This is a genomic window from Escherichia sp. WS338 (assembly GCF_046486405.1).
Classification (GTDB): Bacteria; Pseudomonadota; Gammaproteobacteria; order Enterobacterales; family Enterobacteriaceae; genus Escherichia; species Escherichia coli.
Window position 1 is genome coordinate 171,459 of the sequence record NZ_JBJQLL010000005.1, and the last position, 56,922, is coordinate 228,380.

A 56,922-nucleotide genomic window follows, 5' to 3' on the forward strand; every position below is an offset into this window, starting at 1 on the left:
CGCCTGGCGACTCATCCGGGCACCGGAATCCTGCAACGCCAGTCCGACAAAAATCAGGAAGAAAATCACCCAGAACATAACGTTCACGCCACCATTAAAATTGGGCGTCGGGGAGTTATACCAGAACAGATTCAAAAAAGGCGTATTCGCCTGCATCATATCGATCATGACATGAGTAAAGTCGAGCATGACCGCATTAATGCCTTCCTGGTTTTCCTGCCGGGTATTCATAAATTTAAGCAAAGAAATCAATGTAGAGATCAATGCAGGTATAAAAATCACCCAACCCAAAATCCTTTTCAAAACAGCAATGCGTCCAGCTTGTTGATACGTCATGAGTTCTCCTTGATTAAGACGCGTCGTTTCACTTAGTTTACCTGTAGATATCTGTTTTCGCCCATTCTTTAAAGGCGATATGATAGGCGCTTAATCATAAGCACGGCTTAATACCTTACATATAATGCTCTAAAGGAGAGGTTGTAATGTCAACCCCGCGTCAGATTCTTGCTGCAATTTTTGATATGGATGGATTACTTATCGACTCAGAACCTTTATGGGATCGAGCCGAACTGGATGTGATGGCAAGCCTGGGGGTGGATATCTCCCGTCGTAACGAGCTGCCGGACACCTTAGGTTTACGCATCGATATGGTGGTCGATCTTTGGTACGCCCGGCAACCATGGAATGGGCCAAGCCGTCAGGAAGTAGTAGAACAAGTTATTGCTCGTGCCATTTCACTGGTTGAAGAGACGCGTCCATTATTACCAGGTGTGCGTGAAGCCGTTGCGTTATGCAAAGAACAAGGTTTATTGGTGGGGCTGGCCTCCGCGTCACCGCTGCATATGCTGGAAAAAGTATTGACCATGTTTGATTTACGCGACAGTTTCGATGCCCTCGCCTCGGCTGAAAAATTGCCTTACAGCAAGCCGCATCCGCAAGTATATCTCGACTGCGCAGCAAAACTGGGGGTTGACCCTCTGACCTGCGTGGCACTGGAAGATTCGGTAAATGGCATGATCGCCTCTAAAGCAGCCCGCATGCGTTCCATCGTCGTTCCTGCGCCAGAAGCGCAAAATGATCCACGTTTTGTATTAGCAAACGTCAAACTCTCATCGCTGACAGAACTCACCGCAAAAGACCTTCTCGGTTAATGACCAGGGGGCAGTGATCACACTGCCCCTGGTTCTTTATCTGAATTTGCATTCAACTGACGGATTAATCGCCAATTTAAGAGAAAGAGTTACACCGTCACCACTTCCGTGCACTGTATAAAAACCCTATACTGTACGTATCGACAGTTTAGTGAGTTTTATCATGACGGCGGAAGGTCACCTTCTCTTTTCTATTGCTTGTGCGGTATTTGCCAAAAATGCCGAGCTGACGCCCGTGCTGGCACAGGGTGACTGGTGGCATATTGTCCCTTCCGCAATCCTGACGTGTTTGTTACCGGACATCGATCACCCAAAGTCGTTTCTTGGGCAGCGATTAAAGTGGATATCAAAACCAATCGCCCGCGCTTTTGGGCATCGTGGTTTTACCCACAGTCTGCTGGCGGTATTTGCGCTGCTGGCAACCTTTTACCTTAAGGTTCCTGAAAGCTGGTTCATTCCGGCTGATGCGCTACAAGGAATGGTGCTGGGTTATTTGAGCCACATACTTGCCGATATGCTGACACCCGCCGGTGTTCCCCTGCTCTGGCCATGCCGCTGGCGTTTCCGCTTGCCTATCCTGGTTCCCCAAAAGGGCAACCAACTGGAACGTTTTATCTGCATGGCATTATTTGTCTGGTCGGTATGGATGCCCCATTCATTACCCGAAAACAGCGCTGTCCGTTGGTCATCGCAAATGATCAATACCTTGCAGATCCAGTTTCATCGGCTTATTAAGCATCAGGTTGAATACTAAAAAGGCAAAAATCACCTTTCTGGAATAAGCAATTCCATTTGAATATAAGAGCCAGCTCACAGTTCTGTTAATCTTGCGCCAACACTATGACTGCTACGCAGTGATAGAAATAATAAGATCAGGAGAACGGGGATGAACTTTCCATTAATTGCGAACATCGTGGTGTTCGTTGTACTGCTGTTTGCGCTGGCTCAGACCCGCCATAAACAGTGGAGTCTGGCGAAAAAAGTGCTGGTGGGTCTGGTGATGGGTGTGGTTTTTGGCCTCGCCCTGCATACCATTTATGGTTCTGACAGCCAGGTACTTAAAGATTCTGTACAGTGGTTTAACATTGTTGGTAACGGCTATGTTCAACTCCTGCAAATGATCGTTATGCCGTTAGTCTTTGCCTCTATTCTGAGCGCGGTTGCCCGTCTGCATAACGCATCACAGTTAGGCAAAATCAGTTTTCTGACCATCGGAACGCTTTTGTTTACCACACTGATTGCGGCGCTGGTCGGTGTGCTGGTCACCAACCTGTTTGGTTTGACGGCTGAAGGTCTGGTTCAGGGTGGTGCAGAAACTGCACGTTTGAACGCCATCGAAAGTAACTATGTTGGTAAAGTCTCTGACCTGAGCGTTCCGCAGCTGGTCTTGTCCTTTATCCCGAAAAACCCGTTTGCCGATTTGACCGGAGCCAATCCGACGTCAATTATCAGCGTGGTAATTTTTGCCGCATTCCTCGGCGTAGCTGCGCTGAAGCTGCTGAAGGATGATGCGCCGAAAGGTGAACGCGTCTTAACCGCTATCGATACCCTGCAAAGCTGGGTGATGAAACTGGTTCGCCTGGTCATGCAGCTGACCCCTTACGGCGTTCTGGCGCTGATGACCAAAGTGGTTGCAGGTTCTAACCTGCAAGACATCATCAAACTGGGAAGTTTCGTTGTCGCGTCCTACCTCGGTCTTCTGATTATGTTTGCAGTGCATGGCCTTCTGCTGGGTATTAATGGCGTGAGCCCGCTGAAGTACTTCCGTAAGGTATGGCCAGTACTGACGTTTGCCTTTACCAGCCGTTCCAGTGCTGCGTCTATCCCACTGAATGTGGAAGCACAAACGCGTCGACTCGGTGTTCCTGAATCCATCGCCAGTTTCGCCGCCTCTTTCGGTGCAACCATTGGTCAGAACGGCTGTGCCGGTTTGTATCCGGCGATGCTGGCGGTGATGGTTGCGCCTACGGTTGGCATTAACCCGATGGACCCGATGTGGATTGCGACGCTGGTCGGTATTGTTACCGTTAGTTCCGCAGGCGTTGCCGGTGTCGGTGGTGGTGCAACTTTCGCCGCACTGATTGTGCTGCCTGCGATGGGCCTGCCGGTAACGCTGGTGGCATTGTTAATCTCCGTTGAACCGCTTATCGACATGGGTCGTACGGCGCTAAACGTTAGTGGCTCGATGACCGCTGGCACGCTGACCAGCCAGTGGCTGAAGCAAACCGATAAAGCTATTCTGGATAGCGAAGACGACGCCGAACTGGCACACCGTTAATCCTGATTTGTTACGTTAAACGCCTGTCATCCCGACAGGTGTTTTTTTATTCTTCGACCTCATTTTCCTGACGAATCTGATTTGCCCAACGCTGGGCGGATTCAGGCACAGTAAACGCCGGTGAGCGCAGAAATGACTCTCCCATCAGTACAAACGCAACATATTTGCCACGCAGCATCCAGACATCACGAAACGAATCCATCTTTATCGCATGTTCTGGCGGCGCGGGTTCCGTGCGTGGGACATAGCTAATAATCTGGCGGTTTTGCTGACGGAGCGGTTTCTTCATTACTGGCTTCACTAAACGCATATTAAAAATCAGAAAAACTGTAGTTTAGCCGATTTAGCCCCTGTACGTCCCGCTTTGCGTGTATTTCATAACACCGTTTCCAGAATAGTTTCCGAAGCGGGATCTGGCTGGTGGTCTATAGTTAGAGGGTTTTTTGACCAAAACAGCGGCCCTTTCAGTAATAATTTAAGGAGACGAGTTCAATGTCGCAACATAACGAAAAGAACCCACATCAGCACCAGTCACCACTACACGATTCCAGCGAAGCGAAACCGGGGATGGACTCACTGGCACCTGAAGACGGATCTCATCGTCCAGCGGCTGAACCAACACCGCCTGGTGCACAACCTACCGCCCCAGGGAGCCTGAAAGCCCCTGATACGCGTAACGAAAAACTTAATTCTCTGGAAGACGTACGCAAAGGCAGTGAAAATTATGCGCTGACCACTAATCAGGGCGTGCGCATCGCCGACGATCAAAACTCACTGCGTGCCGGTAGCCGTGGTCCAACTCTGCTGGAAGATTTTATTCTGCGCGAGAAAATCACTCACTTTGACCATGAGCGCATCCCGGAACGTATTGTTCATGCACGCGGATCAGCAGCTCACGGTTATTTCCAGCCATATAAAAGCTTAAGCGATATCACCAAAGCAGATTTCCTCTCAGATCCGAACAAAATCACCCCAGTATTTGTACGTTTCTCTACCGTTCAGGGTGGTGCTGGCTCTGCCGATACCGTGCGTGATATCCGTGGCTTTGCCACCAAGTTCTATACCGAAGAGGGTATTTTTGACCTTGTTGGCAATAACACGCCAATCTTCTTTATCCAGGATGCGCATAAATTCCCTGATTTTGTTCATGCGGTAAAACCAGAACCACACTGGGCAATTCCACAAGGGCAAAGCGCCCACGATACTTTCTGGGATTACGTTTCTCTGCAACCTGAAACTCTGCACAACGTGATATGGGCGATGTCGGATCGCGGTATCCCGCGCAGTTACCGCACCATGGAAGGCTTCGGTATTCACACCTTCCGCCTGATTAATGCCGAAGGGAAGGCAACGTTCGTACGTTTCCACTGGAAACCACTGGCAGGTAAAGCCTCACTCGTTTGGGATGAAGCACAAAAACTAACCGGACGTGACCCGGACTTCCACCGCCGCGAGTTGTGGGAAGCCATCGAAGCAGGCGATTTACCGGAATACGAACTGGGCTTCCAGTTGATTCCTGAGGAAGATGAATTTAAGTTCGACTTCGACCTTCTTGATCCAACTAAACTTATCCCGGAAGAACTGGTGCCCGTTCAGCGTGTCGGCAAGATGGTGCTCAATCGCAATCCGGATAACTTCTTTGCCGAAAACGAACAGGCGGCTTTCCATCCTGGGCATATTGTCCCCGGTCTGGATTTCACCAACGATCCGCTGTTGCAGGGGCGTTTGTTCTCTTATACCGATACACAAATCAGTCGTCTTGGCGGACCAAATTTCCATGAGATTCCGATTAACCGCCCGACCTGCCCTTACCATAATTTCCAGCGTGACGGCATGCATCGTATGGGGATCGACACTAACCCGGCGAATTACGAACCGAACTCGATCAACGATAACTGGCCGCGCGAAACACCGCCGGGGCCGAAACGCGGCGGTTTTGAATCATACCAGGAGCGCGTGGAAGGCAATAAAGTTCGCGAGCGCAGCCCATCGTTTGGCGAATATTATTCCCATCCGCGTCTGTTCTGGCTAAGTCAGACGCCATTCGAGCAGCGCCATATTGTCGATGGTTTCAGTTTTGAGTTAAGCAAAGTAGTTCGTCCGTATATTCGTGAGCGCGTTGTTGACCAGCTGGCGCATATTGATCTCACTCTGGCCCAGGCGGTGGCGAAAAATCTCGGTATCGAACTGACTGACGACCAGCTGAATATCACCCCGCCTCCGGACGTCAACGGTCTGAAAAAGGATCCATCCTTAAGTTTGTACGCCATTCCTGACGGTGATGTGAAAGGTCGCGTGGTAGCGATTTTACTTAATGATGAAGTGAGATCGGCAGACCTTCTGGCCATTCTCAAGGCGCTGAAGGCCAAAGGCGTTCATGCCAAATTGCTCTACTCCCGAATGGGTGAAGTGACTGCGGATGACGGTACGGTGTTGCCTATAGCCGCTACCTTTGCCGGTGCACCTTCGCTGACGGTCGATGCGGTCATTGTCCCTTGCGGCAATATCGCGGATATCGCTGACAACGGCGATGCCAACTACTACCTGATGGAAGCCTACAAACACCTTAAACCGATTGCGCTGGCAGGAGACGCGCGCAAGTTTAAAGCAAGAATCAAGGTCGCTGATCAGGGTGAAGAAGGGATTGTGGAAGCTGACAGCGCCGATGGTAGTTTTATGGATGAACTGTTAACGCTGATGGCAGCACACCGCGTGTGGTCACGCATTCCTAAGATTGACAAAATTCCTGCCTGATGGGAGGCGGCGCAGTTGCGCCGCCTCAAATGATTTACATAGTGCGCTTTGTTTATGTCGGATGCGGCGTGAACGCCTTATCCGGCCTACAAAACTGTGCAAATTCAATATATTGCAGGAAAAACGTAGGCCTGATAAGCGAAGCGCATCAGGCAGTTTTGCGTTTGTCAGCAGTCTCAAGCGGCGCAGTTACGCCGCCTTTGTAGGAATTAATCGCCGGATGCAAGGTTCACGCCGCATCTGGCAAACATCCTCACTTACACATCCCGATAACACCCCAACCGATAACCACGCTGAGCGATAGCACCTTTCAACGACGCTGATGTCAACACATCCAGCTCCGTTAACCGCGGGAAGCAATAAGCACTCTGGCGAATCGTATTATCGATAAACGCCGGGTGGCACATCACTTCCAGAGAGCGCTCGCCGCGATGACTGGAGTCATCAAGCACTTGTAGGAACAGTGTCTCGCTAATCTCTTCACCATAAAACGCGCTACTGAATCCCTGCGAACTGCGCAGATTAGCCGGTAAATCACCATCGTTAGATAGCGGCTGACGGTCGATGCGCAACGCAATCCCCTCTTCAGCCGCAAACTTTGCCACAATCGGGAAAATCTGCGGGAACATATGCACATGATGATGGCTATCAAGATGCGTAGGTTTGCGTCCAAATAACTCAATGAAACGCAAATACTGACTGGCAAGCTCCTGAGTAATTTCTTCCAGCGGTAAAGCATCTTCTTCTGCCAACTGCCAGATCCATTTTCCCAGCACACCATCGCGAGTTAACCCCGGCATAGCTGTCAGTGGCTTGCCCATAGTAAGGACAAAGTGCATCCCTATGGCCAGACTCGGTTCATCAAGACTCAACTGCACCGCATGGTCAATAGCCTGCCCATTCACCAGCGCCGTCGTCGATGTGACAATCCCATTGCGACAGGCCTCGATAATGCCGTAGTTCTGACCTTTGCTTAAGCCAAAATCATCGGCATTAACAATCAGTAAGCGTTCCATAATCAGCCTCGGTTAATGTGCTTTTTTAAGCTCTGCGATGCAGTCGGCAAAATTTGGCAACCATTTCTCGTGCGCCAGAATCATCTCGCGTGCCAGCAGCTCAGCATCGCGATCGGAATGCACCAACGGACTAAGGTTTAGCGCCAGTAACACATCGTTAAACTCTCCGCTAAGTGCGGCGTTGCTGGCAGCAATCTCGAAGCCTTTAATGGTGTGAATCAGCCCCATCACTTTATCATCGAAATGCGTAATGCGCGGATGTGGCGTCGCGCCATCGCGCCCCAGCGTACAGGTCATTTCTACCGCCCAGTCTGCCGGAATATTATCAATATGCCCATGATGCGGGATATTAACGTAATGTTCAGCTTGCTTGTCGTTGTAGATAGCGTTGATCACTTCGCACGCTGCATCAGAGTAATAAGCCCCACCGCGCTGTTCCAGTTCTTTCGGCTTAACTTTCAACTCCGGGTTTTTATATAGCTCAAAAAGTTGTTTCTCGACTTTCTGTACTACCTGCGCTCGTGCGCCGCCTTTGTAGTATTCGCCCATTTCAATAGCCAGCATCTCTTTTTGCTTGAAGTAATAAAGCAAATAAGAACACGGCAACAGATTCATAGAACGAATTAAGCCTTCGCTAAATGGCAGATCGAAAATATTTTTAACGCCAGATGCTTTTAACTGCCCGGATGCCACACCATCAAGCAATTCGGCAAAGCGTGATTTGCCATTTACCAGCACATCCTTAATGAACACCATATGGTTGAGGCCGAACAGATCGATAGATAAATCATCGCTGTCTTTCAGCATCAGAACATCGCGAATAAACATCTTCATGCCGATCGGAATATTACACACGCCGATAAAGCGTTTAAATCCGGTATGACGATAAACGGCTTCAGTGACCATTCCCGCCGGGTTAGTGAAGTTAATCACCCATGCATTCGGACATAGTTCTTCGACATCTTTTACGATGTCAAAAATCACCGGAATGGTACGCAGACCTTTAAACAGACCGCCCGCACCGTTAGTTTCCTGACCAAGATAACCATGACTTAATGGAATACGTTCATCCAGTTCGCGCGCCGGTAATTGGCCAACGCGCAGTTGGGTAGTAACGAAATCAGCATCTTTCAATGCTTCGCGGCGATCCAGCGTTTTATAAAGCTTCATCGGGACGCCAGCGTTATCAATCATCCGTTGGCAGAGATCAAAAATAATATCCAGTTTCGCTTTACCACCTTCGACATCCACCAGCCATAATTCGCTGACCGGCAATTCGTGATAACGCTTAATAAATCCTTCCAGTAACTCCGGGGTATAGCTGCTCCCGCCACCAATAGTGACGACTTTTAATTTCTGGCTCATAATTTCTCCCTTCAGTACAGAATACTGATATCTGGCATATCTGCCCCCCGGACATAAATAATCCAGCAACAGGACAGATATGTGAATTGTCAGGTATAACGACTTACTGATTAAATTCAGTCAATTTCTTACGATAGCTCTTAGGCGTAAAGGATGTTAATTTCTTAAACGTTTTAATAAACAAGCTCGGGCTACTATAACCGGCCTCAAACGCAATATCCGTCACTGAATAGTTGGTCATTTCCAGTTGTTTTTTGGCAAAATTAATACGGATTTCATTAATAATCTGCATTGGCGTTTTACCATAGTATCGTTGAGTCGCTCGCGTCAAATATTCCTGTGATTTGGCTGACAACGTCACCATATTCTCCAGCGCCGATTCACTAAACTGCTCTTTATCATGCATCTTTTCTACCGTACTTTTCAGCCACTGCGGTATATCATCAATCACCTGTTCTTCGCGGTAATGACGTAAACGGTTAATGACATAAAAAGTAACCATCTCAACAAACTCTTCCAGCCCTGTTTCGCGGAAATTCAATGAAGAAATCACTGTTTCCACATAGGTGAGAAAAGCGTTATTGGTCCGGTATACCTGCGAAGCGACAAAGCAATAAGGCAACAACGGCAGGTAATGCTGCTCAAAAAAGCGTTTACTGATCCCAACGTTCAATATACGCGTGGCACCAAATTCATAAAAACTTTGATGGTGCGAACCTAACGGAATAAAAACAAAATCGCCCCGTTCCAGTAACACGCGCTTACCGTTAATCTCCTGGAAATAACGCCCGGTTAATACCAGAGTAAATTCATAATAGTCGTGCTGATGCAGTCCGCTGATACTCTCAGTTTTATTGTAGATAAACACATGGAAATTTTTGCCATTAAACAACTGCTGTTCTCGGGCAGTGGCAATTTCCGGCGCGTTAATCACTGGCTGCATCATCGACTCCTTATGCCTTCAGTTTTTCATGAAGCTCAATTAATTCAGTAATCAGTTCACGCGCAAGCATGGACGTCATTAAATGATCCTGAGCGTGGACCAGCACCAGACTCACTTTCATCTTACCTTCACCCGCATCGCCTTCAATCAGTTTCGTCTGTACCAGATGCGCTTCATTCAATGCCATCCGTGACTGATCCATCATGGCTTTTGCTGCGGCAAAATCGCCCTGCTTCGCCTGTTTCAGTGCCGCATACGCCAGGCTGCGCGCTTGTCCGGAGTTGATGATAAGCCCCATCACCACTTCTTCCAGCTCTTCAGCTTCCGTTTGCGTATCGGGAATGTTATCGAGATCCATCATACATCGTTCCTCTCTTTTCTTACCGGCACGATTACCCGTACCGGCATCGATTAAAATTTCAGTGCGTTAGCGATATCTTCTTCGCTCTCTTCTTTATCAATCGCATTTTGTGCTTTGTTAGCGACCACAACAAAGGGCAGATAAATTAACGTTGCGATGCCAAGGTTGAAGAGTGCGACCAGCAATGCGGCGACGCTACCGTTGGTATTAAAGAAGGCTCCCAGACCGGTTGGCATGGTCCACGGTGCAATATTGGTCACCGGAGGAATAATGCCCATGTAGTACGCTGCGAGGGTGATTGCCGCCAGAATCGGTTGTACCAGTACAAACGGGATAAACATCACCGGGTTCATGATAATTGGCAGACCAAACAGAATCGGTTCGTTAATCTGGAAGATGCCGGACGGCAGCGCCAGTTTTGCCACCTGACGATAATCAGCACGGCGAGAGGCGATAAAGATAGCCAGGATCAGGCCTAAAGTCGCACCACTGCCACCGAGGAAAATAAAGGAGTCCAGCATCGGCTTGGCCCAGATATGGAAGGTCTTACCGGCTGCCAGCGCCGCTTCGACGGAACCATATTGCTGATAGGTCGCGATATTTTCCAGCGCCCAAGGCGTCATAATGCCGTTGTCCAGTGCGGTCAGCGCCAGCGCACCATGAATACCGAAGAACCAGAGCAGTGGAACAAAGATCACATAGGCCCAGCCCACCACGCTACCCAACGATGCCAGTGGGGTTGAGATGGTATCCATAATGATCTGATGGAAGTTGGTGCCCCAGGTATTCAACGCCCAGGCAATAATCCCCATCACGGAAAGAATAATAAAGCCGGGGATTAATGCCGAGAAGGAACGCGATACTGAAGCAGGTACGCTGTCGGGCAATTTAATGACCCAATTGCGGTGGACAATAAAGGTAAACATTTCTGCCACCACCAGGCCAATAATAATCCCGGAGATGATATTCGCCCCACCTAACCAGTTTGCGCCAACCGCATAGGCCTCACCGACACTATATGGGGTGACGGTCATAAATGCTGCAACGGATAACAACCCGGCCGCCAGCGCATCGATTTTACGCTCTTCTGCCAGCGCCATGCCAATAAAGAACGGTGCCATTAAAGACATTATCCCTAATGTTCCGTTATATACGTTGCCGCCAATACCTTTCAGACCATTAAGTGTTTCAATGGTTGAGGCATCCAGGCGAATACCTAAGGAATAAAAAAACGACCCCTCCCCAAAGCTTAGAAAAACGTTGTTAATTAATACAAACATGGCCCCCGCAAGGGTTAACGGCATTAAGCGAATAAAGCCATTTTTGATTGCATTAACGTGTGGCTGCTTTCCTATTTTAACTGCAAAAGGGAGGAGTACCTTTTCAAGCGATGCAATAACATTACTCATAGAAAAATACCCTTAAAAACCGCAATTTAAATATTGCGGTATTGATTTATGAAATAACTCTTTGACGGGAAAATTTAAAATAAATTAATTTGCTGCGGCTTTTTTAATCGCTGCAACCGCAGCCTTAAGCACGCCTAAACCATCGACTTTGCCATAAAGCAGCGAGTCAATTACTTCAACCGGTTTGTTGGGTAACAAACGCTGGATTTCGGGCAACATATAAGCAATCTGCGGCCCTAATAACACGACATCGGCATTCTGACCTTTTTCACCAGCCAGTGTTTCCGGAAATGCTTCAATAATGACCGGAACTTCATATTTTTCTGCCTGTGCGCGCATTTTTGATACCAGTAAAGAGGTAGACATGCCCGCAGAACAAAACAGATAAATGTGTTTCTTTTCCATAAAACTGCCCTCATCGACGATTATCTGTCAGCCAGACACTCCGCAAGCCTTAACCTGCTTCCATGCTCTGGGTAACTTGCGAAACCAACATGACTTTTTTTGTGGCTGAAAGGAGTATACGGTATAGGCCTGAGCAATAGTATTTCTTTGACCTGATAAATTGTCTCTCCTTGACCTGTGGTTATGACCCTCTTCACATTTCGGTCAAATAATTCGCGAAGATAATTAAGAACTCAGGCCAAAAAAAACCGGCGCAATGGCCGGTTTCCGTTGTTACTCAAGCTTTCAGGCGAAGTGATTACTTCGTAGCCTGTGGATCAGTGTCGTATTCAGCACAGGTCTGATAACCGGAGTTGATGACATGTCCGGTATCATCTAACGCGACAAAGTAGGTTTCTGCTTTACCATCACGTTGACCCAGGATGTAGGTCTGGCAAGTACCACGAGCATGGATCATGCTCACTTCAGACGAAGGTTTACCCGCAATTTGTGCAACCTGCGCCCGGCTCATGCCTTTTTTGACGTCTTTCACCACAGGCTGTACAAACTGGTCTTTGGTACGATCATAAGCCGTACAACCCGCCAGCATGGTTAATACCGCCGCTGCACTCAGAATTCCTGCCATATTCTTGTTCATATTCCGTCCTCTTGTTTATCAGCGTGTTAGATAAGCCTGGAATACATTGGGCGCTTTTTCAAGCCCGTGAACGAAACGGCTCCGCTTTCAGAGGATTCCTGTATGACGTTTTAACCACCATTCAGCCCGCTGTCGCTTGTCGTTTCAGTAGCAACGGGTTAGCTTTAAGGAAGTTTTGTCTTTTCTGTCTGGAGGGGTTCAATGACATTGCAACAACAAATAATAAAGGCGCTGGGCGCAAAACCGCAGATTAATGCTGAAGAGGAAATTCGTCGTAGTATCGATTTTCTGAAAAGCTACCTGCAAACTTATCCGTTCATTAAATCACTGGTGCTCGGGATCAGCGGCGGTCAGGACTCCACGCTTGCCGGTAAGCTGTGCCAGATGGCGATTAATGAGCTGCGCCAGGAGACCGGCAACGAATCACTGCAATTTATTGCCGTACGCCTGCCCTATGGTGTTCAGGCCGACGAACAAGATTGCCAGGATGCCATTGCCTTTATTCAACCGGATCGCGTATTAACCGTTAATATCAAGGGCGCGGTATTGGCCAGCGAACAGGCGCTGCGCGAAGCGGGTATTGAATTAAGTGATTTTGTCCGTGGCAATGAAAAAGCGCGTGAGCGGATGAAAGCACAATATAGCATTGCGGGTATGACCAGCGGTGTCGTGGTGGGCACCGATCATGCTGCAGAAGCCATTACCGGATTCTTCACTAAATATGGTGACGGCGGTACGGATATTAATCCGCTGTATCGTCTCAACAAACGCCAGGGTAAACAGTTACTGGCGGCATTAGGTTGCCCGGAACACCTTTATAAGAAAGCCCCAACGGCCGATCTGGAAGATGATCGCCCTTCTCTGCCAGATGAAGTGGCACTCGGCGTGACCTATGACAATATCGACGACTATCTGGAAGGGAAAAACCTACCTGAACAGGTCGCCAGAACAATAGAGAACTGGTATCTGAAAACCGAACATAAACGCCGTCCGCCAATTACCGTTTTCGATGATTTCTGGAAAAAGTAATAATTTGCACATATTGGTTTGTGCGAAAAAGAGTACTTTGTTCACGCCGGATGCGGCGTGAACGCCTTACTCGACCTACAAAACTATGCAAATTCAATACATTGCAGGAGTCGAATAGGCCTGACAGGCGTAGCACGTCAGACGGTGTAACCTTTGTCATCGACCCGCCTCTTTTTTAATCGCTCTCCGCCTGTTACACTGGATAGATAACCAGCATTCGGAGTCAACAGTGGTACGGCGTTTAACTTCTCCGCGGCTCGAATTTGAAGCTGCGGCAATTTATGAATATCCCGAACATTTACGTTCATTCCTTAATGACTTACCCACCCGACCAGGGGTGTATCTGTTTCATGGCGAAAGTGACACCATGCCGCTCTATATCGGCAAAAGCGTTAATATCCGCAGTCGGGTGCTTTCTCATTTACGCACCCCGGATGAAGCCGCCATGCTACGGCAATCCCGGCGAATTAGCTGGATCTGCACCGCAGGCGAAATCGGCGCTCTGCTCCTTGAAGCGCGATTAATCAAAGAACAACAGCCGCTGTTTAATAAACGGTTGCGCCGCAATCGCCAGCTCTGTGCCCTGCAATTAAATGAAAAGCGCGTCGATGTGGTGTATGCCAAAGAGGTGGATTTTTCACGAGCCCCCAACTTGTTTGGCCTGTTTGCCAATAGGCGCGCAGCTTTGCAAGCATTGCAGAGCATCGCTGATGAACAAAAACTTTGTTATGGCCTGCTGGGACTGGAACCGTTAAGCCGCGGGCGTGCTTGTTTTCGTTCTGCATTAAAACGTTGCGCTGGGGCGTGTTGCGGTAAAGAGAGCCATGAGGAACATGCGCTACGTTTGCGCCAGTCTCTGGAACGTTTGCGAGTAGTTTGTTGGCCGTGGAATGGTGCGGTGGCGCTGAAAGAACAGCACCCGGAAATGACTCAATATCATATTATTCAAAACTGGCTGTGGCTGGGGGCGGTTAATTCGCTGGAAGAAGCGACAACGTTAATTCGGGCACCCGCCGGGTTTGATCACGACGGTTATAAAATTCTTTGTAAGCCGCTGCTTTCCGGTAACTATGAAATTACTGAACTTGATCCGGTGAATAACCAGCAAGCCAGTTGATTTCACTGAACAACAGTTTACCTTGCGGTTGTAAAAGCCGCAGGGTGTGCCTGCCATCGAACCAGCACGCGCCCTGGTCGGTAGTGAGCAGTTTATCGCCCAGTTGCCACGCGCCGTTAATCACAAACACCACCCCGCCGCGTGAGCCAAAGGTAGTAAACGTACGTTCGGCAATTCTGACTTTCGCCTTACAGACATCCAGGCGTGTCATGATGTTGAAATCCATCGACATCTGCCCTGCCGTCAGTTTCGCTTTAACCACCTGGTCCGCCGCAAAGGCAAAAGGCTGTAACGGCTTTAGGGTATGGTTAAAGCGGTCTGCGCTTTCAAGGAACATCTCGCCGCCTTCCAGCAACGTCACTATCCTTTCCATACCAGGAAACAAAGAAAACTCCCCATTCGCCGCGATGGATGCAATGCTGGCACGCCAGTAAAAATCACGTTTTGCCGGTGGGAAAGTGCAAATTTCGCGCGTTTCACCGGCAGCGTTTCGCCACAAATTCACCGACAATTTACGCATATCAAAGTATTCCATACTCGCTCCCGGCCCGTTCTTTTCATTGTTATCGTTCAGGTAACCGTGGATGGTTATCGGCAACTCGGGTGATTTACGTTAGTGGCGATCAGGCTTTTTTTGCATCTGTTTGAGAACAAAAAAGAAAACCGCCGATCCTGTCCACCGCATTACTGCAAGGTAGTGGACAAGACCGGCGGTCTTACGTTTTTTGGCTGAAAGATTATTCAGCAGTTGCAGGCATTTTACCTTTTGCCGCTGGACGTTCTGTCAGACGCTTCTCAAAATTAGCATTAAATTGCTTTTTCTGTTCCGGCGTCAGGATGTTGTAAATCTTGTTCTGGGTTTCCATGTGCGCCAGCATGTTAGCTTTGCGCTGTTCTTCCATTTTTGCGATCTGCGCTTCAGCTTTTGCTTTATCGAAGGTATCGCTGGCAATGATGTCATGCATTGCGCGGCGTTCTTCCAGCGGCGGACGTTTCATCTGGTCACGCTGGCCTTTCATGATTTCGCGGATCTGCTGTTTCTGCGCGTCGGTCAGGTTCAGGTCTTTGAACATCATGTCCTGATGCGGACCGAACTTGCCTTTGTGGTGCATCATCGGCTTCGCGTCAGCCGGTGCTGAGGTAGTGGTGTCTGCGGCATGGGCCAGGTTAGCCGCGCCAAGAGCCAAGGTAGAGGCAACAAACAGTGCAGTTAATTTACGCATATTCTATATCCTTCCTTTCAGTTATTTATTACGGCTTTCTTAAGTAGCGTGCCGTGTTGACGAGATTAACTTTACTGACTTTAGCGTCAATTAATCAGAGCAACGGTAAAACAATGAAAGTGTAAAAAACACTTTTGCGCCAATTATGGAGAAAAAAAGAAAATTTGATGGAGAGTAATGAGAGAATATTACAACACGATGATTTTGCAGAGATTATGAAGAACTATACCGGATGACTGGTGATAAATAAAGCAAATAACCAGGATTAATCTGTATTAATTTATAAGAAAGTAACTTAATACCCGCAGAATGATTTCTGCGGGTAAGTATTAGCTTATTTTTTCGAGCATTAATCCCGCGCGTAATCCCAACGCTACCAAAGGATTAGGGAATAACACATACTCTACATCATGGGTTACGGTAAAACGTTCCTCCCCGTCCTGCGCCAGCAATGTTCCTTTCTCAAACGGCATAAAATTCAGCGTGTCACTTGCCATATGCATTTCGAAGGACGGCGAGTGGCGAGTAATTTGCGAAACCACCCGATAACGGAGCGGCGGCGTTCTCACGATACCGACACTCTCACCAGATAGCAGCGCAGCAATTGCGCTGGCAGTGACTGCAAACTGGCGAAGATCGTTTTGTCCAAAGGGCAACGCTTTGCCGAGTTCCAGCGTACAGGCCAGCGCGCCAAAATGTCTGGCGCTGAAATGGGTAAACGTACCACCAGGCTCCTGATGGAATACCAGCGCCTCCAGCCCCGCCGCACCCAGCCACGTCAGAAATTTCTCGTCCCAGGGAATGTCGCGTTGCGGTAATACACCGAACTGCGGATGCAAGGAGCCACGAATTGCGGTATGTAGATCAAGGTGCCAGCGCACAGATTCTTTGCCCTGGTCATAAAAATCTTCCAGGCACTGCTCCAGTTCGCGCGCCCGACAGGTTTCCCCGCTTTCAGCAAATAGCTGCCAACGACCGCCAAACATTCGGTTCATATCGCTATGGCAATAACGTTTCCCTTGCTTCAGCGCAGGAGGATTCCCGAGGATCACCAGCAACCGCCAACGTAACGGGATCTCGCCGTGAGATATCGCGCCAAGCAACGCGTCCAGCATTTCCACAGGAGCCGTCTCATTACCGTGGATCCCCGCTGAAATCACCAGTGCGCCTTGCGGTGGCGTTAATGGCGTCAGTTCCAGCACGCCATCGCCCAGCCAGCGCCAGCGAACGCCGTTGATTTCTCGCTCGGTGATAACCGGTTTTTTACCCGTTAAGGTCAGAGCAAGAAAATTATCCATTTCCCCCTCCCTCGCGCTGGAACGGATAAACCGAACCGAGATTCAGTAATTGGCTCAATACATCCAGTGCTTCCCGCCCTTCGCGCAGCAATTGCGGGTCGGCCAGATCGGCAGCAGTAAGGCGATCGCGGTAGTAACGATCCACCCAGTCATTGAGCGCATTAAACAGCGTATCGTTCATCATCACCGCCGGATTCACCGCCCGGCGTTCTTCTTCTGTCAATACCACGCGCAACCGCAGGCACGCCGGGCCGCCGCCATTCGCCATGCTTTCACGTAAATCAAAGACTTTTAGTTCGCTAATCGGGTTGTCAGCGGCAAGGAGTTCATTGAGATAACCCCATACTCCGGCGTGTTTCCGACACTCCTGAGGCAGCACCAACATCATGGAACCATCATCGCGGCTCAGCAGTTGGCTGTTAAACAGATATGTAGACACCGCATCTGACACGGAAACCTGAGTCGCCGGAACTTCTATCGCCATAAAACCGTTCACCCGCGCACGCAGGCTTGCCAGTAACTGTGACTGGCGAGCGAACGCCTGTTGATGGCAAAACAGCACCTGGCGGTTACTCACGGCAATCACGTCATTATGAAAAACGCCCTGGTCGATAACGTCCGGGTTTTGCTGGGCGAAAATCACCTGTTGGGGATTCACCTGATTCAGCCTTGCCACCGCCTCGCTGGCTTCGCGAGTCTGCCGCGCCGGATAACGGGAAGGCCGGGTATCATTGCCTTCTTCTCGCCCGTAGACAAAAAGTTGCATACCCGGTTCACCGTAATGACCGCCGAGACGATTGTGGTTTGCCGCCCCCTCATCACCGAGCAACGCTACCTGCGGCAACGCCGAATGGACACTAAATTTCTCTTCGTCGTTAAAAATCGCTTTTAACAACGATTCGGTGACGGGGGCTTCCAGCGAACGGTGAAATTTATTGTTCAGGTTGGCAACGGTGAGATGCACTTTGCCATCCAGCGTATCGGCAGATGGCGCGATCGTTGCCGCATTGGCTACCCACATTGGCGAAGCGGAGCTGACGCTGGAAAGCCAGTGCGGTGCCTGGCGGGCAACCTTTTCCAGTACCTGCTCATCGCTGCCGCTGAATCCCAACTGACGCAGCACCGGAATAAACGGACGCTCGTGCGGCGGGATCACCGCCTGGGGGAATCCCGCGTCGGCAAGGGCTTTCATTTTCAGTAAGCCCTGCTTCGCCGCCAGTCGCGGGTTAGAGACCTGAAAACGGTGACGGGTGGAGGCTTCATTACCAAACGACAGGCCCGCGTAATGATGCGTCAGCCCTACCAGCCCGTCGAAATTGATTTCCCAGGCGTTCATCGCACCACCTCATCGGAAAAATCCAGCCCGGGGTTAAGCGTTGCGGGCAATGTTAACGAGTCCGACTCCAGACTTGCCATCGGCCAGGCACAATAATCTGCGGCATACCAGGCGCTGGGGCGATGGTTACCGGAAGCGCCAATGCCGCCGAATGGCGCGGTACTGGCAGCACCGGTAAGCGGTTTGTTCCAGTTAACAATCCCCGCCCGTGCCTCCAGCAACAGTTGATCGAATTTTTCCCGCTCGGGGGAAACCAGACCGCAAGAGAGGCCGAAGCGAGTGTTATTCGCCATTCGAATCGCTTCATCGAAATTGTCATAACGCCAGACGCGCAATAACGGCCCAAACACTTCTTCATCCGGCACGCCAGTAACGCCTGTCATTTCAATGATCCCCGGCGTCAGCAACGATGTCCCTGCTTGTAATAAGCGCGGCGCAAGCAGGGTCCGTCCGCCCATCGCCTCCAGTTCCTGCCAGGCAGTAACCACCTGCTGTGCGGCCTGCTCAGAAATCAGCCCGCCAATAAACGGCTGCGGTTCGTCATCCCAACGGCCCGGCGTTAACCGCTGGCTGACGGCAACCAGGCGAGCAAGAAATGCATCGCCCTGCGTTCCACTTTTCAGCAATAAACGGCGGGCGCAGGTGCAGCGTTGCCCGGCAGTGACAAACGCCGACTGAATGGTCAGATGGACAGCGGCATCGATATCCGCCACCTCATCGATAATTAGCGGGTTATTACCGCCCATCTCAAGGGCGAGAATTTTCTCCGGCTGACCGGAAAGCTGGCGATGCAGCTGGTAGCCGGTATTGGCGCTGCCGGTAAACAGCAAGCCGTCGAGATCCTCCAGCGCACTCAGCGCCTGACCCGTTTCACGCCCGCCCTGCACCAGGTTCAGCACGCCCGGCGGCAAGCCAGCCTGCTGCCATAAACGCATTACCGCTTCGCCACTCCACGGTGTCAGTTCGCTGGGTTTAAAGATAATGGTGTTACCTGCCAGCAATGCCGGAACGATATGTCCGTTCGGTAAATGACCGGGGAAATTATACGGCCCAAACACCGCCAGCACGCCGTGCGGGCGATGTCGCAGGCTCGCCGCGCCGTCCGGCATTTCACTACGCTGCTCGCCGGTACGAACGTGATACGCCTTAATTGATATCGCGATTTTATTGATCATCGCCATCACTTCGGTTGCCGCTTCCCAGCGCGGCTTACCCGTTTCTCTGGCAATAATCGCGGTTAATTCGGCTTTATTGCTTTCCAGCAATCCGGCAAAGCGTTCAACTCTTACCTGACGATCGCCAAAGGAGAGACGCGCCCAGCGCGGAAACGCCGCACGGGCAGCCCGACAAGCCTGCCCGACCTGAGCGGCATCGGCATCATTGCCTTGCCATAACACCTCGCCCGATACCGGATTACGCTTCACACGCGATGCGCCCTGGCCCGTAACCCAGTCACCATTGATCCATAAAGTCATGCTGTTTTCTCCTCTGCGCACAGGCGCACCAGACGAACGCGATCCCCGGCGTGGCATTTGAGAGCATCCAGTTGTGCAGCGGTTAATATCAAACGCTCGGTCGCTGGATCGGTACGCACCAGCACCACGCGGAAATGGTGATAATTTTCATTGGCGACCAGGCAGGCCGGGAATTCGCCCTGCGCAGGCTGCCCTTCTGCCACTTCCACCAGCCGACTTTTACGGATGGCGCGCACGCGGTCGATATCACATTCAAGTGTCGGCCCGCCGTCAAAGATGTCGATATAGTTACGGTAGCGAAAACCTTCTTTCTCCAGCACCGCACGGGCAGGCGCGGTTTGCGGATGTACCTGACCGATGACGTCCTGGGCTTCCTGGGATAAAAAGTGGGTATAGATCGGATGTTTCGGCATCAGTTCTGCAATAAACGCCTTTTGCCCGGTGCCGCAGAGAAAATCGGCGCGGCTAAAATCCATCGAAAAGAAGCGTTTACCGAGGCTTTGCCAGAACGGTGAATAGCCGTGTTCGTCAATCACCCCGCGCATTTCAGCAACCACTTTGTCATTAAACTTGTCGCGAAAAGCCGCCATAAACATAAAGCGCGATTTCGACAGCAAATAGCCGTTGCCCTCTTTGCGCCACTCCGGGTCGAGAAACAGCGTGCACAGCTCGCTGCTGCCGGTGTGATCGTTACTGAGAAACAGCGTCGGCAATGCGTTATAGACATTCAGCTCTTTTGAGGCGTGAACCAACGTGCCGACGCGATAGTTGTACCAGGGATCGTTCAGCCCAACTGCCACCTCAATGGCACAAATCCCCGCCACTGTGCCTGTCTCGCTATCTTCCAGCACGAACACATAGCCCTGCTCACTTTTGGGCAGTTCGCCTTGCCAGGTTTTGATTGCCCTTTCGATACGCGCCGAAAGCGTGGCTTCATTGGCGGGAAGCGACGTCAGGCCGCCGCCCGTTTTGCTGGCAAGCTGCATTAACGCTGAGACATCAGTGCGTTCAACGGGACGGATGACCATCATGATGAACCTCCGCTCACAAAGCGTTCACAGGCCACAGCAAAACGATCCAGCCCGGTCGTCACCTCTTCTTCGCTGACATTGAGCGCAGGCGCAAAACGCACCACATTGCCACCCGCAATCAGTACCATCACGCCCGCTTTCGCCGCCTCCTGAGAAATTTGTTTCGCTTGCCCGGCGTAATCCGCATTCAGCACACAGCCAATCAGCAGACCTAATCCGCGAATTTCACTGAACAAACCGCAGCGGTGATTAATGGTATTAAGACGCTCAACAAACCAGTCGTGACGCTGTTTAACGCCATTAAGCATCTCTGGCGTGTTGATGAGATCCAGCACTTTACCTGCCACCGCCGAGGCCAGCGGATTACCGCCATAAGTGGTACCATGTGTGCCCACGGTCATCACGCTGGCGCATTCTTCGGTTGCCAACAGAGCGCCAACGGGGAAACCGCCGCCCAGTGCTTTGGCGGTAGTTAACAGATCGGGCGTCACGCCGTAGTGCATATAGGCATACAGTTCCCCGGTGCGCCCGACGCCGGTTTGTACTTCATCAAAAATCAACAGCGCATTGTGGCGGTCACACAATTCACGCAGACCTTGTAAAAATGCGTTGCTTGCTGGCACCACACCGCCTTCCCCCTGGATGGGTTCGACAATCACCGCACAGGTAGAGTCGTCAATCAGCGCGCTGGCAGAGTTAATATCGTTATATGCGGCATGACGAATATCCGGCGGCAGTGGCGCAAAATCCTGTGAATAGGCTGGCTGACCGCCCGCACTGACGGTAAACAGCGTGCGACCATGAAACGCATTTTTAAACGCCACGATACCGCTCTTATGGCTGCCGTAGCGGTCGTGAGCGAATTTACGCGCCAGTTTTAGCGCCGCTTCGTTGGCTTCCGCACCGGAGTTACAAAAGAAGACGCGATAGGCAAACGTGGCGTCGATCAATTTTTTCGCCAGTCGCAGTACCGGCTCGTTGGTGTAACCGTTGCCGGTATGCCAGAACTTACTCGCCTGTTCGTTCAGCGCCTCACGCAGTTCCGGATGCGCATGGCCCAGCGCGTTCACCGCAATGCCACCCGCGAAGTCGATATACTCTTTCCCCTGCTGATCCCACAAGCGCGAACCTTCGCCACGTACCGGTATAAACGGTGCCGGAGCGTAAACAGGTATCATCCATTCATCAAAGTTTTCACGCGTAATTGGCTGAGACATAGCGACCTCTACAGTAAATAATTCGTTATTTATATGTTAATAATAAGTAATGTTTGCGCTGTAAATGTAGATTGCAGGGTTCGTGCCAGCCAGTGATAAAAGTGCATAAACGGCGGAGGCTAACTGGAAATCAAGGAGTTATAACCAAACCATATGCATTTAAAGTGCATATAAAGTGAATACGTTTGCGATGTGGGTGAATAAAAAGAATAAAAAACGCAATGTTATGCAGAAGTAAAATATAATTCTGGAATTGTGATCATTGACGAAATTTACTGGAAATTACTGCGCCATTCTGACGCAACGCGCACCAAAAGCGGGCATTTTTTGCGCCATCGTTGACATCATTAACAACCATCGATCAAATCACTTAACAACAGGCGGTACGCAAAGCGAAATTCTGCTACCATCCACGCACTCTTTATCTGAATAAATGGCAGCGACTATGAAATTTGTCTCTTTTAATATCAACGGCCTGCGCGCCAGACCTCACCAGCTTGAAGCCATCGTCGAAAAGCACCAACCGGATGTGATTGGCCTGCAGGAGACAAAAGTTCATGACGATATGTTTCCGCTCGAAGAGGTGGCGAAGCTCGGCTACAACGTGTTTTATCACGGGCAGAAAGGCCATTATGGCGTGGCGCTGATGACCAAAGAGACGCCGATTGCCGTGCGTCGCGGCTTTCCCGGTGACGACGAAGAGGCGCAACGGCGGATTATTATGGCGGAAATCCCCTCGCCGCTGGGCAATGTCACCGTGATCAACGGTTACTTCCCGCAGGGTGAAAGCCGCGACCATCCGATAAAATTCCCGGCAAAGGCGCAGTTTTATCAGAATCTGCAAAACTATCTGGAAACCGAACTCAAGCGTGAAAATCCGGTGCTGATTATGGGCGATATGAATATCAGTCCTGGCGACCTGGATATTGGCATTGGCGAAGAGAACCGTAAGCGCTGGCTGCGTACCGGAAAATGTTCTTTCCTTCCGGAGGAACGCGAATGGATGGAGAGACTGATGAGCTGGGGATTGGTTGATACCTTCCGCCATGCGAATCCGCAAACAGCCGATCGTTTCTCATGGTTTGATTACCGCTCAAAAGGTTTTGACGATAACCGTGGTCTGCGCATCGACCTGCTTCTCGCCAGCCAACCGCTGGCAGAATGTTGCGTAGAAACCGGCATCGACTATGAAATCCGCAGCATGGAAAAACCGTCCGATCACGCCCCCGTCTGGGCGACCTTCCGCCGCTAATTTAGCTGTTCTCCTGGCTCAAACTGGGTCAGGAGAATTAACCTTGAGAAAAATCAACAAACTGTCAGTAATGATTTGTTGCCTGCCGTCCTTTGTTATACCGTCACTGCGTTTTTAGTTGTCTGACCACTTCTCTATTATCAAGTTTGATATAGGAAACTCCACGATGAACGCTGAGCGTAAATTTCTTTTTGCCTGTCTTATTTTTGCGCTGGTCATTTACGCTATCCACGCTTTCGGTTTATTCGAGCTGCTCACCGATTTACCTCACTTACTGACACTCATTCGCCAGAGCGGATTGTTCGGTTATAGCCTCTATATTCTGTTATTCATCATTGCCACCCTCTTTCTGTTACCAGGAAGCATACTGGTGATCGCTGGAGGAATAGTTTTTGGCCCGCTCTTAGGGACACTACTATCATTAATTGCCGCCACGCTGGCCTCCTCGTGCTCATTCCTGCTGGCGCGCTGGCTGGGACGTGATTTACTGCTGAAATACGTTGGCCATAGCCATACCTTTCAGGCCATTGAAAAAGGCATTGCGCGTAACGGTATTGATTTTCTTATTCTGACCCGCTTAATCCCGTTGTTTCCTTACAATATTCAAAATTACGCTTACGGATTAACCACAATCGCCTTCTGGCCTTATACCCTTATTTCAGCACTCACGACTCTGCCCGGTATTGTTATTTATACCGTGATGGCAAGCGATCTCGCCAATGAAGGCATTACGCTGCGCTTTATTTTACAACTCTGTCTGGCGGGCCTGGCGCTGTTTATTCTCGTCCAGCTCGCAAAACTCTACGCCCGACACAAACATGTGGATCTGTCTGCTTCGCGCCGCAGCCCACTTACTCACCCCAAAAATGAAGGATAGAACGATGTTGCAACATTATTCAGTGTCATGGAAAAAAGGACTGACTGCACTCTGCTTACTGGCTGTTGCTGGGCTTAGCGGCTGCGATCAAAAAGAGAATGCGGCGGCAAAAGTGGAATACGACGGACTTTCGAACAGCCAACCGCTGCGTGTCGATGCCAATAACCATACGGTAACCATGCTGGTGCAAATTAATGGTCGTTTTCTCACCGACGACACTCGTCACGGTATTGTGTTTAAAGATGGCTCCAACGGACATAAATCGCTGTTTATGGGTTATGCGACCCCGAAAGCATTTTATGAAGCCCTGAAAGAGGCAGGTGGTACACCGGGCGAAAACATGACGATGGATAATAAAGAAACGACCCACGTCGCAGGTAGCAAACTGGATATTTCGGTCAACTGGCAAGGGGCGGCAAAAGCGTATTCCTTCGATGAAGTGATTGTTGACAGTAATGGCAAGAAACTGGACATGCGCTTTGGCGGTAATTTAACGGCAGCAGAAGAGAAGAAAACGGGCTGCCTGGTGTGTCTGGATAGCTGCCCGGTCGGCATCGTCAGCAATGCAACATACACTTATGGTGCGGTTGAAAAACGAGGTGAAGTTAAATTCAAAGGCAATGCCTCGGTTCTCCCGGCGGATAACACGCTGGCAACGGTTACCTTTAAAATCACCGAATAAAGCCAGGATAAAGGATGATGAAGATGCAATCGCGAAAAATCTGGTACTACCGTATAACCCTCATCATCCTGTTGTTCGCTATGCTGCTGGCATGGGCGCTGCTTCCCGGCGTCCATGAGTTTATCAATCGCAGCGTTGCGGCGTTTGCCGCCGTGGACCAACAGGGTATAGAACGCTTTATTCAGTCTTACGGCGCACTAGCGGCAGTTGTCTCGTTCTTGTTGATGATTTTACAGGCCATTGCTGCACCGCTACCTGCGTTTTTGATCACCTTTGCCAATGCGTCGCTGTTTGGCGCGTTCTGGGGCGGCTTGCTGTCGTGGACCAGTTCGATGGCGGGCGCTGCGCTGTGCTTTTTTATCGCCAGAGTGATGGGCCGCGAAGTGGTGGAAAAATTAACCGGCAAAACCGTACTTGACAGTATGGACGGCTTTTTCACTCGCTACGGCAAACACACCATCCTGGTCTGTCGGTTATTGCCTTTTGTCCCTTTCGATCCAATCAGCTATGCTGCCGGTTTGACTTCAATACGTTTTCGCTCGTTTTTTATCGCCACCGGGCTTGGTCAATTACCGGCGACTATTGTTTATTCCTGGGCGGGCAGCATGTTAACAGGCGGAACTTTCTGGTTTGTCACCGGACTGTTTATTCTGTTTGCCCTGACCGTGGTGATTTTTATGGCGAAGAAAATATGGCTTGAGCGCCAGAAGAGGAATGCCTGATGGGTTTACCGCCGCTTAGCAAAATTCCTTTCATTTTACGTCCGCAGGCGTGGCTGCATCGTCGCCATTACGGCGAGGTGCTAAGCCCCATTCGCTGGTGGGGGCGAATTCCGTTTATCTTTTATCTGGTGTCGATGTTTGTCGGCTGGCTGGAGCGCAAACGCTCACCGCTGGATCCGGTAGTGCGATCGCTTGTCAGCGCGCGCATTGCGCAAATGTGTCTGTGTGAGTTTTGCGTGGATATCACCAGTATGAAAGTCGCCGAGCGCACTGGCAGCACCGATAAACTGCTGGCAGTGGCTGACTGGCGGCAAAGCCCGCTCTTTAGCGATGAAGAACGGCTGGTGCTGGAGTACGCCGAAGCCGCAAGCGTAACGCCGCCAACGGTCGATGATGCCCTGCGCGCCCGACTGGCTGCGCATTTTGACGCCCAGGCGCTCACCGAACTGACGGCATTGATCGGCCTGCAAAACCTGTCAGCCCGTTTTAATTCTGCCATGGACATTCCCGCTCAGGGGCTGTGCCGTATTCCTGAAAACGTTCTTAAGGAGAGATGATGCGCCATTGTGGGTGGTTGCTGGGATTGTTATCGCTGTTTTCTTTGGCAACACATGCCAGTGACTGGCAGGAAATCAAAAACGACGCCAAAGGGCAAACCGTCTGGTTTAACGCCTGGGGCGGCGATACCGCAATTAACCGCTATCTCGACTGGGTTAGCGGCGAGATGAAAACCCATTACGCTATAAACCTGAAGATTGTTCGTCTGGCGGATGCCGCAGACGCGGTGAAGCGCATTCAGACCGAAGCCGCAGCCGGACGTAAAACGGGCGGCTCGGTGGATCTGCTCTGGGTGAACGGCGAAAACTTCCGCACCTTAAAAGAGGCCAATTTATTACAAACGGGCTGGGCGGAGACTCTGCCCAACTGGCGCTATGTCGATACACAGCTTCCGGTGCGGGAAGATTTTTCAGTGCCTACAGAAGGGGCTGAATCGCCCTGGGGCGGCGCACAACTGACGTTTATCGCCCGCCGCGATGTTACGCCACAGCCACCACAAACGCCGCAAGCCTTACTGGAGTTTGCTAAAGCCAATCCCGGCACGGTTACCTATCCGCGCCCACCGGACTTTACCGGCACGGCGTTTCTTGAACAGTTGCTGATTATGCTAACGCCAGATCCCACAGCATTAAAAGAAGCGCCGGACGATGCGACTTTCGCCCGCGTCACTGCGCCCTTGTGGCAATATCTTGATGCACTGCATCCGTATTTGTGGCGCAAAGGAAAGGATTTCCCGCCTTCGCCCGCGCGGATGGATGCTCTGCTGAAAGCTAACACATTGCGCCTGTCGCTGACCTTTAACCCTGCACATGCGCAGCAAAAAATCGCCAGCGGCGATTTGCCTGCAAGCAGTTACAGTTTTGGTTTTCGCGAGGGGATGATTGGCAACGTCCATTTCGTCACCATTCCTGCCAACGCGAATGCCAGTGCTGCGGCGAAGGTAGTTGCCAATTTCCTGCTCTCACCCGATGCGCAACTGCGTAAAGCAGATCCCGCTGTCTGGGGCGATCCTTCTGTTCTCGATCCGCAAAAACTGCCTGACGGGCAGCGCGAATCATTGCAATCGAGAATGCCGCAGGATCTGCCGCCGGTACTGGCTGAACCGCACGCAGGTTGGGTAAATGCGCTGGAACAAGAATGGCTACACCGTTACGGTACGCATTAATCTTTTTGCTGTGGGCGATGATGGCGGTGATTTATGCACCGCTGATCCCGGCAGTTCTCACGCTGATATCGCCTGCTTTGTCGTTGACGCACTGGCAGGCGTTATTTGCCGATCCACAGTTACCGCAGGCATTACTGGCAACGCTGGTGTCGACAACCATTGCGGCGGTCGGGGCGTTGTTGATTGCCCTGCTGGTGATTGTGGCGTTGTGGCCAGGGCCGAAATGGCAGCGTATGTGCGCCCGGCTGCCGTGGCTGCTCGCCATTCCCCATATGGCTTTTGCCACCAGCGCCCTTCTGCTCTTTGCTGACGGAGGGCTGCTTTATGACTATTTCCCGTATTTCACTCCGCCAATGGACCGATTTGGCATCGGTCTGGGCCTCACCCTCGCAGTGAAAGAAAGCGCATTTCTGCTGTGGATCTTAGCGGCAGTATTGAGCGAAAAACGGCTGTTGCAGCAAGTTATTGTACTGGATTCGCTGGGCTACAGCCGCTGGCAATGCCTGAACTGGCTGCTGTTGCCCTCTGTCGCGCCTGCGCTGGCAATGGCGATGCTGGCGATTGTGGCCTGGTCGCTGTCGGTCGTGGATGTGGCGATTATCCTTGGGCCAGGTAATCCCCCGACGCTGGCGGTAATTAGCTGGCAGTGGTTAACTCAGGGCGACGCCGATCAACAAACGAAAGGTGCACTCGCCAGCCTGCTGCTGATGCTGTTACTCGCCGCCTACGTTTTGCTGGGCTATCTGCTATGGCGTGGCTGGCGGCGTACTATTCCCCGCGTAGATGGCGTTCGTAAGCCTGCCACGCCTTTATTGCCAGGCAATACGCTGGCGAGTTTTTTACCCTTAACCGGTGTGCTGTGTGTGGTTCTGCTGGCGATCCTCGCGGATCAGTCGACGATCAATAGTGAAGCGCTCATCAACAGCCTGACAATGGGGCTGGTGGCGGCATTCATCGCTTTGCTCCTGTTACTGCTGTGGCTGGAATGGGGGCCACAACGTCGCCGGTTGTGGCTATGGTTGCCCATTTTATTACCCGCTCTGCCGCTGGTAGCGGGCCAGTACACGCTGGCGCTATGGCTAAACCTGGATGGAAGCTGGACGGCGGTGGTCTGGGGGTATCTGCTGTGGGTAATGCCGTGGATGCTGTTTATCCTGCAACCCGCCTGGCAGCGCATTGATTCACGGTTAATTTTGATTGCGCAAACACTGGGCTGGGCGCGGGGCGTTTTCCGACGCTCACCACTGAAGCGGTGGCATTAAGCAGCGGCGGCAGCAACGGCATTCTCGCCGCCCAGGCTTTATGGCAACTGCTATTACCGCTTATTATTTTTGCCCTGACCGCGTTAGTCGCAAAATGGGTAGGTTATGTCAGACAAGGACTCCGCTAATGCTCTGCGTGAAAAATGTTTCGCTACGTTTACCAGAAAGCCGCTTGCTGACAAACGTTAACTTTACGGTGGATAAAGGTGACATTGTCACGTTAATGGGGCCGTCTGGCTGTGGAAAATCCACTCTGTTTTCATGGATGATTGGTGGACTGGCCGGACAGTTTTCTTGTACAGGGGAGCTATGGCTCAATGAGCAACGGATTGACATGCTACCCACCGCACAGCGTCAGATTGGCATTCTTTTCCAGGATGCACTGTTATTTGACCAGTTCAGCGTCGGGCAAAATTTACTGCTGGCGCTACCGGCGACACTTAAAGGGAATGCCCGACGTAATGCCGTGAATGATGCACTTGAGCGTTCAGGCCTTGACGGAGCTTTCCATCAGGATCCTGCTACTTTGTCTGGCGGTCAGCGAGCGCGCGTTGCTCTGCTACGCGCCCTTCTCGCCCAGCCAAAAGCGTTACTCCTGGATGAGCCATTCAGCCGTCTAGATGTGGCTCTGCGCGATAATTTTCGCCAGTGGGTGTTCAGCGAAGTTCGCGCCCAGGCGATCCCCGTCGTTCAGGTAACGCACGATCTCCAGGATGTTCCTGCTGATAGTTCTGTTCTGGATATGGCGCAGTGGTCAGAAAATTACAACAAACTGCGATAACGCAAAGTTTTTCTCAATGCGTCAGTTCAGAATGGCGCACTCAAAACTACAATGTCGGGATTTTCGATGAAACGTGTTTCTCAAATGACCGCGCTGGCAATGGCTTTAGGGCTGGCTTGCGCTTCTTCGTGGGCCGCTGAACTGGCGAAGCCTCTTACACTTGACCAGCTTCAACAACAAAATGGCAAAGCGATAGATACTCGCCCCAGCGCGTTTTATAACGGCTGGCCACAAACCTTAAATGGCCCTTCTGGTCATGAACCTGCCGCCTTAAACCTCTCTGCTAACTGGCTCGACAAAATGAGCACCGAACAGCTCAACGAGTGGATCAAGCAACATAACCTGAAAGCCGATGCTCCGGTGGCGCTGTACGGTAATGACAAAGATGTCGACGCCGTCAAAAAGCGACTGCAAAAAGCAGGTTTTACGCATATCTCCATTCTGAGTGACGCGCTAAGCGAACCTTCCCGTCTGCAAAAACTGCCGCATTTTGAGCAGCTGGTTTATCCGCAATGGCTGCACGACCTGCAACAAGGTAAAGAGGTTACGGCGAAACCTGCCGGTGACTGGAAAGTCATTGAAGCGGCCTGGGGCGCTCCTAAGCTTTACCTTATCAGCCATATTCCCGGCGCTGACTACATCGATACCAACGAAGTGGAAAGCGAACCGCTGTGGAACAAAGTTTCTGATGAACAACTAAAAGCGATGCTGGCAAAACACGGCATTCGCCATGACACCACGGTCATTCTGTACGGGCGTGACGTATACGCTGCAGCGCGTGTGGCACAAATTATGCTCTACGCTGGCGTGAAAGATGTCCGCCTGCTGGACGGCGGCTGGCAAACCTGGTCCGACGCGGGACTGCCCGTTGAGCGCGGAACGCCACCGAAAGTGAAAGCGGAACCGGATTTCGGCGTGAAGATCCCGGCACAACCGCAACTGATGCTTGATATGGAACAGGCGCGTGGACTGCTGCATCGCCAGGATGCCTCGCTGGTGAGCATTCGTTCGTGGCCAGAATTTATCGGTACGACCAGCGGTTACAGCTATATTAAACCAAAAGGTGAAATAGCCGGAGCACGTTGGGGACACGCTGGTAGCGACTCGACGCATATGGAAGATTTCCATAACCCGGATGGCACCATGCGTAGCGCCGATGATATTACCGCCATGTGGAAAGCATGGAATATCAAGCCAGATCAGCAAGTTTCATTCTACTGCGGCACCGGCTGGCGCGCGTCCGAAACCTTTATGTACGCACGCGCAATGGGCTGGAATAACGTCTCCGTTTATGACGGTGGCTGGTACGAATGGAGCAGCGATCCAAAAAATCCGGTAGCAACCGGTGAACGCGGCCCGGACAGCAGTAAATAACATTGCAATTACTGACGCTGGAGCGACTTCAGCGTCAGATACCCACTCCACACCCGCGTAAAGGTCGTCATCCAGCACAACGCACCAAATACCCACGCAAACCACGGAAAACAGGCCGGAAAGAGGCAACTCAGAACAAACAGCAAAATCGTCTCGCTGCCTTCGGTTAAGCCGCCCAGATAATAAAACGATTTATGCGCATAACCGGGATTATCAATCTGATGTTTCGCCGCCAGCGCAGCAAAAGCGAGAAAACTGCTGCCCGTGCCGATAAACGCAAACAGCAGCCAGCCTCCGGCCAGCGCGTTTTGCTCCGGTGCGGCGAGGATAAACCCAAAAGGCACCATCGCGTAAAAAAGAAAATCGAGAGAAATATCGAGAAAGCCGCCCGCGTCGGTAAGCCCTCTGCGCCGCGCCAGCGCACCGTCCAGACCATCAAGCAGACGATTCAACAAAATGACGATTAGCGCCGCCAGATACCAGCCCAGCGCCAGAAAAGGCAGTGCCAGCACGCCGATGGCAAATCCCATTAATGTTAAACCATCTGGCGTAATGCCCGGTTTATCAAGAACCCGCACGCACTGATGCAACAACGGTTTAATCCGGGGATGAAGATGGCGGTCTAGCACAGGCACTCCTTAAATATAAAGCCTTTCCGATTGAGCAACAGTGCGGATATTATGGCATTTTTCGCTTATCTGCCCGTGTGTAATTTATGAAAATGATTGAAGTTGTTGCCGCCATCATTGAACGTGATGGCAAAATTTTACTCGCGCAACGCCCCGCCCAGAGCGATCAGGCGGGATTATGGGAGTTTGCCGGTGGTAAAGTCGAGCCGGATGAAAGCCAGCGGCAGGCGCTGGTGCGTGAGTTAAACGAAGAACTGGGCATCGAAGCAACTGTTGGTGACTATGTTGCCAGCCATCAGCGAGAAGTTTCGGGGCGGATTATCCATCTTCATGCCTGGCACGTACCCGACTTCCACGGGACGTTACAGGCACATGAACATCAGGCGCTGGTCTGGTGCTCACCTGAAGAGGCGCTGCAATATCCGCTGGCCCCTGCTGACATTCCATTATTAGAGGCGTTTATGGCTTTACGCGCCGCCAGACCAGCGGATTAGTGCTAAGGGTTTTGTCATCCCGTTGGCATTGCAGCAGTATTCCTTCGGCTTTAATTACCGCCCCTTCAGAATAATTTTGATCCTGATAAACGCAGCACTGAGTACAGGGCTGCGCTGACTGCCCGCCTGAACTGAACACTTCTGGCGGTACGTTTACCTCCACGTCCGGATGATAATGCGGGTTAGCCAGTGTAATTAATGGAAATGCTAATACTACGGCGATCAATGCTCGACTCACAGGGAACTCCTTAACGTTATTGTCTCTTCTACAGATAACGGTAGCCGGGCGGCAAAACTTTAGCGTCTGAGTTATCGCATTTGGTTATGAGATTACTCTCGTTATTAATTTGCTTTCCTGGGTCATTTTTTTCTTGCTTACCGTCACATTCTTGATGGTATAGTCGAAAACTGCAAAAGCACATGACATAAACAACATAAGCATAATCGTATTAATATATAAGGGTTTTATATCTATGGATCAGACATATTCTCTGGAGTCATTCCTCAACCATGTCCAAAAGCGCGACCCGAATCAAACCGAGTTCGCGCAAGCCGTTCGTGAAGTAATGACCACACTCTGGCCTTTTCTTGAACAAAATCCAAAATATCGCCAGATGTCATTACTGGAGCGTCTGGTTGAACCGGAGCGCGTGATCCAGTTTCGCGTGGTATGGGTTGATGATCGCAACCAGGTGCAGGTCAACCGCGCATGGCGCGTGCAATTCAGCTCCGCTATCGGTCCGTACAAAGGCGGTATGCGCTTCCACCCTTCAGTAAACCTTTCCATTCTCAAATTCCTCGGCTTCGAGCAAACCTTTAAAAATGCCCTGACAACCCTGCCGATGGGCGGTGGTAAAGGCGGCAGCGATTTCGACCCGAAAGGGAAAAGCGAAGGCGAAGTTATGCGTTTTTGCCAGGCGCTGATGACTGAACTGTATCGCCACCTGGGCGCGGATACTGACGTTCCGGCAGGTGATATCGGCGTTGGTGGTCGTGAAGTCGGCTTTATGGCGGGGATGATGAAAAAGCTCTCCAACAATACCGCCTGCGTCTTCACCGGTAAGGGCCTTTCATTTGGCGGCAGTCTTATTCGCCCGGAAGCTACCGGCTACGGTCTGGTTTATTTCACCGAAGCAATGCTAAAACGCCACGGTATGGGTTTTGAAGGGATGCGAGTTTCCGTTTCTGGCTCCGGCAACGTCGCCCAATACGCTATCGAAAAAGCGATGGAATTTGGTGCTCGTGTGATCACTGCGTCAGACTCCAGCGGCACTGTAGTTGATGAAAGCGGATTCACGAAAGAGAAACTGGCACGTCTTATCGAAATCAAAGCCAGCCGCGATGGTCGAGTGGCAGATTACGCCAAAGAATTTGGTCTGGTCTATCTCGAAGGCCAACAGCCGTGGTCTGTACCGGTTGATATCGCCCTGCCTTGCGCCACCCAGAACGAACTGGATGTTGACGCCGCGCATCAGCTTATCGCCAATGGCGTTAAAGCCGTCGCCGAAGGGGCAAATATGCCGACCACCATCGAAGCGACTGAACTGTTCCAGCAGGCAGGCGTACTGTTTGCACCGGGTAAAGCGGCTAATGCTGGCGGTGTAGCAACGTCAGGCCTTGAAATGGCGCAAAACGCTGCGCGCCTGGGCTGGAAAGCCGAGAAAGTTGACGCACGTTTGCATCACATCATGCTGGATATCCACCATGCCTGTGTTGAGCATGGTGGTGAAGGTGAGCAAACCAACTACGTGCAGGGGGCGAACATTGCCGGTTTTGTGAAGGTTGCGGATGCGATGTTAAGCCAGGGCGTGATTTAAGACAATTGTGCCGGATACAGCGCAAACGCCTTATCCGGCCATAAAAATCTTCAGTATCAGATGGTTGAAAGAACCTTTATGTTATCACTCCATTGCCCGCCTCTTCTGATGGCGGGCTTTTTTTCGGCGCTCTCTTGCGTGGCGAATCCTTTTTCTTCCCTTCTCCACCGCCGGGAGCCATTATTCCCCGAAACTGCCTTACCGACGTGCGCTTTGCCTGATCAATCAACTGGTACAATGTCCCCACCAGCGGCTGCATAAAGTCCTGATAGCGACACTGCTTTTCGCTGATTTGCGTCAGCACCGATTCCCAGTGCGCGGTCATGTCCGGTCGCGTCGCCATTTCTGGCAGCGAATGGAATAGCGCTTTTCCGGCGTCGGTGGAGTGGATATAGCGCCCTTTTTTGGTCAGGAAGCCTCGCTTGAACAGCAGTTCAATAATCCCGGCGCGAGTCGCTTCTGTCCCCAGACCATCGGTCGCACGAAGGATCTTTTTCAGATCTTTGTCCTGCACAAAACGTGCTATCCCGGTCATCGCTGAAAGCAGTGTTGCATCGGTAAAATGGCGCGGCGGCTGGGTTTGCCGCTCTACCACTTCACCTTTTTCACACAGCAACTCATCGCCTTTCGCCACCACAGGCAGCGGCGTGCCGTCGTTTTCTTCATCGCGCTCTTTGCTGCCTAACAGTGTGCGCCAGCCTGCTTCAGCAAGAAAACGGGCTTTAGCGACAAATTTGCCTTTGGCAATGTCCAGTTCGATAACACACTTGCGGAACACCGCATCCGGGCAGAACTGCATCAAATACTGACGGGCAATCAGGTTATAGACCTTCGCTTCGTTCTCCGTCAGGTTGATCGCAGAACTCCGTGCGGTCGGGATGATGGCGTGGTGCGCATCGACCTTTTTGTCATCCCAGCAGCGGTTGCGTATATCTGGATCGACAACTGGCTGCGGTAACAAGTCCGGTGCATGAACGCTGATGGCATTCATCACTGCGTGGCGTCCGGCAAAATGCTCTTCCGGCAGATAGCGACAATCGGAACGCGGATAAGTGATTAGCTTGTGCGTTTCGTACAACTTCTGGCAGATATCAAGCACGTTCTGCGCACTCAGACCAAAGCGTTTTGCCGCTTCAATCTGCAACGCCGAAAGCGAAAACGGCAGCGGTGCGGATTCTGATTCCCGTTTATCGTTATAGCTGGTGACAATAGCCGGTTGGCCGCTGATGCGGTTGACCACATGCTCCGCCAGCGGACGATGTAACAAGCGCCCTTCTTCATCCTGATAAGGTTCACACGCTTCGCTCGGTTGCCAGATAGCGGTAAACCGCTCATCGGCAGGTGTCACGATATGCGCTTTGACTTCAAAGAAATCTTTCGCCACGAAGTTTTCAATCTCTTCGTCGCGGCGCACTACCAGCCCGAGCACGGGCGTCTGCACGCGTCCCACGGAAAGTACGCCCTGATAACCCGCATTGCGACCGAGAATGGTGTAAGCGCGGGTCATATTGATGCCGTACAGCCAGTCAGCTCGGGCTCGCGCCAGTGCAGAAACGCACAGCGGTACAAACTCGCTATTGGAGCGAAGACGATCGATCGCCCGCTCAACCGCCTGCGGGTTCAGGTCGTTTATCAAGCAACGCTGTACCTGCTGGCGCTTTTCCGGTGCCAGTTGCAGATAGTCCAGCACTTCATCCACCAGCAATTGCCCTTCGCGATCCGGGTCTCCGGCGTGAACGATTTCGCTGGCTTCATGCAGGAAGCGTTTGATGACATTAAGTTGTTTAGTCACGGAGGGTCGGGGCTGTAATTGCCACTTTTCCGGGACAATTGGCAAATCCGCAAGATTCCAGCGCGCATAGCGGCTGTCGTAGGCGTCTGGCTGCGCCTGCTCAAGCAGGTGACCGATACACCAGGTCACCACCTGACCATTACCGCACTCGATAAAGCCATCGCCTTTCCGGTGCGGTTTAGGCAGGACATCAGCAATGGCGCGCGCCAGACTCGGTTTTTCGGCAATAAACAACCGCATTGAATTAACGGATCTCAACCATGGCACGACCGCCGCGCGCTGGCACCAGTTCGCCAATCGCCGTCAGTTCAATGCCAAACTCGGCGGCTGTAGCTTTGACCTCATTTTCTGCTTCCGGCATGACCGCCAGCAGCAGACCGCCAGAAGTTTGCGGATCGCACAGCAGATCGCGCACTTCACGCGGCATTTCACCCATCAGATGACCGTAGCTGGCAAAGTTACGTTCGGTGCCGCCAGGCACTGCGCCCAACTTAATGTACTCTTCAACCCCCGGCAGTTTCGGGATCGCGTCATAGTCGACGCGCGCCTGCACACCAGCCCCCTGACACATTTCGCTTAAATGCCCCAGCAGACCAAAGCCCGTAACGTCGGTCATCGCTTTTACGCCTTCGATGTTGGCAAAGGACGCGCCTGCGATGTTCATCCGGCACATCACTTCCGTAGCCAGTCCTTGATGTTCTGGTTTCAGCAGTGATTTTTTCTCAGCCGTGGTAAGAACGCCAATCCCCAGCGGTTTCGTCAGGAACAGTTTGCATCCAGCTTGTGCGGTACTGTTTTTCTTCACCCGCTCGGTCGGTACGATCCCCGTCACCGCCAGACCAAAAATCGGCTCCGGCGCATCGATGGAGTGACCGCCAGCCAGCGCAATCCCCGCCTGACGACATGCATAGCGTCCACCTTCGGTCACTTCGCGGGCAATTTCCGGGGAAAGTTTGTTAATCGGCCAGCCGAGGATCGCAATCGCCATAATCGGTTTGCCCCCCATCGCGAAGATATCGCTGATGGCGTTAGTCGCCGCAATGCGGCCAAAATCGAAAGGATTATCAACGATCGGCATAAAGAAGTCGGTGGTGCTGATAACGCTGGTGCCATTGCCCAGATCGTACACCGCCGCATCGTCGCGGGTTTCATTACCCACAAGCAAATTCGGATCAACAAACTTCGCCTGCTCACTGTGCAGGATGGTTTCCAACACTTTTGGGGAAATTTTACAGCCGCAACCAGCGCCGTGGCTGTATTGGGTCAAACGAATCGAGTTCTCGCTCATGGACATCTCCTGTCAATGCAATCCGGGTATGGTAACCCTCATTCCGTGAAGTGATAAGTGAGAGTGTCTGAATTCCTGCGCCTTTGCTCACAATCCAGACAGTTTCGCGACAATTATCAGAAATAAGTGACAAACGGCGTCGGGTCCGGGACGTTAATCGACGTAGATGCTTTCAGCTGCGGCGTACCAAGGTAGAGAAAACCGACAATTTTATCCTGCTCACGGCAACCGAATGCTTCACGCACTACCGGACTTTCAGTTAATGCGCCACTGCGCCAGATGCCGCCAAACCCCTGGGCAACTGCTGCCATTTGCATCGCCATGACCGCGCATCCCGCAGACATTTCCTGTTCCCAGCGCGGGACTTTATGATTTTCTTCGCATTTTGCCACCACCGTTATGATGAGCGGTGCGCGGAACGGCGCATTACGCGCTTTGTCGATAGCTTTGTCATCACTACCGGCAGCAATCGCCCCCTGTTCCAATAATGCGCTGAAACGCTCGCGTCCTTCCCCTTCAATCACAAAAAAATGCCACGGTTGCATGGACTTATGGTCCGGAGCACGCATACCCGCTCGCAGTATGTTTTGCAGTTGTTCACCCGTTGGCGCAGGTTCAGCCAGGCGGGAGGCGCTACGGCGATTGATCAATAGTTCGAGTGCATCCATTTGATTAACTCCTGTCATGATATTTATTCACAAAATTAACACGAGAGTGGATTTTGTTACAGCCCAGTCCGCAATTCCTGCTGACAAGTGCCGGTTGGGTCATTACGATAACCACATCTATTGCGCCTGAAACAGGTGTGACCTTAAGTTGGGAGAATACATGCGAACCCTTTGGCGATTTATTGCCGGATTTTTTAAATGGACGTGGCGTCTGCTGAATTTCGTCCGTGAAATGGTACTTAACCTGTTCTTTATTTTTCTCGTGCTGGTTGGTGTGGGGATCTGGATGCAGGTCAGTGGTGGTGATTCGAAAGAAACGGCCAGTCGTGGCGCACTGCTGCTGGACATTTCTGGTGTGATCGTCGATAAACCCGACAGTTCTCAGCGGTTTAGTAAATTAAGCCGCCAGCTGCTTGGTGCCAGTTCCGATCGTCTGCAGGAAAACTCACTGTTTGATATCGTCAACACCATTCGCCAGGCGAAGGACGACCGCAATATCACCGGTATTGTGATGGATCTGAAAAACTTCGCAGGCGGCGACCAGCCGTCTATGCAGTACATCGGCAAAGCTCTGAAAGAGTTTCGTGATAGCGGGAAACCGGTTTATGCCGTTGGCGAGAACTACAGCCAGGGGCAATATTATCTCGCCAGTTTCGCCAATAAAATTTGGCTGTCTCCGCAAGGCGTGGTTGATCTGCACGGCTTTGCCACCAACGGTCTGTACTACAAATCATTACTGGATAAGCTGAAAGTTTCCACCCATGTGTTCCGCGTGGGTACGTATAAATCTGCCGTTGAACCGTTTATTCGTGATGATATGTCGCCGGCAGCCCGCGAAGCTGACAGCCGCTGGATTGGTGAGCTGTGGCAAAACTATCTGAATACTGTTGCCGCTAACCGCCAGATCCCTGCTCAGCAGGTATTCCCTGGCGCGCAAGGGTTGCTTGAGGGTTTAACCAAAACCGGTGGCGATACCGCGAAATATGCGCTGGAAAACAAGCTGGTCGATGCACTGGCATCGAGTGCCGAAATCGAAAAAACTCTGACCAAAGAGTTCGGCTGGAGTAAAACTGATAAAAATTATCGCGCCATCAGTTATTACGATTACGCATTGAAAACGCCGGCAGATACCGGTGACAGTATCGGTGTCGTCTTCGCTAATGGCGCAATTATGGATGGCGAGGAAACTCAGGGGAATGTTGGCGGTGATACCACTGCGGCACAAATCCGCGACGCTCGCCTTGACCCGAAAGTGAAAGCGATTGTCCTGCGTGTTAATAGCCCAGGCGGCAGCGTTACCGCGTCTGAAGTGATTCGCGCTGAACTGGCTGCCGCCAGAGCAGCGGGTAAACCTGTGGTTGTGTCGATGGGCGGTATGGCGGCATCTGGTGGTTACTGGATTTCCACGCCAGCTAATTACATTGTGGCTAACCCCAGCACCCTGACCGGTTCTATCGGTATCTTCGGCGTGATCACTACCGTAGAAAATAGTCTGGATTCGATTGGTGTTCATACCGATGGCGTCTCAACTTCACCGCTGGCAGATATTTCCATCACCAAGGCACTGCCGCCGGAAGCGCAGCAGATGATGCAGTTAAGCATTAAGAATGGCTATAAACGCTTTATCACGCTGGTTGCTGATGCGCGTCATTCGACGCCGGAGCAGATTGATAAAATCGCCCAGGGCCACGTCTGGACCGGTCAGGATGCAAAAGCTAACGGGCTGGTCGATAGTCTCGGTGATTTCGATGATGCGGTCGCCAAAGCAGCAGAGCTGGCAAAAGTGAAACAGTGGCATCTGGAATACTACGTTGATGAACCGACCTTCTTCGACAAAGTGATGGACAATATGTCTGGTTCTGTCCGGGCAATGTTGCCAGATGCGTTCCAGGCCATGTTACCTGCACCGCTGGCCTCGGTAGCCTCTACCGTTAAAAGTGAAAGTGACAAGCTGGCAGCGTTTAACGACCCACAAAACCGTTATGCGTTTTGCCTGACCTGCGCCAACGTGCGTTAAGTCTTGTACTGAGTGGCCGACAGATCGTCGGCCACATTTTTTTACCTCGACGAATCCTCTTCCCGCTGTCTCGCCCCATATTTCCTTATCCGCATAGTATCAGGTGCGCTCCCCCTGCCTCACGTATATACTTTTGCTCTTTCGATATCATTCATATCAATATCATGCAAAAGAAATCAATTTACGTCGCCTACACGGGCGGGACCATCGGGATGCAGCGTTCCGAGCAGGGTTATATTCCGGTGTCAGGTCATCTACAGCGCCAACTGGCGCTGATGCCGGAATTCCATCGCCCGGAGATGCCAGATTTCACTATTCATGAATATACGCCATTGATGGATTCTTCTGATATGACGCCAGAAGACTGGCAGCATATTGCTGAAGATATTAAAGCGCACTATGACGACTATGATGGTTTTGTCATTCTGCACGGCACAGACACGATGGCGTATACCGCCTCTGCACTGTCGTTCATGCTCGAGAATCTCGGTAAACCGGTCATTGTGACAGGGTCACAAATCCCGCTGGCTGAGTTACGCTCTGACGGACAAATTAATCTGCTGAATGCGTTGTACGTTGCGGCGAATTATCCTATCAACGAAGTAACTCTCTTTTTTAATAATCGACTGTATCGTGGCAACAGAACCACCAAAGCCCATGCCGATGGTTTTGATGCGTTTGCCTCTCCAAACCTTCCTCCGTTACTGGAAGCAGGTATCCATATTCGCCGTTTGAATACGCCACCCGCCCCGCACGGTGAAGGGGAATTGATCGTTCATCCAATCACGCCGCAACCAATTGGCGTAGTGACGATTTATCCGGGGATTTCTGCTGACGTCGTGCGCAATTTTCTGCTCCAACCTGTGAAAGCATTGATTCTGCGCTCATATGGCGTGGGTAATGCGCCACAAAACAAAGCCTTCCTGCAGGAATTACAAGAAGCCAGCGATCGCGGTATTGTGGTGGTCAACCTGACACAATGTATGTCCGGTAAAGTGAACATGGGTGGTTATGCCACCGGTAACGCCCTCGCCCATGCCGGCGTTATTGGCGGTGCAGATATGACTGTAGAAGCCACGCTAACCAAACTGCATTACCTGCTTAGCCAGGAACTTGATACTGAAACCATTCGCAAGGCCATGAGCCAAAACCTGCGTGGCGAACTGACGCCGGATGATTAAGGAGACTGCAATGCCCCCTCGCGCCCTGTTACTGGTCGATTTACAAAATGATTTCTGTGCTGGTGGCGCGCTCGCCGTGCCGGAAGGTGACAGTACGGTGGATGTCGCTAACCGCCTGATTGACTGGTGCCAGTCGCGCGGTGAAGCGGTTATCGCCAGTCAGGACTGGCACCCGGCGAATCACGGCAGTTTTGCCAGTCAGCACGGTGTAGAGCCTTATACGCCAGGCCAACTCGACGGTTTGCCACAAACCTTCTGGCCAGATCACTGTGTGCAGAACAGTGAAGGCGCACAATTACATCCGTTACTGAACCAAAAAGCGATCGCAGCGGTGTTCCATAAAGGCGAAAATCCTTTAGTTGACAGTTACAGTGCCTTTTTTGATAACGGCCGTCGGCAGAAAACCACGCTCGATGACTGGTTACGCGATCATGAAATCGATGAATTGATCATTATGGGTCTGGCTACTGACTATTGCGTGAAGTTTACCGTGCTAGACGCGTTACAGTTAGGTTATAAGGTTAATGTGATTACCGATGGTTGTCGTGGCGTGAATATCCAGCCACAGGACAGTGCGCACGCGTTTATGGAGATGTCAGCAGCTGGGGCAACGCTATATACGCTGGCAGATTGGGAAGAGACGCAGGAGTAATATTAGTTGGATTCATCTCTGGCCTACATTTCCTCAATGACATTGTAGGCCAGGTAATACTTGTTAGTGTTGCATTTAACCTACTCGCAGCTAAAACACGACATCCGAACAAGTCTATTTGCCCTCCCTTAATAACAGGCTTAAATACTAGACAACTCATTCACTTAAACATGGCAATAGGCTTTGCTGAGATACCAAAATCTTCTTTTAACTGTTGTTTGCTCTTCATGACCATCTGACCATTTGTGTCAATTGTCATATGCTGTGCTTCGGTATTATTGCGGGCTTGCCACAGCATCACCAGTTGCAGGCAGTTCTCTTTTTGTTCCTCGGTCAACGCAACGCCATCAGGCCATTTCCCCAGTTCAACGGCGGTCGACAAACGCTGGTATACCTCAGGCGTCATGCTGTTGATAATGTCATCAAGATTCATAATTTTTCCGCTCCTATGGAATAAGTTGCTGAATCGTTTTTTCAACCGTTGATTTCTTCGCCGTTTTCGCCATCGGTAAAGCGTAAAGAGGCAGAGTTAACACAATAACGTTCGCCCGTTGGCTGCGGCCCGTCGGGGAAGACATGCCCCAGATGGGCATCACAGTTACCGCAACGAATTTCTATGCGCTGCATTCCATGTGACAAGTCTTTGATATAACGAATGGATTCTTCACTCACCGGTTCGTAGAAACTGGGCCAGCCACAGCCGGAATCATACTTGGTTTGGGAATGAAATAGCGGGGCATCGCAGATCAAACAGTGATATACGCCGTCACGCTTGTTATGCAGTAAACGACCCGTAAATGGCGGTTCTGTCCCATGATTCTGCGTCACGTAAAACTGCATCTCGGACAAATTTTTTTTCAGTTCTTCTGCCGAAGGTTTATTAGCCATTTGCTCACATCTCACTTTAATCGTGCTCACATTACGCGACTGATTCTAACAAAACATTAACACCAACTGGCAAAATTTTGTCCTAAACTTGATCTCGACGAAATGGCTGCACCTAAATCGTGATGAAAATCACATTTTTATCGTAATTGCCCTTTAAAATTCGGGACGCCGACCCCATGTGGTCTCAAGCCCAAAGGAAGAGTGAGGCGAGTCAGTCGCGTAATGCTTAGGCACAGGATTGATTTGTCGCAATGATTGACACGATTCCGCTTGACGCTGCGTAAGGTTTTTGTAATTTTACAGGCAACCTTTTATTCACTAACAAATAGCTGGTGGAATATATGACTATCAAAGTAGGTATCAACGGTTTTGGCCGTATCGGTCGCATTGTTTTCCGTGCTGCTCAGAAACGTTCTGACATCGAGATCGTTGCAATCAACGACCTGTTAGACGCTGATTACATGGCATACATGCTGAAATATGACTCCACTCACGGCCGTTTCGACGGTACCGTTGAAGTGAAAGACGGTCATCTGATCGTTAACGGTAAAAAAATCCGTGTTACCGCTGAACGTGATCCGGCTAACCTGAAATGGGACGAAGTTGGTGTTGACGTTGTCGCTGAAGCAACTGGTCTGTTCCTGACTGACGAAACTGCTCGTAAACACATCACCGCTGGCGCGAAAAAAGTGGTTATGACTGGTCCGTCTAAAGACAACACTCCGATGTTCGTTAAAGGCGCTAACTTCGACAAATATGCTGGCCAGGACATCGTTTCCAACGCTTCCTGCACCACCAACTGCCTGGCTCCGCTGGCTAAAGTTATCAACGATAACTTCGGCATCATCGAAGGTCTGATGACCACCGTTCACGCTACTACCGCTACTCAGAAAACCGTTGATGGCCCGTCTCACAAAGACTGGCGCGGCGGCCGCGGTGCTTCCCAGAACATCATCCCGTCCTCTACCGGTGCTGCTAAAGCTGTAGGTAAAGTACTGCCAGAACTGAATGGCAAACTGACTGGTATGGCGTTCCGCGTTCCGACCCCGAACGTATCCGTAGTTGACCTGACCGTTCGTCTGGAAAAAGCTGCAACTTACGAGCAGATCAAAGCTGCCGTTAAAGCTGCTGCTGAAGGCGAAATGAAAGGCGTTCTGGGCTACACCGAAGATGACGTAGTATCTACCGATTTCAACGGCGAAGTTTGCACTTCCGTGTTCGATGCTAAAGCTGGTATCGCTCTGAACGACAACTTCGTGAAACTGGTATCCTGGTACGACAACGAAACCGGTTACTCCAACAAAGTTCTGGACCTGATCGCTCACATCTCCAAATAAGTTGAGATGACACTGTGATCTAAAAAGAGCGACTTCGGTCGCTCTTTTTTTTACCTGATAAAATGAAGTTAAAGGACTGCGTCATGATTAAGAAAATTTTTGCCCTTCCGGTCATCGAACAAATCTCCCCTGTCCTCTCCCGTCGTAAACTGGATGAACTGGACCTCATTGTGGTCGATCATCCCCAGGTAAAAGCCTCTTTTGCATTACAGGGCGCACACCTTCTCTCATGGAAACCTGCGGGTGAAGAAGAAGTTCTGTGGTTGAGCAATAACACACCGTTCAAAAATGGCGTCGCTATTCGCGGTGGCGTACCGGTTTGCTGGCCGTGGTTTGGTCCGGCTGCACAACAAGGTCTGCCTGCGCACGGTTTTGCCCGCAACCTGCCGTGGACGCTGAAATCACATCGTGAAGATGCTGATGGCGTAGCGCTGACTTTTGAATTGACACAAAGCGAAGAGACGAAAAAATTCTGGCCGCACGACTTTACGCTGTTAGCGCATTTCCACGTGGGTAAAACCTGTGAAATCGATCTTGAAGCACACGGCGAATTTGAAACTACCTCTGCTCTGCATACCTACTTTAACGTGGGTGATATCACTAAGGTAAGCGTCAGTGGACTGGGCGATCGCTTCATTGATAAAGTGAATGACGCGAAAGAAGATGTACTGACCGACGGTATTCAGACCTTCCCTGACCGTACCGATCGCGTGTATCTGAATCCGCAAGATTGCAGCGTGATTAATGACGAAGCGCTGAATCGTATTATCGCCGTAGGCCACCAGCATCATCTGAACGTTGTAGGCTGGAACCCAGGACCGGCGCTTTCAGTTAGCATGGGCGATATGCCGGATGATGGCTACAAGACCTTTGTTTGTGTAGAAACAGCTTACGCCTCAGAAACGCAAAAAGTCACCAAAGAGAAACCTGCACATCTGGCGCAATCCATTCGCGTTGCGAAACGTTAATTTGCGTTAGTGTTGTGTGCCGGGTGCGATGCATCCGGCACGTATCAACATCACACCATATCCAGCGCAGTTTTTCCTTTTGGTGCCGGATATGCCTTATCCAGCATAGCTAATTCCGCTGATGAAAGTTCGACCTCAAGCACAGCCGCATTTTGTTGGACATGGGCAATCGTGGCCGCTTTTGGAATCGCCATCACACCCTGATGACTGATCACCCACGCCAACAATACTTGTGCCGCGCTGATATTGTGAGCATGTGCAATTTCGTTGACTACCGCGTTTTTTAACAGCCCATTGCGCAACCGCCCGGCCTGGGCTAACGGACTGTAAGCCATCACCGGCATCTGCTGTTTCTGGCACCAGGGAAGTAGATCGTACTCAATCCCTCGTGAACCGAGATGGTAAAGCACCTGATTAGTGGCACACTGATTCCCCCCCGGCAGCTGCCAGAGTTCCTGCATATCGGCATAATCAAGGTTAGAAACGCCCCAGCGGCGGATTTTTCCCTGGGCGATCAATTTTTCCATCGCTGCGACAGTCTCTTCAAAAGCGAAACTGCCAGACCAGTGTAATAAGTAGAGATCGAGATAATCAGTATTGAGACGGCGTAAACTGGCTTCGCATGCATTTATCGCTTTTTGCCCGCCAGCATTCCACGGATAGACTTTAGAGACGAGAAAGACGTTATCACGCAGACCGATTAATGCTTCCCCAACCACTTTTTCGGCACCGCCATCGGCATACATTTCGGCGGTATCAATGAGGGTTAAACCGAGTTCAATGCCCGCGCGTAGTGCAGCAACTTCTGTTTTACGCTGACTGGCATCTTCGCCCATATACCATGTTCCCTGCCCTATGGCTGGCAGTGAGACATCGCCACTAAATTGAATCATTTTTTGTTGCATTGTTTCCTCCCAGGTATTGCACCACCGTAATGCAAAACAGGGCATGACGCCCTGTTTTTATGCACAAAATGCCCTGGAAAGATGCATTATCAGAATTTGTAGGTGATCCCGGTAGAAATCAGGCCAGTCCAGGATTTATCCACCATTGGGCTGTCAGTAACTTCATCAGACAGACGGGTGTAGCGCGCGGTACCGTAAACACTCCAGTCGCCGAGGAAGTTGTAGCTGGCGCTCAGCTCCAGGTAAGGGCTCCAGCTGTCGTTCGGGTTATAGCCACGCAGACCGCTGCGAGCGGACTCTTTGCGCGATACGCCATAATAGTATTCGTTCTGGTTTTCGCTGTTCCACTGCACACCAATACCCGGAGTCACGGTCAGGCCGCCGTTGGTGTAACGATACAACCAGGCCATATCCCAGACAATGCCGTTGCTGTTATCCAGGGTATCGCCAGCCAGGGTGGTACGCAGGTAACCGTACTGGGTAAAGTGAGCATAAGACAGACCAGCCATCATGGTGCTCTTACGGTCATCCAGGTGACGCATTTGGTGATCGCCACTGTCTTTAGCTTTGAAGTAAAGCGGCGACCAGTAAGCGGTAATTGAAAGTTTGTCCGTTGCGTCATTCCACAGGTAGTAACCACCACCTAAGCCACGGAACCAGAAGTTATCGCCTTCATAGTTGATTACCGGTACTGGGTAAACATCGGTATCGTAATCTTTATATGGGTGTTCAACGACACCTACGCCTGCGCCCAGGGAAAATTTACCTTCAGCGTGCGCTACGCCTGCAGACGTTGCGATAAGCACTCCAAGTGCCAGAAGTTTGAGTTTGGTCACAATTAATCATTCCTTAAACAAATGTTTAGCGGGCGACAAAGTTTACCCGTCAATACATCGAAACCCAACCTTTTTACGTTTTCATTTTTTAAAGTAACTGTTTAATTTTCCTGACGCAGATGACACCACGCTTACAGCCAAATGAATTTAGCGTTACCTGCGGCCCTATTGTTTACATTAATTATGCAAAATTTATGGATGAGTTGTTGATATGCCATTGAAATTAAGAAAGCCGTGCAGGCAAGTTTTCCATTTGCCATCTACGCTTAATTTTGAAGGTGTATCACCGGGCACGTTGTTCTCATCGTCGATAAAATGGCATGAGAGTTGCTGTGTTTTAGCAAGAGACGTCGTTCAGTTTACCTCTTCCGGGAGCCTCTACTATTCATATGAACGGCTCTTAACCTGTGCTAAAAAACGAAAGGACGGCATACCATGAATATATTCGATCACTATCGCCAGCGATATGAAGCTGCCAAGGACGAAGAGTTCACACTGCAGGAGTTTCTTACCACTTGTCGGCAAGATCGCAGTGCTTATGCCAACGCGGCTGAGCGGCTATTGATGGCTATTGGTGAGCCTGTCATGGTCGATACAGCCCAGGAACCCAGACTTTCTCGACTCTTTTCTAACCGGGTCATTGCACGTTATCCGGCGTTTGAAGAGTTTTACGGCATGGAAGACGCGATTGAACAGATTGTCTCTTATCTGAAACACGCGGCTCAGGGGCTGGAAGAGAAGAAACAAATCCTGTATCTGCTGGGGCCTGTGGGTGGGGGTAAATCATCGCTTGCTGAGCGACTGAAATCATTAATGCAGCTCGTGCCGATCTATGTATTAAGCGCTAACGGTGAGCGGAGCCCGGTCAACGATCATCCGTTCTGTCTTTTCAATCCGCAAGAAGATGCGCAGATTCTGGAAAAAGAGTATGGCATTCCTCGACGCTATCTTGGCACCATCATGTCGCCGTGGGCAGCAAAACGCCTGCATGAATTTGGTGGCGATATTACTAAGTTCCGGGTGGTAAAGGTCTGGCCGTCAATTCTGCAACAAATTGCTATCGCCAAAACGGAACCTGGCGATGAGAACAACCAGGACATCTCAGCGCTGGTAGGGAAAGTCGATATCCGTAAACTCGAACACTACGCGCAGAACGATCCAGACGCCTACGGATATTCTGGTGCACTGTGCCGCGCCAACCAGGGGATCATGGAGTTTGTCGAGATGTTTAAAGCACCGATAAAAGTGCTGCATCCCTTGTTAACCGCCACCCAGGAAGGTAACTACAACGGGACGGAAGGTATCTCCGCCCTGCCGTTCAACGGGATTATTCTCGCCCACTCGAACGAATCCGAATGGGTCACTTTCCGTAATAACAAAAACAACGAAGCCTTCCTCGACCGTGTTTACATCGTGAAGGTGCCGTATTGCTTGCGCATTTCCGAAGAGATCAAAATCTACGAGAAATTGCTTAATCACAGTGAATTGACTCACGCCCCCTGCGCCCCTGGCACGCTGGAAACGCTGTCACGTTTTTCTATTCTTTCGCGTCTGAAAGAGCCAGAAAACTCCAGCATTTATTCAAAGATGCGGGTTTATGATGGTGAAAGTTTGAAAGACACTGATCCCAAAGCCAAGTCGTATCAGGAATATCGTGACTACGCCGGTGTCGATGAAGGGATGAACGGTCTGTCGACGCGTTTTGCGTTTAAGATCCTCTCCCGCGTGTTCAACTTCGATCATGTAGAAGTGGCGGCCAACCCGGTTCATCTGTTCTACGTCCTGGAACAGCAGATCGAGCGCGAGCAGTTCCCGCAAGAACAGGCAGAACGCTATCTGGAGTTCCTGAAAGGTTATCTGATCCCGAAATATGCCGAGTTTATCGGCAAAGAGATCCAGACGGCCTACCTTGAATCCTATTCCGAATATGGGCAAAACATTTTCGACCGTTATGTTACCTACGCGGATTTCTGGATTCAGGATCAGGAGTATCGCGATCCTGATACCGGGCAGTTGTTTGACCGCGAGTCTCTTAACGCCGAGCTGGAGAAAATCGAGAAACCGGCGGGGATCAGTAATCCAAAAGATTTCCGCAACGAGATTGTTAACTTCGTACTGCGCGCCAGAGCGAATAACAGCGGACGCAATCCGAACTGGACCAGCTATGAAAAACTGCGCACGGTTATTGAGAAGAAAATGTTCTCCAATACCGAGGAGCTGTTGCCGGTTATTTCGTTTAACGCCAAAACGTCAACCGACGAGCAGAAGAAACATGACGACTTTGTCGACCGTATGATGGAAAAAGGCTACACCCGTAAACAGGTGCGTTTACTGTGCGAATGGTATTTGCGCGTACGTAAATCGTCTTAACAACCCTGGCCCGGTACACATGCTATCGGGCCTACAACGACAGCGAACCGTGGGCCAGAGAAGCGGCAACACAGGCGTAGCATAAAGTTGGCAAATGTAGTACGGGGGGCATATGACCTGGTTTATTGACCGGCGTCTGAACGGCAAAAACAAAAGCATGGTGAATCGCCAGCGTTTTTTACGCCGTTATAAAGCGCAAATTAAACAGTCGATCTCCGAGGCCATTAATAAGCGTTCGGTGACTGACGTCGACAGCGGCGAGTCCGTATCCATTCCCACGGAAGATATTAGCGAACCGATGTTTCATCAGGGGCGTGGCGGTCTGCGCCACCGCGTGCATCCGGGCAATGACCATTTCGTCCAGAACGACCGAATTGAACGTCCCCAGGGTGGCGGCGGAGGTTCCGGCAGCGGTCAGGGCCAGGCCAGCCAGGATGGTGAAGGTCAGGATGAATTCGTCTTTCAGATTTCGAAAGATGAGTATCTTGATCTGCTCTTTGAAGATTTGGCTTTACCGAATCTGAAACAAAACCAACAACGCCAGCTGACCGAATATAAAACGCATCGGGCGGGTTATACCGCTAACGGCGTTCCGGCCAATATCAGCGTTGTGCGTTCATTGCAGAACTCACTGGCGCGGCGCACAGCCATGACGGCGGGCAAGCGGCGGGAACTTCATGCGCTGGAAGAGAATTTGGCCATCATCAGCAACAGTGAACCTGCGCAACTGCTGGAAGAGGAACGTCTGCGCAAAGAAATTGCAGAATTACGTGCCAAAATCGAACGCGTCCCTTTCATTGACACCTTCGATTTACGTTACAAGAACTACGAGAAGCGGCCCGATCCCTCCAGCCAGGCAGTGATGTTTTGCCTGATGGACGTTTCCGGTTCAATGGATCAGTCCACTAAAGATATGGCTAAACGTTTTTATATTCTGCTGTATCTGTTCCTCAGCAGAACATATAAGAACGTGGAAGTCGTATACATCCGCCATCATACCCAGGCGAAAGAAGTCGATGAACATGAGTTTTTCTACTCGCAGGAAACAGGCGGCACCATTGTTTCCAGCGCCCTGAAACTGATGGATGAGGTAGTGAAAGAGCGTTATAACCCGGCACAGTGGAATATTTACGCTGCACAAGCATCGGACGGCGATAACTGGGCCGATGACTCTCCGCTTTGCCATGAAATCCTGGCGAAAAAATTATTACCCGTCGTTCGTTATTACAGCTATATCGAAATTACCCGTCGTGCACATCAGACATTGTGGCGAGAATATGAGCATCTGCAATCTACTTTCGACAACTTTGCGATGCAGCATATCCGCGACCAGGATGATATTTATCCGGTGTTCCGTGAACTGTTTCATAAACAAAATGCAACAGCTAAAGACTAAAACTGTCAGCCGGGTCATTATCGCCTGGCTGATTTTTAGCTCACTGTAAATTATCTCATTTATTACATACATTAGCTTACAATCGCTTTAAATATGACAGCATAACCTTTACACAATTTAGTTCCAGAAAACAATCATTCGGAAAAATGATTCGGTCAACACGTATTTCCCTGGGGTTATTCTTTAATTATTTTTTATCGTTAACGAAAATTGATCCTGGTCAAAACTATATATCTCTGCCATCAATAAAATCCAGCACTCACATTGCTCTCCTTTTTATGGCTTCTATGGGTACACAAAAATTAAAAGCTCAAGGCTTTTTTATTTTCAGCTTATTGCTGACGTTAATTTTATTTTGCATTACTACCTTATATAACGAAAACACGAATGTAAAACTCATCCCACAGATGAATTACCTGATGGTTGTTGTGGCTTTGTTTTTCCTTAACGCCGTCATTTTTCTTTTCATGTTAATGAAGTATTTCACTAACAAACAAATTTTACCAACACTCATTTTAAGCCTTGCATTTTTAAGTGGCCTTATCTATTTAGTTGAAACCATTGTAATTATCCATAAACCAATCAACGGCAGTACACTGATCCAGACAAAGTCGAATGATGTTTCTATTTTCTATATTTTCCGCCAACTCAGTTTCATTTGTTTAACCTCGCTGGCGCTCTTTTGTTATGGGAAAGACAACATCCTTGACAACAATAAGAAAAAAACTGGCATTCTGTTACTGGCGCTGATTCCTTTTTTAGTTTTTCCCCTTCTGGCACACAATCTGAGCAGTTATAACGCTGACTATTCTTTGTATGTCGTCGATTACTGTCCGGACAACCATACTGCGACCTGGGGAATCAACTATACAAAAATATTGGTTTGTCTGTGGGCATTTTTACTGTTCTTTATTATCATGCGTACACGATTAGCCAGCGAACTATGGCCGTTAATAGCATTATTATGTCTGGCATCGCTATGCTGCAACTTACTTCTACTAACTCTGGATGAGTATAATTACACCATCTGGTATATCAGTCGCGGGATTGAAGTTTCCAGTAAACTGTTTGTTGTGTCTTTTCTGATTTATAACATTTTTCAGGAACTGCAACTCTCCAGCAAACTGGCAGTTCATGATGTACTGACCAATATTTATAATCGGCGCTACTTTTTCAACAGCGTAGAGTCATTATTGTCGCGACCTGTTGTTAAGGACTTCTGTGTCATGCTGGTTGATATTAATCAGTTCAAACGCATCAATGCCCAATGGGGACATCGTGTGGGTGATAAAGTGCTGGTTTCAATTGTCGATATTATCCAGCAAAGCATCCGCCCCGATGATATTTTAGCGCGACTGGAGGGTGAGGTGTTTGGCTTGCTATTTACCGAACTCAATAGTGCCCAGGCAAAAATCATTGCGGAACGTATGCGTAAAAATGTCGAACTCCTGACCGGCTTTAGTAACAGATATGATGTTCCTGAGCAAATGACCATCAGTATTGGCACGGTTTTTTCAACGGGTGACACACGTAATATCTCGCTTGTCATGACGGAAGCAGATAAAGCCTTACGCGAAGCGAAAAGCGAGGGGGGCAACAAAGTGATTATTCATCATATTTAAGTGCAAAAATATTCAGAGCCATGCTTTTTGCGTGGCTTTTGCATACAATTTATTACTATTACCCCTAAATTTCCCCTCCCCAGCGGCGCAGAGATGAGTATAATTAGCGCCCCTGTGCCAGGCCGCAATCGAACTTTATCTGGTTTTCTCGTTTCACTAACCGAAGGAGTGCCATTTATCATGAAATTGCACCATAGAATGCTCCGGCATTTTATCGCCGCAAGTGTCATTGTGCTGACATCTTCCTTCCTTATTTTTGAACTTGTCGCCAGCGACAGAGCAATGAGTGCCTATCTGCGCTATATCGTGCAGAGAGCAGACTCCTCCTTTCTTTATGATAAGTATCAGAATCAGAGTATTGCCGCGCATGTGATGCGCGCTCTCGCTGCTGAGCAGTCGGAAGTGTCGCCAGAACAGCGGCGCGCCATCTGCGAGGCTTTTGAGTCTGCCAATAATACCCATGGCTTAAACCTGACTGCCCATAAATACCCTGGCTTACGCGGCACACTACAAACCGCATCCACTGACTGTGACACAATTGTGGAAGCTGCTGCACTATTACCCGCTTTTGATCAGGCAGTGGAAGGCAACCGCCACCAGGATGATTACGGTTCAGGTCTTGGGATGGCCGAAGAGAAATTTCACTATTATCTCGATCTCAATGACCGCTATGTCTATTTTTATGAGCCGGTTAATGTTGAGTACTTTGCGATGAATAACTGGTCCTTCCTGCAGTCAGGAAGTATTGGCATCGATCGCAAAGATATTGAAAAGGTATTTACCGGGCGTACCGTATTATCGAGCATTTACCAGGATCAGCGTACTAAACAGAACGTGATGAGTTTACTGACGCCGGTATATGTCGCAGGGCAGCTAAAAGGGATTGTGCTGCTGGATATTAACAAAAACAATCTGCGGAATATCTTTTACACTCATGACCGCCCTCTCCTCTGGCGTTTTCTCAATGTCACGCTAACTGATACAGATTCGGGGCGCGACATTATCATCAACCAGAGCGAAGATAATCTGTTCCAGTATGTCAGTTACGTCCATGACTTACCGGGCGGCATTCGTGTCTCGTTATCCATTGATATTCTTTACTTTATCACGTCTTCGTGGAAAAGCGTTCTGTTCTGGATTTTGACGGCGTTAATTTTGCTGAATATGGTGCGGATGCACTTCCGTTTATACCAAAACGTGTCGCGAGAAAATATTAGTGATGCGATGACTGGACTGTATAATCGCAAAATTTTAACCCCTGAACTGGAGCAGCGGTTGCAGAAGCTGGTGCAATCCGGTTCTTCGGTGATGTTTATTGCAATTGACATGGACAAGTTAAAGCAAATAAATGACACCCTCGGTCATCAGGAGGGGGATTTAGCGATTACGTTATTAGCTCAGGCGATTAAACAATCGATTCGTAAAAGTGATTATGCCATCCGACTCGGTGGCGATGAATTCTGCATCATTCTTGTCGATTCGACGCCGCAAATTGCAGCACAACTGCCTGAACGTATCGAAAAACGTCTGCAACATATCGCGCCGCAGAAAGAGATCGGCTTCTCTTCCGGTATTTACGCGATGAAAGAAAACGATACGTTACATGATGCGTATAAAGCTTCCGATGAGCGTTTATATGTCAATAAGCAGAACAAAAACAGCCGTTCATGATAACCTTCTGTGGTTGTTTGCTTGTAATCTCAGGAGCATGAAATGACTGAAATGGCTAAAGGAAGCGTGACGCATCAGCGGTTAATCGCTTTATTATCACAAGAAGGTGCTGACTTCCGCGTCGTTACCCATGAAGCGGTAGGTAAATGTGAAGCGGTGTCAGAAATTCGTGGCACCGCTTTAGGCCAGGGGGCTAAGGCACTGGTATGTAAAGTCAAAGGCAATGGTGTAAATCAACATGTTCTGGCGATCCTCGCGGCCGATCAACAGGCCGATCTGAGCCAACTCGCCAGCCATATAGGCGGATTACGCGCTTCGTTGGCCAGCCCGGCGGAAGTCGATGAACTCACAGGCTGTGTCTTCGGCGCGATCCCCCCTTTCAGCTTCCATCCAAAACTCAAACTGGTTGCCGATCCCCTACTCTTCGAACGATTTGATGAAATCGCCTTCAATGCAGGCATGCTGGATAAATCCGTTATTTTGAAAACCGCGGATTATTTGCGCATTGCGCAACCAGAACTGGTCAATTTCCGCCGCACTGCGTAACTAGCCTGTCCGTTCGATAAGAAGAACGGACAAAACCAGCACAACAGCAATGGCAAAAAACGATGACGTGATAATCAGTGTCTCGACGAACATTTGATCGTTCATAGTATGCCCCCGGGAGATAGTTGTTTTCACGTTATTGTTAGCGTGCGCAAATGGCAGTTTGATGACAGTTCGCCTGATTTTTTATGCAAAAAACGTAAAGATTTTCTACTTCCTTCCTGCAGCAAGCGTAAAGTAAGCAGGCTTATTATTTTTTGGCAAGGAAACCACGATGTTTGATGTCACTTTGCTGATCCTGCTCGGGTTAGCTGCGCTGGGCTTTATCAGTCATAACACCACTGTCGCCGTTTCAATTCTGGTGTTAATCATTGTCCGCGTCACACCGTTAAGCACCTTTTTCCCGTGGATTGAAAAACAGGGGCTAAGTATCGGGATAATCATTCTGACGATTGGCGTTATGGCTCCCATCGCCAGCGGGACGCTACCGCCCTCAACCCTGATTCACTCGTTTCTGAACTGGAAATCGCTGGTGGCAATTGCAGTCGGTGTTATTGTCTCCTGGCTGGGGGGGCGCGGCGTGACGTTAATGGGCAGCCAGCCGCAACTGGTCGCCGGGCTGCTGGTGGGCACTGTTTTAGGCGTGGCGCTGTTTCGCGGCGTACCGGTTGGCCCGCTTATTGCCGCGGGTCTGGTTTCGCTAATTGTGGGGAAACAGTAGTTAATCCCGCAATATATCGGCCTGGCGTTTGCCCCAGGCCTTTCTTAAACATAGTAATAAAGGCCGTTGTTGAATCATACCCCAGCGTATGAGCAACTTTCTGTACAGTATCGCCTTTCACTAATCCCTGAAGCGCCATAATCAGCTGTAACTGCTGACGCCACGGGCGAAAACTCAACCCCGTCTCTTTCACTATCAGCCGGGCAAGATTGCGTTCACTCATCGCAAAAAAGCCAGCCCATTGCCCCAATGAGCCCCACTCGACGGGCTCTTTCGCCATCATCTCCACCATTGTGCGGATTTTAGGATGAGAAGAAACGGGCAGGTGCAGCTGTTGTTGTGGCTGCTGAGGGAGTTCATCAAACAGGACCTGAATTAATCTGCGGGTCATCGGCTCAGCACGCTGAGTCGTCGTCCTGTTTGCCAGGGTTAAAATTAATTCCCGGCATAAGGGCGATATTTTCAATGTGCAACAGGTTGTCGGCATTGTCACTGCGCTGGGTTCGATAAACAGAAAACAGAGTTCAGCGTTAGCTGTCACTTGATTGCTATGTTCCACCCCTCCCGGTATCCAAACCGCATATTGTGGCGGCACCATCCACAAAGCATTTTCCACCGTACAGGTAATTGCACCATGTAGTGCCAGTATCAACTGTCCTTTGCGGTGCTGATGTACAGGACTGGTTAACTCATCCGTTCCGGCGTGAATACAAAATGCGACCGCGGCTTCATGGTGTCGGTCGGGTTCATAGCCATTGAGATTCAACCTGTGCATCATTTTGTCCGAATTTAGCGATATTTTGTCATTTTAGCTTGATTCAACATAACAATAAAAACGGTAAGGTACAGCCTCGTTTGTAACAATGAGAAGCATATGACCTGTTCAACTTCATTAAGCGGCAAAAACAGGATTGTCCTTATCGCTGGCATTCTGATGATTGCCACAACATTACGCGTCACCTTTACCGGCGCAGCACCGTTACTGGATACGATTCGTTCCGCTTACTCGCTAACGACGGCGCAAACCGGCTTATTGACCACCCTGCCATTATTAGCCTTTGCGCTAATCTCACCGCTGGCCGCCCCGGTGGCGCGACGTTTTGGTATGGAACGTAGCCTGTTTGCCGCGTTACTTTTGATCTGTGCAGGTATCGCAATTCGCTCTCTCCCTTCGCCTTACTTATTATTTGGCGGTACAGCGATCATTGGCGGTGGGATTGCATTAGGCAATGTCTTACTGCCAGGATTAATTAAACGCGATTTCCCTCATTCCGTCGCCAGACTTACCGGCGCATATTCCCTGACAATGGGAGCTGCAGCGGCACTGGGATCGGCGATGGTAGTGCCGCTGGCTTTGAACGGTTTTGGCTGGCGAGGCGCGTTGCTCATGCTGATGTGTTTTCCTCTGCTGGCTCTTTTTTTATGGCTGCCACAGTGGCGAAGCCAACAACATGCAAATTTGAGCACCTCACGCGCCTTACATACTCGGGGTATCTGGCGTTCGCCGCTTGCCTGGCAGGTAACATTGTTTCTTGGGATCAACTCACTCGTCTATTACGTGATTATTGGCTGGCTTCCGGCGATCCTCATCAGTCACGGCTATAGCGAAGCACAGGCGGGTTCACTGCATGGTTTGCTGCAACTAGCCACAGCAGCTCCCGGTTTGCTGATCCCACTTTTCTTGCATCATGTGAAAGATCAGCGTGGTATTGCAGCGTTCGTTGCCTTGATGTGCGCAGTGGGCGCGGTTGGGCTCTGCTTTATGCCAGCGCACGCGATCACCTGGACTCTGCTTTTCGGCTTTGGTTCCGGCGCAACAATGATACTGGGGTTGACGTTCATTGGTCTGCGGGCAAGTTCTGCGCATCAGGCGGCGGCACTCTCGGGGATGGCACAATCCGTCGGGTATTTGCTGGCAGCCTGTGGGCCGCCGCTGATGGGTAAAATACACGATGCTAACGGTGACTGGTCCGTACCACTGATGGGTGTTGCAATACTTTCACTACTGATGGCGATTTTCGGACTTTGCGCCGGGAGAGACAAAGAAATTCGCTAATATCCGGTGCTATAGTGACGTGACAAATCATGCGTGAAAGGGAGAACAAACACGATGAATATTCAGTGCAAACGCGTTTATGATCCGGCTGAACAGAGCGATGGTTATCGCGTACTGGTCGACCGCCTCTGGCCGCGCGGTATCAAAAAAACCGATTTAGCCCTTGATGAGTGGGATAAAGAAATCACGCCGTCAACGGAACTGCGCAAAGCCTTTCACGGCGAAGTCGTCGATTTTGCAACCTTTCGCGAGCAATATCTTGCAGAACTGGCGCAACACGAGCAAGAAGGAAAGCGGCTGGCGAACATCGCCAAAAAACAGCCGCTGACCCTGCTCTACTCAGCAAAAAA

56 protein-coding genes and 1 pseudogene (2 of these 57 running past the window's edge) are annotated in these 56,922 nt (G+C 50.4%); 30 read left to right on the top strand and 27 right to left on the bottom strand.

All coding sequences use genetic code 11. The annotated features are described in order from the left end of the window. A protein-coding gene (locus tag ACJHWT_RS06345; protein WP_000222166.1) for a YniB family protein crosses the window boundary here: on the bottom strand, positions 1-336 show its 5' portion. It extends 201 nt beyond the left edge of the window; 336 of the gene's 537 nt are visible here — the first part of the coding sequence; it begins with the start codon at positions 334-336; its stop codon lies beyond the left edge, outside the window. Between the two features lie 146 nt (positions 337-482). Between ACJHWT_RS06345 and hxpB the strand changes: the two genes are divergently transcribed. From hxpB to tcyP, 3 genes are all read left to right on the top strand, one after another. After that, on the top strand, positions 483-1,151 hold the full coding sequence (hxpB, locus tag ACJHWT_RS06350) for a hexitol phosphatase HxpB (protein WP_000106821.1): 669 nt from the start codon (positions 483-485) through the stop codon (positions 1,149-1,151). Between the two features lie 163 nt (positions 1,152-1,314). Continuing rightward, positions 1,315-1,905, top strand: coding sequence for a metal-dependent hydrolase (locus ACJHWT_RS06355; RefSeq protein ID WP_001295408.1), 591 nt, complete (start codon positions 1,315-1,317; stop codon positions 1,903-1,905). Between the two features lie 132 nt (positions 1,906-2,037). Then, positions 2,038-3,429: a cystine/sulfocysteine:cation symporter gene (gene tcyP / locus ACJHWT_RS06360; protein WP_001010716.1), complete on the top strand. Its 1,392-nt coding sequence runs from the start codon at positions 2,038-2,040 to the stop codon at positions 3,427-3,429. Positions 3,430-3,475: 46 nt separating this feature from the next. Here tcyP and cedA read toward each other — a convergent pair whose 3' ends face one another. Then, positions 3,476-3,739, bottom strand: coding sequence for a cell division activator CedA (gene cedA / locus ACJHWT_RS06365; protein WP_001241562.1), 264 nt, complete (start codon positions 3,737-3,739; stop codon positions 3,476-3,478). A gap of 182 nt (positions 3,740-3,921) precedes the next feature. Between cedA and katE the strand changes: the two genes are divergently transcribed. Beyond that, a complete protein-coding gene (gene katE, locus ACJHWT_RS06370) occupies positions 3,922-6,183 on the top strand; it encodes a catalase HPII (RefSeq protein WP_000077869.1) in 2,262 nt (753 codons plus the stop codon). A 257-nt stretch (positions 6,184-6,440) separates the two neighbouring features. On the opposite strand, the gene chbG is transcribed toward katE, so the two are convergent. From chbG to osmE, 7 genes are all read right to left on the bottom strand, one after another. Beyond that, positions 6,441-7,199 carry a chitin disaccharide deacetylase gene (gene chbG / locus ACJHWT_RS06375; RefSeq protein WP_000440426.1) on the bottom strand — a complete coding sequence of 253 codons (759 nt, stop codon included), beginning with the start codon at positions 7,197-7,199 and terminating at the stop codon, positions 6,441-6,443. A gap of 12 nt (positions 7,200-7,211) precedes the next feature. Then, on the bottom strand, positions 7,212-8,564 hold the full coding sequence (gene celF, locus ACJHWT_RS06380) for a 6-phospho-beta-glucosidase (protein WP_000078751.1): 1,353 nt from the start codon (positions 8,562-8,564) through the stop codon (positions 7,212-7,214). Between the two features lie 103 nt (positions 8,565-8,667). Further along, positions 8,668-9,510, bottom strand: a complete 843-nt coding sequence (chbR, locus tag ACJHWT_RS06385; RefSeq protein ID WP_000983641.1) for a transcriptional regulator ChbR — start codon at positions 9,508-9,510, stop codon at positions 8,668-8,670. A 7-nt stretch (positions 9,511-9,517) separates the two neighbouring features. After that, entirely contained in the window at positions 9,518-9,868 is a 351-nt protein-coding gene (chbA, locus tag ACJHWT_RS06390; protein ID WP_000968919.1) for a PTS N,N'-diacetylchitobiose transporter subunit IIA, read from the bottom strand. A gap of 50 nt (positions 9,869-9,918) precedes the next feature. After that, entirely contained in the window at positions 9,919-11,277 is a 1,359-nt protein-coding gene (chbC, locus tag ACJHWT_RS06395; protein ID WP_000073024.1) for a PTS N,N'-diacetylchitobiose transporter subunit IIC, read from the bottom strand. Between the two features lie 84 nt (positions 11,278-11,361). After that, entirely contained in the window at positions 11,362-11,682 is a 321-nt protein-coding gene (chbB, locus tag ACJHWT_RS06400; protein ID WP_000412169.1) for a PTS N,N'-diacetylchitobiose transporter subunit IIB, read from the bottom strand. 298 nt (positions 11,683-11,980) lie between these two features. Then, entirely contained in the window at positions 11,981-12,319 is a 339-nt protein-coding gene (osmE, locus tag ACJHWT_RS06405; protein WP_001039046.1) for an osmotically-inducible lipoprotein OsmE, read from the bottom strand. Positions 12,320-12,520: 201 nt separating this feature from the next. Here osmE and nadE point away from each other — a divergent pair, with 201 nt between their 5' ends. Continuing rightward, on the top strand, positions 12,521-13,348 hold the full coding sequence (gene nadE / locus ACJHWT_RS06410; protein WP_000175017.1) for an ammonia-dependent NAD(+) synthetase: 828 nt from the start codon (positions 12,521-12,523) through the stop codon (positions 13,346-13,348). Between the two features lie 229 nt (positions 13,349-13,577). Next, positions 13,578-14,465 carry an excinuclease Cho gene (gene cho / locus ACJHWT_RS06415; RefSeq protein WP_000252384.1) on the top strand — a complete coding sequence of 296 codons (888 nt, stop codon included), beginning with the start codon at positions 13,578-13,580 and terminating at the stop codon, positions 14,463-14,465. Here cho and ves read toward each other — a convergent pair. From ves to astC, 7 genes are all read right to left on the bottom strand, one after another. Beyond that, a complete protein-coding gene (gene ves, locus ACJHWT_RS06420; protein ID WP_001317869.1) occupies positions 14,425-15,000 on the bottom strand; it encodes an environmental stress-induced protein Ves in 576 nt (191 codons plus the stop codon). The genes cho and ves overlap by 41 nt on opposite strands. A gap of 202 nt (positions 15,001-15,202) precedes the next feature. Next, complete coding sequence (gene spy / locus ACJHWT_RS06425) at positions 15,203-15,688, bottom strand: ATP-independent periplasmic protein-refolding chaperone Spy (RefSeq protein ID WP_001228990.1); 486 nt, start codon at positions 15,686-15,688, stop codon at positions 15,203-15,205. 329 nt (positions 15,689-16,017) lie between these two features. After that, on the bottom strand, positions 16,018-16,986 hold the full coding sequence (astE, locus tag ACJHWT_RS06430) for a succinylglutamate desuccinylase (protein ID WP_000368506.1): 969 nt from the start codon (positions 16,984-16,986) through the stop codon (positions 16,018-16,020). After that, entirely contained in the window at positions 16,979-18,322 is a 1,344-nt protein-coding gene (gene astB, locus ACJHWT_RS06435; RefSeq protein ID WP_000994949.1) for an N-succinylarginine dihydrolase, read from the bottom strand. Before astB ends, astE begins: the two co-directional genes overlap by 8 nt. Next, positions 18,319-19,797, bottom strand: coding sequence for a succinylglutamate-semialdehyde dehydrogenase (astD, locus tag ACJHWT_RS06440; RefSeq protein WP_000177336.1), 1,479 nt, complete (start codon positions 19,795-19,797; stop codon positions 18,319-18,321). The genes astB and astD overlap by 4 nt, the downstream gene beginning before the upstream one ends. Further along, the gene (gene astA / locus ACJHWT_RS06445) at positions 19,794-20,828 is read right to left on the bottom strand and encodes an arginine N-succinyltransferase (RefSeq protein WP_000989455.1); all 1,035 of its coding nucleotides are present in this window, start codon (positions 20,826-20,828) and stop codon (positions 19,794-19,796) included. The genes astD and astA overlap by 4 nt, the downstream gene beginning before the upstream one ends. Next, positions 20,825-22,045 (bottom strand): succinylornithine/acetylornithine transaminase, encoded by a 1,221-nt coding sequence (astC, locus tag ACJHWT_RS06450; RefSeq protein ID WP_000082012.1) that lies wholly within the window; start codon positions 22,043-22,045, stop codon positions 20,825-20,827. Before astC ends, astA begins: the two co-directional genes overlap by 4 nt. A 445-nt stretch (positions 22,046-22,490) precedes the next feature. Between astC and xthA the strand changes: the two genes are divergently transcribed. From xthA to ynjE, 9 genes and pseudogenes are all read left to right on the top strand, one after another. Continuing rightward, positions 22,491-23,297 (top strand): exodeoxyribonuclease III, encoded by an 807-nt coding sequence (xthA, locus tag ACJHWT_RS06455; RefSeq protein ID WP_000673945.1) that lies wholly within the window; start codon positions 22,491-22,493, stop codon positions 23,295-23,297. A gap of 166 nt (positions 23,298-23,463) precedes the next feature. Then, positions 23,464-24,174: a TVP38/TMEM64 family protein gene (locus ACJHWT_RS06460; RefSeq protein ID WP_001317870.1), complete on the top strand. Its 711-nt coding sequence runs from the start codon at positions 23,464-23,466 to the stop codon at positions 24,172-24,174. Between the two features lie 4 nt (positions 24,175-24,178). Beyond that, entirely contained in the window at positions 24,179-24,856 is a 678-nt protein-coding gene (ydjY, locus tag ACJHWT_RS06465; RefSeq protein ID WP_000939220.1) for a lipoprotein YdjY, read from the top strand. Positions 24,857-24,870: 14 nt separating this feature from the next. Beyond that, complete coding sequence (locus ACJHWT_RS06470; protein WP_000977128.1) at positions 24,871-25,578, top strand: TVP38/TMEM64 family protein; 708 nt, start codon at positions 24,871-24,873, stop codon at positions 25,576-25,578. Next, positions 25,578-26,135, top strand: a complete 558-nt coding sequence (locus ACJHWT_RS06475) for a carboxymuconolactone decarboxylase family protein (RefSeq protein ID WP_000524087.1) — start codon at positions 25,578-25,580, stop codon at positions 26,133-26,135. Before ACJHWT_RS06470 ends, ACJHWT_RS06475 begins: the two co-directional genes overlap by 1 nt. Continuing rightward, complete coding sequence (locus ACJHWT_RS06480) at positions 26,135-27,301, top strand: ABC transporter substrate-binding protein (RefSeq protein WP_001215288.1); 1,167 nt, start codon at positions 26,135-26,137, stop codon at positions 27,299-27,301. The genes ACJHWT_RS06475 and ACJHWT_RS06480 overlap by 1 nt, the downstream gene beginning before the upstream one ends. Further along, positions 27,274-28,691: pseudogene (locus tag ACJHWT_RS06485) on the top strand (thiamine ABC transporter permease). Before ACJHWT_RS06480 ends, ACJHWT_RS06485 begins: the two are co-directional and overlap by 28 nt. Beyond that, positions 28,691-29,344, top strand: coding sequence for an ATP-binding cassette domain-containing protein (locus ACJHWT_RS06490; RefSeq protein ID WP_001317871.1), 654 nt, complete (start codon positions 28,691-28,693; stop codon positions 29,342-29,344). Before ACJHWT_RS06485 ends, ACJHWT_RS06490 begins: the two are co-directional and overlap by 1 nt. A 66-nt stretch (positions 29,345-29,410) precedes the next feature. Beyond that, positions 29,411-30,718, top strand: coding sequence for a thiosulfate sulfurtransferase YnjE (gene ynjE, locus ACJHWT_RS06495; RefSeq protein ID WP_001317872.1), 1,308 nt, complete (start codon positions 29,411-29,413; stop codon positions 30,716-30,718). A gap of 8 nt (positions 30,719-30,726) precedes the next feature. Here the strand turns inward: ynjE and ACJHWT_RS06500 are convergent, their stop codons facing one another. After that, the gene (locus ACJHWT_RS06500; RefSeq protein ID WP_001317873.1) at positions 30,727-31,347 is read right to left on the bottom strand and encodes a CDP-alcohol phosphatidyltransferase family protein; all 621 of its coding nucleotides are present in this window, start codon (positions 31,345-31,347) and stop codon (positions 30,727-30,729) included. 86 nt (positions 31,348-31,433) lie between these two features. On the opposite strand from ACJHWT_RS06500, the gene nudG reads away from it, so the two are divergent. Continuing rightward, on the top strand, positions 31,434-31,841 hold the full coding sequence (gene nudG, locus ACJHWT_RS06505) for a CTP pyrophosphohydrolase (protein ID WP_000781885.1): 408 nt from the start codon (positions 31,434-31,436) through the stop codon (positions 31,839-31,841). On the opposite strand, the gene ACJHWT_RS06510 is transcribed toward nudG, so the two are convergent. Beyond that, positions 31,807-32,079 (bottom strand): YnjH family protein, encoded by a 273-nt coding sequence (locus tag ACJHWT_RS06510; RefSeq protein WP_000085248.1) that lies wholly within the window; start codon positions 32,077-32,079, stop codon positions 31,807-31,809. The two genes, nudG and ACJHWT_RS06510, sit on opposite strands and share 35 nt — an antisense overlap. A 235-nt stretch (positions 32,080-32,314) precedes the next feature. Between ACJHWT_RS06510 and gdhA the strand changes: the two genes are divergently transcribed. Further along, on the top strand, positions 32,315-33,658 hold the full coding sequence (gene gdhA, locus ACJHWT_RS06515; protein WP_000373044.1) for an NADP-specific glutamate dehydrogenase: 1,344 nt from the start codon (positions 32,315-32,317) through the stop codon (positions 33,656-33,658). Between the two features lie 76 nt (positions 33,659-33,734). Here gdhA and topB read toward each other — a convergent pair whose 3' ends face one another. From topB to ACJHWT_RS06530, 3 genes are all read right to left on the bottom strand, one after another. Beyond that, positions 33,735-35,690 (bottom strand): DNA topoisomerase III, encoded by a 1,956-nt coding sequence (topB, locus tag ACJHWT_RS06520; protein ID WP_001235805.1) that lies wholly within the window; start codon positions 35,688-35,690, stop codon positions 33,735-33,737. Positions 35,691-35,694: 4 nt separating this feature from the next. Next, complete coding sequence (gene selD, locus ACJHWT_RS06525) at positions 35,695-36,738, bottom strand: selenide, water dikinase SelD (protein WP_001298241.1); 1,044 nt, start codon at positions 36,736-36,738, stop codon at positions 35,695-35,697. Between the two features lie 116 nt (positions 36,739-36,854). Beyond that, complete coding sequence (locus ACJHWT_RS06530) at positions 36,855-37,406, bottom strand: NAD(P)H nitroreductase (protein ID WP_000339269.1); 552 nt, start codon at positions 37,404-37,406, stop codon at positions 36,855-36,857. A gap of 160 nt (positions 37,407-37,566) precedes the next feature. Between ACJHWT_RS06530 and sppA the strand changes: the two genes are divergently transcribed. From sppA to pncA, 3 genes are all read left to right on the top strand, one after another. After that, positions 37,567-39,423 carry a signal peptide peptidase SppA gene (gene sppA / locus ACJHWT_RS06535; protein ID WP_216350160.1) on the top strand — a complete coding sequence of 619 codons (1,857 nt, stop codon included), beginning with the start codon at positions 37,567-37,569 and terminating at the stop codon, positions 39,421-39,423. A 164-nt stretch (positions 39,424-39,587) separates the two neighbouring features. Next, complete coding sequence (ansA, locus tag ACJHWT_RS06540; protein ID WP_410232318.1) at positions 39,588-40,604, top strand: asparaginase; 1,017 nt, start codon at positions 39,588-39,590, stop codon at positions 40,602-40,604. Positions 40,605-40,614: 10 nt separating this feature from the next. Next, entirely contained in the window at positions 40,615-41,256 is a 642-nt protein-coding gene (gene pncA / locus ACJHWT_RS06545; protein ID WP_001135079.1) for a bifunctional nicotinamidase/pyrazinamidase, read from the top strand. 160 nt (positions 41,257-41,416) lie between these two features. Here the strand turns inward: pncA and ACJHWT_RS06550 are convergent, their stop codons facing one another. Then, complete coding sequence (locus ACJHWT_RS06550; protein ID WP_001046791.1) at positions 41,417-41,689, bottom strand: YeaC family protein; 273 nt, start codon at positions 41,687-41,689, stop codon at positions 41,417-41,419. Positions 41,690-41,730: 41 nt separating this feature from the next. After that, a complete protein-coding gene (msrB, locus tag ACJHWT_RS06555; protein WP_001284618.1) occupies positions 41,731-42,144 on the bottom strand; it encodes a peptide-methionine (R)-S-oxide reductase MsrB in 414 nt (137 codons plus the stop codon). 341 nt (positions 42,145-42,485) lie between these two features. Here msrB and gapA point away from each other — a divergent pair, with 341 nt between their 5' ends. Together gapA and ACJHWT_RS06565 are read left to right on the top strand one after the other, a co-directional pair. Further along, the gene (gene gapA / locus ACJHWT_RS06560; RefSeq protein WP_000153502.1) at positions 42,486-43,481 is read left to right on the top strand and encodes a glyceraldehyde-3-phosphate dehydrogenase; all 996 of its coding nucleotides are present in this window, start codon (positions 42,486-42,488) and stop codon (positions 43,479-43,481) included. 83 nt (positions 43,482-43,564) lie between these two features. Then, positions 43,565-44,449 (top strand): D-hexose-6-phosphate mutarotase, encoded by an 885-nt coding sequence (locus ACJHWT_RS06565; protein ID WP_001317874.1) that lies wholly within the window; start codon positions 43,565-43,567, stop codon positions 44,447-44,449. A gap of 50 nt (positions 44,450-44,499) precedes the next feature. Here ACJHWT_RS06565 and yeaE read toward each other — a convergent pair whose 3' ends face one another. After that, positions 44,500-45,354, bottom strand: coding sequence for a methylglyoxal reductase YeaE (gene yeaE, locus ACJHWT_RS06570; RefSeq protein ID WP_001317875.1), 855 nt, complete (start codon positions 45,352-45,354; stop codon positions 44,500-44,502). An 89-nt stretch (positions 45,355-45,443) separates the two neighbouring features. Beyond that, the gene (mipA, locus tag ACJHWT_RS06575; RefSeq protein ID WP_000163771.1) at positions 45,444-46,190 is read right to left on the bottom strand and encodes a scaffolding protein MipA; all 747 of its coding nucleotides are present in this window, start codon (positions 46,188-46,190) and stop codon (positions 45,444-45,446) included. A gap of 435 nt (positions 46,191-46,625) precedes the next feature. Here mipA and yeaG point away from each other — a divergent pair, with 435 nt between their 5' ends. From yeaG to yeaK, 5 genes are all read left to right on the top strand, one after another. After that, positions 46,626-48,560, top strand: a complete 1,935-nt coding sequence (gene yeaG / locus ACJHWT_RS06580; RefSeq protein ID WP_001019882.1) for a protein kinase YeaG — start codon at positions 46,626-46,628, stop codon at positions 48,558-48,560. A 112-nt stretch (positions 48,561-48,672) separates the two neighbouring features. Then, on the top strand, positions 48,673-49,956 hold the full coding sequence (locus tag ACJHWT_RS06585) for a YeaH/YhbH family protein (protein WP_000219686.1): 1,284 nt from the start codon (positions 48,673-48,675) through the stop codon (positions 49,954-49,956). A 146-nt stretch (positions 49,957-50,102) separates the two neighbouring features. Next, entirely contained in the window at positions 50,103-51,578 is a 1,476-nt protein-coding gene (locus tag ACJHWT_RS06590; RefSeq protein ID WP_000621387.1) for a GGDEF domain-containing protein, read from the top strand. Positions 51,579-51,758: 180 nt separating this feature from the next. Then, positions 51,759-53,249, top strand: coding sequence for a diguanylate cyclase DgcJ (gene dgcJ, locus ACJHWT_RS06595; RefSeq protein ID WP_000766137.1), 1,491 nt, complete (start codon positions 51,759-51,761; stop codon positions 53,247-53,249). A gap of 42 nt (positions 53,250-53,291) precedes the next feature. After that, a complete protein-coding gene (gene yeaK / locus ACJHWT_RS06600) occupies positions 53,292-53,795 on the top strand; it encodes a mischarged aminoacyl-tRNA deacylase (RefSeq protein ID WP_000138043.1) in 504 nt (167 codons plus the stop codon). Here yeaK and yoaI read toward each other — a convergent pair whose 3' ends face one another. Next, a complete protein-coding gene (gene yoaI / locus ACJHWT_RS06605) occupies positions 53,796-53,900 on the bottom strand; it encodes a small membrane protein YoaI (protein WP_000999630.1) in 105 nt (34 codons plus the stop codon). A gap of 169 nt (positions 53,901-54,069) precedes the next feature. Between yoaI and ACJHWT_RS06610 the strand changes: the two genes are divergently transcribed. Next, a complete protein-coding gene (locus tag ACJHWT_RS06610; protein ID WP_000460707.1) occupies positions 54,070-54,516 on the top strand; it encodes a DUF441 domain-containing protein in 447 nt (148 codons plus the stop codon). Here the strand turns inward: ACJHWT_RS06610 and nimR are convergent. Next, on the bottom strand, positions 54,473-55,294 hold the full coding sequence (gene nimR / locus ACJHWT_RS06615) for a DNA-binding transcriptional regulator NimR (protein WP_410232319.1): 822 nt from the start codon (positions 55,292-55,294) through the stop codon (positions 54,473-54,475). The two genes, ACJHWT_RS06610 and nimR, sit on opposite strands and share 44 nt — an antisense overlap. Positions 55,295-55,390: 96 nt before the next feature. Between nimR and nimT the strand changes: the two genes are divergently transcribed. After that, positions 55,391-56,572, top strand: a complete 1,182-nt coding sequence (nimT, locus tag ACJHWT_RS06620; RefSeq protein ID WP_000128463.1) for a 2-nitroimidazole transporter — start codon at positions 55,391-55,393, stop codon at positions 56,570-56,572. A gap of 54 nt (positions 56,573-56,626) precedes the next feature. Then, on the top strand, positions 56,627-56,922 hold the 5' portion of the coding sequence (locus ACJHWT_RS06625; protein ID WP_001317878.1) for a DUF488 domain-containing protein. The gene runs 52 nt beyond the window's last position; only the first 296 of its 348 coding nucleotides appear in the window; the start codon lies at positions 56,627-56,629; its stop codon lies off the right edge, out of view.

Excerpts from the sequence above, each read along its gene's own strand:
- hxpB (WP_000106821.1), top strand. The coding sequence starts at position 483 with ATGTCAACCCCGCGTCAGATTCTTGCTGCAATTTTTGATATGGATGGA.
- ACJHWT_RS06355 (WP_001295408.1), top strand. The coding sequence starts at position 1,315 with ATGACGGCGGAAGGTCACCTTCTCTTTTCTATTGCTTGTGCGGTATTT.
- tcyP (WP_001010716.1), top strand. The coding sequence starts at position 2,038 with ATGAACTTTCCATTAATTGCGAACATCGTGGTGTTCGTTGTACTGCTG.
- cedA (WP_001241562.1), bottom strand. The coding sequence starts at position 3,739 with ATGCGTTTAGTGAAGCCAGTAATGAAGAAACCGCTCCGTCAGCAAAAC.
- katE (WP_000077869.1), top strand. The coding sequence starts at position 3,922 with ATGTCGCAACATAACGAAAAGAACCCACATCAGCACCAGTCACCACTA.
- chbG (WP_000440426.1), bottom strand. The coding sequence starts at position 7,199 with ATGGAACGCTTACTGATTGTTAATGCCGATGATTTTGGCTTAAGCAAA.
- celF (WP_000078751.1), bottom strand. The coding sequence starts at position 8,564 with ATGAGCCAGAAATTAAAAGTCGTCACTATTGGTGGCGGGAGCAGCTAT.
- chbR (WP_000983641.1), bottom strand. The coding sequence starts at position 9,510 with ATGATGCAGCCAGTGATTAACGCGCCGGAAATTGCCACTGCCCGAGAA.
- chbA (WP_000968919.1), bottom strand. The coding sequence starts at position 9,868 with ATGATGGATCTCGATAACATTCCCGATACGCAAACGGAAGCTGAAGAG.
- chbC (WP_000073024.1), bottom strand. The coding sequence starts at position 11,277 with ATGAGTAATGTTATTGCATCGCTTGAAAAGGTACTCCTCCCTTTTGCA.
- chbB (WP_000412169.1), bottom strand. The coding sequence starts at position 11,682 with ATGGAAAAGAAACACATTTATCTGTTTTGTTCTGCGGGCATGTCTACC.
- osmE (WP_001039046.1), bottom strand. The coding sequence starts at position 12,319 with ATGAACAAGAATATGGCAGGAATTCTGAGTGCAGCGGCGGTATTAACC.
- nadE (WP_000175017.1), top strand. The coding sequence starts at position 12,521 with ATGACATTGCAACAACAAATAATAAAGGCGCTGGGCGCAAAACCGCAG.
- ves (WP_001317869.1), bottom strand. The coding sequence starts at position 15,000 with ATGGAATACTTTGATATGCGTAAATTGTCGGTGAATTTGTGGCGAAAC.
- spy (WP_001228990.1), bottom strand. The coding sequence starts at position 15,688 with ATGCGTAAATTAACTGCACTGTTTGTTGCCTCTACCTTGGCTCTTGGC.
- astE (WP_000368506.1), bottom strand. The coding sequence starts at position 16,986 with ATGGATAATTTTCTTGCTCTGACCTTAACGGGTAAAAAACCGGTTATC.
- astB (WP_000994949.1), bottom strand. The coding sequence starts at position 18,322 with ATGAACGCCTGGGAAATCAATTTCGACGGGCTGGTAGGGCTGACGCAT.
- astD (WP_000177336.1), bottom strand. The coding sequence starts at position 19,797 with ATGACTTTATGGATCAATGGTGACTGGGTTACGGGCCAGGGCGCATCG.
- astA (WP_000989455.1), bottom strand. The coding sequence starts at position 20,828 with ATGATGGTCATCCGTCCCGTTGAACGCACTGATGTCTCAGCGTTAATG.
- astC (WP_000082012.1), bottom strand. The coding sequence starts at position 22,045 with ATGTCTCAGCCAATTACGCGTGAAAACTTTGATGAATGGATGATACCT.
- xthA (WP_000673945.1), top strand. The coding sequence starts at position 22,491 with ATGAAATTTGTCTCTTTTAATATCAACGGCCTGCGCGCCAGACCTCAC.
- ACJHWT_RS06460 (WP_001317870.1), top strand. The coding sequence starts at position 23,464 with ATGAACGCTGAGCGTAAATTTCTTTTTGCCTGTCTTATTTTTGCGCTG.
- ydjY (WP_000939220.1), top strand. The coding sequence starts at position 24,179 with ATGTTGCAACATTATTCAGTGTCATGGAAAAAAGGACTGACTGCACTC.
- ACJHWT_RS06470 (WP_000977128.1), top strand. The coding sequence starts at position 24,871 with ATGATGAAGATGCAATCGCGAAAAATCTGGTACTACCGTATAACCCTC.
- ACJHWT_RS06475 (WP_000524087.1), top strand. The coding sequence starts at position 25,578 with ATGGGTTTACCGCCGCTTAGCAAAATTCCTTTCATTTTACGTCCGCAG.
- ACJHWT_RS06480 (WP_001215288.1), top strand. The coding sequence starts at position 26,135 with ATGCGCCATTGTGGGTGGTTGCTGGGATTGTTATCGCTGTTTTCTTTG.
- ACJHWT_RS06490 (WP_001317871.1), top strand. The coding sequence starts at position 28,691 with ATGCTCTGCGTGAAAAATGTTTCGCTACGTTTACCAGAAAGCCGCTTG.
- ynjE (WP_001317872.1), top strand. The coding sequence starts at position 29,411 with ATGAAACGTGTTTCTCAAATGACCGCGCTGGCAATGGCTTTAGGGCTG.
- nudG (WP_000781885.1), top strand. The coding sequence starts at position 31,434 with ATGAAAATGATTGAAGTTGTTGCCGCCATCATTGAACGTGATGGCAAA.
- gdhA (WP_000373044.1), top strand. The coding sequence starts at position 32,315 with ATGGATCAGACATATTCTCTGGAGTCATTCCTCAACCATGTCCAAAAG.
- topB (WP_001235805.1), bottom strand. The coding sequence starts at position 35,690 with ATGCGGTTGTTTATTGCCGAAAAACCGAGTCTGGCGCGCGCCATTGCT.
- selD (WP_001298241.1), bottom strand. The coding sequence starts at position 36,738 with ATGAGCGAGAACTCGATTCGTTTGACCCAATACAGCCACGGCGCTGGT.
- ACJHWT_RS06530 (WP_000339269.1), bottom strand. The coding sequence starts at position 37,406 with ATGGATGCACTCGAACTATTGATCAATCGCCGTAGCGCCTCCCGCCTG.
- sppA (WP_216350160.1), top strand. The coding sequence starts at position 37,567 with ATGCGAACCCTTTGGCGATTTATTGCCGGATTTTTTAAATGGACGTGG.
- ansA (WP_410232318.1), top strand. The coding sequence starts at position 39,588 with ATGCAAAAGAAATCAATTTACGTCGCCTACACGGGCGGGACCATCGGG.
- pncA (WP_001135079.1), top strand. The coding sequence starts at position 40,615 with ATGCCCCCTCGCGCCCTGTTACTGGTCGATTTACAAAATGATTTCTGT.
- ACJHWT_RS06550 (WP_001046791.1), bottom strand. The coding sequence starts at position 41,689 with ATGAATCTTGATGACATTATCAACAGCATGACGCCTGAGGTATACCAG.
- msrB (WP_001284618.1), bottom strand. The coding sequence starts at position 42,144 with ATGGCTAATAAACCTTCGGCAGAAGAACTGAAAAAAAATTTGTCCGAG.
- gapA (WP_000153502.1), top strand. The coding sequence starts at position 42,486 with ATGACTATCAAAGTAGGTATCAACGGTTTTGGCCGTATCGGTCGCATT.
- ACJHWT_RS06565 (WP_001317874.1), top strand. The coding sequence starts at position 43,565 with ATGATTAAGAAAATTTTTGCCCTTCCGGTCATCGAACAAATCTCCCCT.
- yeaE (WP_001317875.1), bottom strand. The coding sequence starts at position 45,354 with ATGCAACAAAAAATGATTCAATTTAGTGGCGATGTCTCACTGCCAGCC.
- yeaG (WP_001019882.1), top strand. The coding sequence starts at position 46,626 with ATGAATATATTCGATCACTATCGCCAGCGATATGAAGCTGCCAAGGAC.
- ACJHWT_RS06585 (WP_000219686.1), top strand. The coding sequence starts at position 48,673 with ATGACCTGGTTTATTGACCGGCGTCTGAACGGCAAAAACAAAAGCATG.
- ACJHWT_RS06590 (WP_000621387.1), top strand. The coding sequence starts at position 50,103 with ATGATTCGGTCAACACGTATTTCCCTGGGGTTATTCTTTAATTATTTT.
- dgcJ (WP_000766137.1), top strand. The coding sequence starts at position 51,759 with ATGAAATTGCACCATAGAATGCTCCGGCATTTTATCGCCGCAAGTGTC.
- yeaK (WP_000138043.1), top strand. The coding sequence starts at position 53,292 with ATGACTGAAATGGCTAAAGGAAGCGTGACGCATCAGCGGTTAATCGCT.
- yoaI (WP_000999630.1), bottom strand. The coding sequence starts at position 53,900 with ATGAACGATCAAATGTTCGTCGAGACACTGATTATCACGTCATCGTTT.
- ACJHWT_RS06610 (WP_000460707.1), top strand. The coding sequence starts at position 54,070 with ATGTTTGATGTCACTTTGCTGATCCTGCTCGGGTTAGCTGCGCTGGGC.
- nimR (WP_410232319.1), bottom strand. The coding sequence starts at position 55,294 with ATGATGCACAGGTTGAATCTCAATGGCTATGAACCCGACCGACACCAT.
- nimT (WP_000128463.1), top strand. The coding sequence starts at position 55,391 with ATGACCTGTTCAACTTCATTAAGCGGCAAAAACAGGATTGTCCTTATC.